At 67.8% G+C, this 45,334-nt stretch carries 49 protein-coding genes and 2 tRNA genes; 27 read left to right on the forward strand and 24 right to left on the reverse strand.

The genetic code is table 11. The annotated features are described in order from the left end of the window. On the reverse strand, positions 1-885 hold an 885-nt coding region (locus ACZ4RZ_RS04365; RefSeq protein WP_467741810.1), incomplete at its 3' end, for an ice-binding family protein. 1,084 nt (positions 886-1,969) lie between these two features. Here ACZ4RZ_RS04365 and ACZ4RZ_RS04370 point away from each other — a divergent pair. Both ACZ4RZ_RS04370 and ACZ4RZ_RS04375 read left to right on the forward strand, forming a co-directional pair. Beyond that, on the forward strand, positions 1,970-2,305 hold the full coding sequence (locus ACZ4RZ_RS04370) for a DUF6650 family protein (protein ID WP_467741812.1): 336 nt from the start codon (positions 1,970-1,972) through the stop codon (positions 2,303-2,305). A 512-nt stretch (positions 2,306-2,817) separates the two neighbouring features. Then, positions 2,818-3,261: a hypothetical protein gene (locus tag ACZ4RZ_RS04375; protein WP_467741814.1), complete on the forward strand. Its 444-nt coding sequence runs from the start codon at positions 2,818-2,820 to the stop codon at positions 3,259-3,261. Positions 3,262-3,517: 256 nt separating this feature from the next. On the opposite strand, the gene ACZ4RZ_RS04380 is transcribed toward ACZ4RZ_RS04375, so the two are convergent. Continuing rightward, positions 3,518-3,618, reverse strand: a tRNA-OTHER gene (locus ACZ4RZ_RS04380). A gap of 465 nt (positions 3,619-4,083) precedes the next feature. Here ACZ4RZ_RS04380 and ACZ4RZ_RS04385 point away from each other — a divergent pair. The 3 genes from ACZ4RZ_RS04385 (at position 4,084) to ACZ4RZ_RS04395 (ending at position 6,871) form a co-directional block, all read left to right on the forward strand. After that, positions 4,084-4,728, forward strand: coding sequence for a hypothetical protein (locus ACZ4RZ_RS04385; protein WP_467741816.1), 645 nt, complete (start codon positions 4,084-4,086; stop codon positions 4,726-4,728). Between the two features lie 245 nt (positions 4,729-4,973). After that, the gene (locus ACZ4RZ_RS04390; RefSeq protein WP_467741818.1) at positions 4,974-6,374 is read left to right on the forward strand and encodes a S1 family peptidase; all 1,401 of its coding nucleotides are present in this window, start codon (positions 4,974-4,976) and stop codon (positions 6,372-6,374) included. Beyond that, entirely contained in the window at positions 6,371-6,871 is a 501-nt protein-coding gene (locus ACZ4RZ_RS04395) for a hypothetical protein (RefSeq protein WP_467741820.1), read from the forward strand. Before ACZ4RZ_RS04390 ends, ACZ4RZ_RS04395 begins: the two co-directional genes overlap by 4 nt. Positions 6,872-7,068: 197 nt before the next feature. Here ACZ4RZ_RS04395 and ACZ4RZ_RS04400 read toward each other — a convergent pair whose 3' ends face one another. From ACZ4RZ_RS04400 to ACZ4RZ_RS04415, 4 genes are all read right to left on the reverse strand, one after another. Next, positions 7,069-7,512, reverse strand: a complete 444-nt coding sequence (locus tag ACZ4RZ_RS04400) for a hypothetical protein (RefSeq protein ID WP_467741821.1) — start codon at positions 7,510-7,512, stop codon at positions 7,069-7,071. A gap of 483 nt (positions 7,513-7,995) precedes the next feature. Further along, entirely contained in the window at positions 7,996-8,505 is a 510-nt protein-coding gene (locus tag ACZ4RZ_RS04405) for a hypothetical protein (protein ID WP_467741822.1), read from the reverse strand. Between the two features lie 217 nt (positions 8,506-8,722). After that, a complete protein-coding gene (locus ACZ4RZ_RS04410; RefSeq protein ID WP_467741824.1) occupies positions 8,723-8,950 on the reverse strand; it encodes a LexA family protein in 228 nt (75 codons plus the stop codon). A 2-nt stretch (positions 8,951-8,952) separates the two neighbouring features. Beyond that, positions 8,953-9,174 carry a hypothetical protein gene (locus ACZ4RZ_RS04415; protein ID WP_467741825.1) on the reverse strand — a complete coding sequence of 74 codons (222 nt, stop codon included), beginning with the start codon at positions 9,172-9,174 and terminating at the stop codon, positions 8,953-8,955. A gap of 146 nt (positions 9,175-9,320) precedes the next feature. Here ACZ4RZ_RS04415 and ACZ4RZ_RS04420 point away from each other — a divergent pair, with 146 nt between their 5' ends. Continuing rightward, positions 9,321-10,109 carry an NUDIX domain-containing protein gene (locus ACZ4RZ_RS04420; RefSeq protein WP_467741826.1) on the forward strand — a complete coding sequence of 263 codons (789 nt, stop codon included), beginning with the start codon at positions 9,321-9,323 and terminating at the stop codon, positions 10,107-10,109. Here ACZ4RZ_RS04420 and ACZ4RZ_RS04425 read toward each other — a convergent pair. Continuing rightward, positions 10,093-11,100: an XRE family transcriptional regulator gene (locus ACZ4RZ_RS04425; protein ID WP_467741978.1), complete on the reverse strand. Its 1,008-nt coding sequence runs from the start codon at positions 11,098-11,100 to the stop codon at positions 10,093-10,095. The two genes, ACZ4RZ_RS04420 and ACZ4RZ_RS04425, sit on opposite strands and share 17 nt — an antisense overlap. 683 nt (positions 11,101-11,783) lie before the next feature. Here ACZ4RZ_RS04425 and ACZ4RZ_RS04430 point away from each other — a divergent pair. From ACZ4RZ_RS04430 to ACZ4RZ_RS04470, 9 genes are all read left to right on the forward strand, one after another. Then, complete coding sequence (locus tag ACZ4RZ_RS04430) at positions 11,784-12,053, forward strand: DUF6284 family protein (RefSeq protein WP_467741828.1); 270 nt, start codon at positions 11,784-11,786, stop codon at positions 12,051-12,053. Beyond that, positions 12,050-12,910 carry a protein spdB gene (locus ACZ4RZ_RS04435; protein ID WP_467741830.1) on the forward strand — a complete coding sequence of 287 codons (861 nt, stop codon included), beginning with the start codon at positions 12,050-12,052 and terminating at the stop codon, positions 12,908-12,910. Before ACZ4RZ_RS04430 ends, ACZ4RZ_RS04435 begins: the two co-directional genes overlap by 4 nt. Then, positions 12,910-13,248: an RRQRL motif-containing zinc-binding protein gene (locus ACZ4RZ_RS04440; RefSeq protein WP_467741979.1), complete on the forward strand. Its 339-nt coding sequence runs from the start codon at positions 12,910-12,912 to the stop codon at positions 13,246-13,248. Before ACZ4RZ_RS04435 ends, ACZ4RZ_RS04440 begins: the two co-directional genes overlap by 1 nt. A gap of 29 nt (positions 13,249-13,277) precedes the next feature. Beyond that, positions 13,278-13,496 carry a hypothetical protein gene (locus ACZ4RZ_RS04445; RefSeq protein WP_467741832.1) on the forward strand — a complete coding sequence of 73 codons (219 nt, stop codon included), beginning with the start codon at positions 13,278-13,280 and terminating at the stop codon, positions 13,494-13,496. A gap of 15 nt (positions 13,497-13,511) precedes the next feature. After that, on the forward strand, positions 13,512-13,829 hold the full coding sequence (locus ACZ4RZ_RS04450; RefSeq protein ID WP_467741833.1) for a hypothetical protein: 318 nt from the start codon (positions 13,512-13,514) through the stop codon (positions 13,827-13,829). A 2-nt stretch (positions 13,830-13,831) separates the two neighbouring features. After that, positions 13,832-14,068, forward strand: coding sequence for a hypothetical protein (locus ACZ4RZ_RS04455; RefSeq protein ID WP_467741835.1), 237 nt, complete (start codon positions 13,832-13,834; stop codon positions 14,066-14,068). Between the two features lie 2 nt (positions 14,069-14,070). Then, positions 14,071-14,370 carry a hypothetical protein gene (locus tag ACZ4RZ_RS04460; RefSeq protein ID WP_467741837.1) on the forward strand — a complete coding sequence of 100 codons (300 nt, stop codon included), beginning with the start codon at positions 14,071-14,073 and terminating at the stop codon, positions 14,368-14,370. Between the two features lie 95 nt (positions 14,371-14,465). Further along, on the forward strand, positions 14,466-16,577 hold the full coding sequence (locus ACZ4RZ_RS04465) for an FtsK/SpoIIIE domain-containing protein (protein WP_467741839.1): 2,112 nt from the start codon (positions 14,466-14,468) through the stop codon (positions 16,575-16,577). Positions 16,578-16,781: 204 nt separating this feature from the next. Continuing rightward, on the forward strand, positions 16,782-17,246 hold the full coding sequence (locus tag ACZ4RZ_RS04470) for a hypothetical protein (protein ID WP_467741841.1): 465 nt from the start codon (positions 16,782-16,784) through the stop codon (positions 17,244-17,246). 59 nt (positions 17,247-17,305) lie between these two features. Here the strand turns inward: ACZ4RZ_RS04470 and ACZ4RZ_RS04475 are convergent, their stop codons facing one another. Continuing rightward, positions 17,306-18,322 carry a hypothetical protein gene (locus ACZ4RZ_RS04475; protein ID WP_467741843.1) on the reverse strand — a complete coding sequence of 339 codons (1,017 nt, stop codon included), beginning with the start codon at positions 18,320-18,322 and terminating at the stop codon, positions 17,306-17,308. Between the two features lie 292 nt (positions 18,323-18,614). Between ACZ4RZ_RS04475 and ACZ4RZ_RS04480 the strand changes: the two genes are divergently transcribed. The 6 genes from ACZ4RZ_RS04480 to ACZ4RZ_RS04505 all read left to right on the forward strand — a co-directional run bounded on the left by ACZ4RZ_RS04480 (position 18,615) and on the right by ACZ4RZ_RS04505 (position 23,841). Further along, positions 18,615-19,361, forward strand: coding sequence for a DNA methylase (locus ACZ4RZ_RS04480; protein WP_467741845.1), 747 nt, complete (start codon positions 18,615-18,617; stop codon positions 19,359-19,361). Positions 19,362-19,366: 5 nt separating this feature from the next. Continuing rightward, positions 19,367-20,236, forward strand: coding sequence for a bifunctional DNA primase/polymerase (locus ACZ4RZ_RS04485; protein ID WP_467741981.1), 870 nt, complete (start codon positions 19,367-19,369; stop codon positions 20,234-20,236). Further along, positions 20,233-20,652, forward strand: a complete 420-nt coding sequence (locus tag ACZ4RZ_RS04490) for a hypothetical protein (protein ID WP_467741847.1) — start codon at positions 20,233-20,235, stop codon at positions 20,650-20,652. The genes ACZ4RZ_RS04485 and ACZ4RZ_RS04490 overlap by 4 nt, the downstream gene beginning before the upstream one ends. Beyond that, the gene (locus ACZ4RZ_RS04495) at positions 20,649-22,031 is read left to right on the forward strand and encodes a DNA primase family protein (protein ID WP_467741849.1); all 1,383 of its coding nucleotides are present in this window, start codon (positions 20,649-20,651) and stop codon (positions 22,029-22,031) included. Before ACZ4RZ_RS04490 ends, ACZ4RZ_RS04495 begins: the two co-directional genes overlap by 4 nt. A gap of 239 nt (positions 22,032-22,270) precedes the next feature. Continuing rightward, positions 22,271-22,480 carry a helix-turn-helix transcriptional regulator gene (locus tag ACZ4RZ_RS04500; protein WP_467741851.1) on the forward strand — a complete coding sequence of 70 codons (210 nt, stop codon included), beginning with the start codon at positions 22,271-22,273 and terminating at the stop codon, positions 22,478-22,480. Then, positions 22,477-23,841, forward strand: a complete 1,365-nt coding sequence (locus tag ACZ4RZ_RS04505; protein ID WP_467741853.1) for a tyrosine-type recombinase/integrase — start codon at positions 22,477-22,479, stop codon at positions 23,839-23,841. The genes ACZ4RZ_RS04500 and ACZ4RZ_RS04505 overlap by 4 nt, the downstream gene beginning before the upstream one ends. A gap of 153 nt (positions 23,842-23,994) precedes the next feature. Here the strand turns inward: ACZ4RZ_RS04505 and ACZ4RZ_RS04510 are convergent. Continuing rightward, positions 23,995-24,076: transfer RNA gene (locus ACZ4RZ_RS04510), tRNA-Tyr, on the reverse strand. A gap of 223 nt (positions 24,077-24,299) precedes the next feature. Between ACZ4RZ_RS04510 and ACZ4RZ_RS04515 the strand changes: the two genes are divergently transcribed. Beyond that, the gene (locus ACZ4RZ_RS04515; RefSeq protein ID WP_028805132.1) at positions 24,300-24,788 is read left to right on the forward strand and encodes a YajQ family cyclic di-GMP-binding protein; all 489 of its coding nucleotides are present in this window, start codon (positions 24,300-24,302) and stop codon (positions 24,786-24,788) included. A gap of 88 nt (positions 24,789-24,876) precedes the next feature. Here ACZ4RZ_RS04515 and ACZ4RZ_RS04520 read toward each other — a convergent pair whose 3' ends face one another. Beyond that, positions 24,877-25,143, reverse strand: coding sequence for a GlsB/YeaQ/YmgE family stress response membrane protein (locus ACZ4RZ_RS04520; RefSeq protein WP_467741855.1), 267 nt, complete (start codon positions 25,141-25,143; stop codon positions 24,877-24,879). Between the two features lie 173 nt (positions 25,144-25,316). Here ACZ4RZ_RS04520 and ACZ4RZ_RS04525 point away from each other — a divergent pair, with 173 nt between their 5' ends. Further along, the gene (locus tag ACZ4RZ_RS04525; protein WP_467741857.1) at positions 25,317-26,561 is read left to right on the forward strand and encodes an APC family permease; all 1,245 of its coding nucleotides are present in this window, start codon (positions 25,317-25,319) and stop codon (positions 26,559-26,561) included. A gap of 181 nt (positions 26,562-26,742) precedes the next feature. Here the strand turns inward: ACZ4RZ_RS04525 and ACZ4RZ_RS04530 are convergent, their stop codons facing one another. The 14 genes from ACZ4RZ_RS04530 to ACZ4RZ_RS04595 all read right to left on the reverse strand — a co-directional run bounded on the left by ACZ4RZ_RS04530 (position 26,743) and on the right by ACZ4RZ_RS04595 (position 40,211). Next, positions 26,743-27,309, reverse strand: coding sequence for an SMI1/KNR4 family protein (locus tag ACZ4RZ_RS04530; RefSeq protein ID WP_467741859.1), 567 nt, complete (start codon positions 27,307-27,309; stop codon positions 26,743-26,745). Between the two features lie 51 nt (positions 27,310-27,360). Beyond that, positions 27,361-28,527: a barstar family protein gene (locus ACZ4RZ_RS04535; protein ID WP_467741861.1), complete on the reverse strand. Its 1,167-nt coding sequence runs from the start codon at positions 28,525-28,527 to the stop codon at positions 27,361-27,363. Between the two features lie 15 nt (positions 28,528-28,542). Then, positions 28,543-28,935, reverse strand: a complete 393-nt coding sequence (locus tag ACZ4RZ_RS04540) for a YccF domain-containing protein (protein ID WP_189190380.1) — start codon at positions 28,933-28,935, stop codon at positions 28,543-28,545. Continuing rightward, the gene (gene htpX, locus ACZ4RZ_RS04545; RefSeq protein WP_467741863.1) at positions 28,932-29,795 is read right to left on the reverse strand and encodes a zinc metalloprotease HtpX; all 864 of its coding nucleotides are present in this window, start codon (positions 29,793-29,795) and stop codon (positions 28,932-28,934) included. The genes ACZ4RZ_RS04540 and htpX overlap by 4 nt, the downstream gene beginning before the upstream one ends. 212 nt (positions 29,796-30,007) lie before the next feature. Next, positions 30,008-31,507: an NADH-quinone oxidoreductase subunit N gene (locus ACZ4RZ_RS04550; protein ID WP_467741865.1), complete on the reverse strand. Its 1,500-nt coding sequence runs from the start codon at positions 31,505-31,507 to the stop codon at positions 30,008-30,010. Continuing rightward, a complete protein-coding gene (locus ACZ4RZ_RS04555) occupies positions 31,504-33,081 on the reverse strand; it encodes an NADH-quinone oxidoreductase subunit M (RefSeq protein WP_467741867.1) in 1,578 nt (525 codons plus the stop codon). The genes ACZ4RZ_RS04550 and ACZ4RZ_RS04555 overlap by 4 nt, the downstream gene beginning before the upstream one ends. A gap of 6 nt (positions 33,082-33,087) precedes the next feature. Further along, on the reverse strand, positions 33,088-35,079 hold the full coding sequence (locus ACZ4RZ_RS04560) for an NADH-quinone oxidoreductase subunit 5 family protein (RefSeq protein WP_467741869.1): 1,992 nt from the start codon (positions 35,077-35,079) through the stop codon (positions 33,088-33,090). Continuing rightward, positions 35,076-35,450: an NADH-quinone oxidoreductase subunit NuoK gene (gene nuoK, locus ACZ4RZ_RS04565; protein ID WP_467741871.1), complete on the reverse strand. Its 375-nt coding sequence runs from the start codon at positions 35,448-35,450 to the stop codon at positions 35,076-35,078. The genes ACZ4RZ_RS04560 and nuoK overlap by 4 nt, the downstream gene beginning before the upstream one ends. After that, the gene (locus ACZ4RZ_RS04570; protein WP_467741873.1) at positions 35,450-36,148 is read right to left on the reverse strand and encodes an NADH-quinone oxidoreductase subunit J family protein; all 699 of its coding nucleotides are present in this window, start codon (positions 36,146-36,148) and stop codon (positions 35,450-35,452) included. The genes nuoK and ACZ4RZ_RS04570 overlap by 1 nt, the downstream gene beginning before the upstream one ends. After that, the gene (locus ACZ4RZ_RS04575) at positions 36,145-36,831 is read right to left on the reverse strand and encodes a NuoI/complex I 23 kDa subunit family protein (protein ID WP_467741875.1); all 687 of its coding nucleotides are present in this window, start codon (positions 36,829-36,831) and stop codon (positions 36,145-36,147) included. Before ACZ4RZ_RS04575 ends, ACZ4RZ_RS04570 begins: the two co-directional genes overlap by 4 nt. Positions 36,832-36,833: 2 nt before the next feature. Beyond that, complete coding sequence (locus tag ACZ4RZ_RS04580; protein WP_467741877.1) at positions 36,834-37,802, reverse strand: complex I subunit 1/NuoH family protein; 969 nt, start codon at positions 37,800-37,802, stop codon at positions 36,834-36,836. Continuing rightward, positions 37,799-39,229: an NADH-quinone oxidoreductase subunit C gene (locus ACZ4RZ_RS04585; protein ID WP_467741879.1), complete on the reverse strand. Its 1,431-nt coding sequence runs from the start codon at positions 39,227-39,229 to the stop codon at positions 37,799-37,801. The genes ACZ4RZ_RS04580 and ACZ4RZ_RS04585 overlap by 4 nt, the downstream gene beginning before the upstream one ends. Then, a complete protein-coding gene (locus ACZ4RZ_RS04590; RefSeq protein WP_467741881.1) occupies positions 39,226-39,828 on the reverse strand; it encodes an NADH-quinone oxidoreductase subunit B in 603 nt (200 codons plus the stop codon). The genes ACZ4RZ_RS04585 and ACZ4RZ_RS04590 overlap by 4 nt, the downstream gene beginning before the upstream one ends. Next, positions 39,819-40,211, reverse strand: a complete 393-nt coding sequence (locus tag ACZ4RZ_RS04595) for an NADH-quinone oxidoreductase subunit A (protein ID WP_467741883.1) — start codon at positions 40,209-40,211, stop codon at positions 39,819-39,821. Before ACZ4RZ_RS04595 ends, ACZ4RZ_RS04590 begins: the two co-directional genes overlap by 10 nt. 412 nt (positions 40,212-40,623) lie before the next feature. Between ACZ4RZ_RS04595 and ACZ4RZ_RS04600 the strand changes: the two genes are divergently transcribed. From ACZ4RZ_RS04600 to ACZ4RZ_RS04615, 4 genes are all read left to right on the forward strand, one after another. Beyond that, positions 40,624-41,823, forward strand: coding sequence for a sensor histidine kinase (locus tag ACZ4RZ_RS04600; RefSeq protein WP_467741885.1), 1,200 nt, complete (start codon positions 40,624-40,626; stop codon positions 41,821-41,823). A gap of 219 nt (positions 41,824-42,042) precedes the next feature. Beyond that, a complete protein-coding gene (locus ACZ4RZ_RS04605) occupies positions 42,043-43,398 on the forward strand; it encodes a sensor histidine kinase (protein ID WP_467741887.1) in 1,356 nt (451 codons plus the stop codon). Positions 43,399-43,726: 328 nt separating this feature from the next. Continuing rightward, positions 43,727-44,386, forward strand: coding sequence for a response regulator transcription factor (locus ACZ4RZ_RS04610; RefSeq protein WP_308429378.1), 660 nt, complete (start codon positions 43,727-43,729; stop codon positions 44,384-44,386). Positions 44,387-44,682: 296 nt separating this feature from the next. Continuing rightward, positions 44,683-45,334, forward strand: a 652-nt coding sequence (locus tag ACZ4RZ_RS04615; RefSeq protein WP_467741889.1) for a 2-oxoacid:acceptor oxidoreductase family protein, incomplete at its 3' end; no start/stop codon positions are given.

A 45,334-nucleotide genomic window follows, 5' to 3' on the forward strand; every position in this document is an offset into this window, starting at 1 on the left:
CGTCGTCGTACCCGTCGTTCCGCCGGTGGTACCCGCCGTCGTCGTACCCGTCGTTCCGCCGGTGGTACCCGCCGTCGTCGTACCCGTCGTTCCGCCGGTGGTACCCGCCGTCGTCGTACCCGTCGTTCCGCCCCCGCACGGCCCCACGAAGATCCTGTTGGTGTCCAGCGTCACGGCGCCGTCACCGGTACCGCCCGCATCGGCCAGCAGCCGGCCGTTGATAGTCGCCCCCGTGGTGGCGGTGATCGAGGTGTAGGCCAGGATGTTGCCCACGAACGTGGAGTTGGTACCGAGCGTGGCCGAGCTGCCGATCTGCCAGTACACATTGCAGGGCGAGGCGCCATTGGTAAGGACTACTCGGCTGGCGGATCCCGTTGTCAGCGTCGAACCGACCTGGAACACCCAGACGGCACTGGGGTCGCCCTGGGCGTCCAGGGTGAGTGTGCCGTTGATTCCTGCGGAGACGTCCGCCTTGTAGATGCCCGGCGTCAGCGTCTGCTCACCGAACTCGTGGGGATCGTCGTTGTACTCCGCAGTCGGCGGAACCTGTCCGGCGGCCTGGTTGTACGCGTTGGTCAGGTCGGCCTTGGCTTGGGCAGCGACGGCATCGGCAGAGTGCAGAGTCCCGGGCGGGGTCACAGTGCCGGGCCCGGTCGGGGTCGAAGGGAAGAACCCGGTGATGGCTGTCCCGGGGCTCACACCGACGTTAAGACCCTCGACCACCGTGGGACCGGTGTTGGTGACCGTCGCACCAGCCAGTACTCCGAAACTGGCTGCCGTGCCCAGAGGCACAGGGATGGCAACGGCATTTGCGCGTGTCGGCGTCACCGCGAGGACAGCAGCGGCGATCACCACGGCCATCACCGCCGCAATCCAGACTGACATTGTGCGCCGTTGAGGCGCGGCAGGAATATTCAGCGTCATCGAGGAGCCAGCTCCTGTGAGGGGATGGTGACGTATTTGGCGGTTCTCGGTCGCACGGAATCGCCTGTTTCTGTCGCTGGCATATTACTCACGAGAATGGACCTGCTCGCGATTCATCCGAGCGGTTTTGCCAAAACTCGGCGAGCGGGTCACAAAATACATAGAAGAGAGTAATGGGCTGGATGGCCGTGACTGTTTAACCCGGGCGGGTGACGAGGCAACGCCACATGCCCGGAACAGGGGCAATGCATTTGATGCTGCCGCTGGGCACGCCCTCGCGTGCCCTGGATGTGACTGGCGGAACGAGCGATCGCAGTTCCCCTGGGCCAATACCGGCGGAAGGCGTACCGCGAGAAGATCATGCAAGCTCTGTCCGACGCCACCGTAGGCAACCGCCTTCTGGGTGTCATCGGAGTGAAGCTGCTTCACGATATCGGGATCCGCAAAGAGGACCTGGCTGTCGCCTGTACTCATCTGATGAGCGTGGACCTGATCGCGATCGACCGGACCACCGGAAATACAACCGCCATGGTCACCCTGATACACAAGGAATTCGGCGTATGGAGGCCGAAGAAGAAGAACGGGGCTGACGCGGCACTCGGACCCTATCCGAGCGCCACATACTGTTCTGCGGGACGGCTCGCACCGACCGGCGCCCCGCTCAGGAGGGAGAGGGAGCATGATCCAAGCAGCCGACATCCGCGAGTGGCGCAACCATGATGTCGTCGACTCGTGTCGGCTCTCGACGACAAGATTTTGATGAGGGCCAAGGCCATCCAGGTCGACAACCCGGACGTGCCATGGTGGCGAGACCAGGCCTAGATCCACAGGCGGTCGTCTCAGTTTCCGTCTCATTCAGCCCCGTTCACGGCCGTTCGGATGAGACCAGGAGTCGAGACCGGGTCGGTGACGAGCCGCCCATGAACCCAGGTAAACGGGCCCGAACAATGCCCAACACCCCACCAACAGACTTGGAAAGCGTGCACGTCACCAATTCAAGCCAGGCCACCCGCGTCGGTCCCCTCTGACGAAGCACCGTGCGGTCATGTACGCAGTTGAGGAGCCCGCACGCTGCGTCGCATCGGTACAGGAGATCCGGGAGACGTTGACCCAGATCTTGATGGAACCTGACACGGGGCATGAACTTGCAGAGAACCTCAGGGCAATGCGAGCCGCCTGTCGGCGGTTCTTGGACACCGTAGGTCCCGGCCACGGGGTACATGTACGCGGTCGCATCCAGAGCGCCACTTTCGGCGCCGCTCTTGGTGAGCTACGAGCGGTCTTCGGGATTCAGCTCGGCGTCATCGCTGCGCGCTACAAGCTTGAGTTGCCTGAGGAGCTGGTGGCCATCCTTCCCGCCCCTGACACCGATGAGGAGTAGGTACCTTGCGGGCTCATTGCCTGCACCACTACCGCACCAGATGGGGCGGGGGACAGCGGGGCATGACGGTGAAAGCGGCTGAGCCTGAAGAGGCCACGAACCGTCCGTTCGCCCAGGTCAGCACCTCAACAGGCCCCGGAGTGCCGCAGCTTCCCAAGCTGATGCAGCTCGGACCAGTTCGCGTCTTCACAGCCTGCGGGAGGCGAGCCACGGTGCCTCGGGCGGTCGGTGTCGGCGCATGCCACAGCCGTGCGACATCAAGCGGTCAACCACATCAACGATGGCTGTTCGCAGTCGAGATGCACCGCTGACTGACCTGCGGACTCCACGCCCGCAGGGACTTCGCCAGCGCCAACCTTCGCACCCGGCCGGCTCGACTGGGTTGCCCACCTCTATGTGCCAGCGCTGGCGCGCTGGCCAGTCCTCGAGTTCTTGCCGGCGTTCCGCAAGCAGGGCTGAGCGATCTGCAGCCGCAAGGTCATCGATGGTCATGGCGACATGTGATGCACCCCTTGCTCCACATCGACAAGCCGCGGCTAGGAGCCACGATCCCTGCCACGGATGACGTGGAATTGCGGAAGGTCGTCGAGATCTTCGGCCGGTACTTTAAGAGCGAGCTGCGCTTCGACTTCCCGCCATTCAGCGCCGAGCCAACTCGGCTGGACCGGGAGCAGTCCGTCGAAGGCGTGCTCTTCGACTCACAGAAGCTACGAGCCACGTTCCCAGTCGCGGTTGGTGCCGCCGGCCTCAGTACCCAAGACGGCGTGCGCTGGCTGGACTGGATCTGGGTCCACCCGTTCGAACGGGGAACCAAGCTCATGGGCCAGGCCTGGACCGATCTGGAGAGGATCTACGGAACCGACTTCAAGATCTCGCCGCCGATCTCACCGGCTATGGCAGGCTTCCTGACCTACCGGGGCGTAGGCCGCGAGCGCTGGGCCTCCGGCGGACACTGACTGAGCGGCCATCCGAGAGGTCCTCTCCCTGGAGTGCGTACGCCCACGGAAGGGCGCCAGTGGCCCCGCATGGTTGCCAAGGGCCGCCCAGACCTGGCCCGCGTATGGCCCGGAAACCCTGATCAGCCCCGGGATCCGGGCGTCACAGGGTGAGACAAGTCACCCTGTTTCGATTCCACTCGAAAGATCGCCCGGAAGCATGAAGAAACCCCCTCCGCTCTGCGTTTCCGCAGTTCGGAGGGGGTCTACCTTCATGTGGCGGCGCCAGGATTCGAACCTGGGAAGGCTGAGCCGGCAGATTTACAGTCCCCTCAAGATCGCATGACATGAGTGCCGTTGACCTGCGAAAACGTCGCCGTTCTCAGGGAACTAGCCTCTGGTCGTCCACGCCTCGTCCAGAACTGTTAGGGCCGGGGTCCTCGCCCCAAGAGCGAGGCCTCTTGGGCACGTTCAGTACCCCTGAGGCCCGGAGCGACATCACGCGATCGAGATCGGCGCAGTACCGACCGCCGCCTGAGCAGTCGCCACCGGTCGTCGTTGGCAACTGTGGGCGCCCTGCCTGTGTGGCCTGCTTGTCATGCAACCGACCTGGCTTCACGGGACGTCTGGGACAACGCCACCAACCCCTGTGAGGCAGAAGTGTCCCGTTCCCGTCCGCGCGCCCCGCGCTTACGCGTGCGTCATCTCCCGCCCCGCCCAGCCATCCGACCGTCTGCGACGCCGGGCGTTCAGCGATCGACCGCTTGGTCTTCGACTCCGTCGAGCGGCATATGGCGCATCTGCGCGGCGCCTTTCCGAGGCGCGTTCAGGTGGTATCAGCGCGTGGACTGGGCGAAGCACACCACCGTTGTCGCCGCTCTTGTTGCCGCTGCGGGTCTCGGCGTCACAGCCTGGGGAACACTCATGTCCGCGCGCGTCGCCGAGGATCAGCTTGATCAGTCGAAGGAGCAGCGGACCGAACGTTCCATGAGTCAGGCGAGCAGGATCACGGCCTGGACGGAGGGAGACAACACAGTCGTTGCAAATAGATCACTCGACCCCGCAGACGTCTACCTGGAAGCGCTAGTCGTCGGCGCCAAGCAGGTGGCTGTCCTCGGTGCGGAGCCGCAACGCGATTTCGTGTACGTAGGCACCGTGCCGCCGTGCCTTCGCGTCAGCATCCCTGGCAACATGCTGCGATCGGCGCTTTCCAACACAGGTCACATACAGTTCGACTCGAAGAGACCTGGGCCGATCTACGTGACATCCGTCCTGATTGTCGATGCGAACGGGCACGTATGGGAACGCAGCAATGGGAGCCCCCTGGGTCCCGCTTCTGGCCACGATGCAAAGTTTGCCGTCTCATTCGCCATGGCACGCATGGTGCACACCCCGTGGCTCCGGGTCGACACCGACAAGGCAGTGCCCCTGGCATCAGCTCCCGCCGCGAAGACCAAAGGGCTTGAGGAATGCGGCTCAGCCGACTGAGGCCTCGCATCAAGAACATTCTCAGCTGATGGGGAAAGCATCCTCTCTGATTAGCTCCCGAGCACGTCGGCTCGCGTCGCTCACGGAGCACCTCCGGGCACTGCTGGCCGGCCGGGCGAGCCAAATCTAGGCGCCGATCAAGCCGTGACGAGAGCCTCATCAGTGGACATATGAACACAGGCGGCAGCTCGCCAACTTCCAGAAAAGCGTCTAAAAGCCGTGCAGATCCTCCTAGGATCACCCATGTGAACAACGAGTCGCAGGCGTCAGATCAGTCCGCCTCTTCGGGTGAAACATCAGTCAAGGCGGTCACGGGTGCATTGGTGGGAGCCGTAGGCGCGGTCAATCCCGCCATTGGCATAGCCGCCGGAGTCGCCAAGGAGTTCGCCGACCCATACCTTGTTCGAGCCTTTGACGGGATCCGTTCGGTTCGGGAGCAGCGTGCACTGACCGCTCTTTCGGCAGGATCGGACGAGGCTGGAATTTCGCTTGACCGGATGGTCCACACGGTTGAGAGCAACTCCGAACTTCTTGCCCTCATGTCAGAAACCGTGCAAGCCGCGATGCAAACACCTCTCGAAGAGAAGATTATCGCACTTGGTAAATGTCTAGGTCGCAGCGTCAGAGATGAGACCAAGATAGACGCCGAATTCATCTACATCAGAGGGCTTGCCGAAATCGAGGCACCCGAAGTAAAGGTCATGCAGGTACTTGACCAGCCCACCATGCCGGCACCTGAGCTTCCCGGTTTCACGGCGACCCTGGACGCCTCTCTAGCACGGCTAACCGCAGCGGGAATGATCAAGGATGACGGAATCGGGAGGCTCCCCCCCCGGACGAAGACTCAGAAAAGGAGATATGGATTCTCACCGACTTCGGGAGGAAATGCATTTCTCTACTTAGAGCCGTATCGCCCAATACGCCCTAAAGGGGAGCCCGCGATCCGACATGGCAGGAGGGCAAAAGAATATGGGGATAACATGAACTTTTACGGGAATCTAGTCTTGGCTCTAGCGAGGGTCGAGAGCACTAGCGAGGGTACAAAAGTAAGCCTTCTAGGCTCCTGTTTTCCAGCAGGCCCAAGACATCTGGCAACAGCCCTGCATGTCGTTTCCCCCAATGACGAAAATCTCGTTGTCTTCCAGCCTGCCATTTCGCAGGCTGTCGATTACCAGAACACTTCCCAAACTTCCTGGATCGTCCACTCAGTTCAAATTTCCGCAGTCGACGCGATCAGGGATATCTGCATTCTCGAACCACCATCGGGTTGGTCCATCCCTTCGCCCTACACCCTGACGGGGACTGACTTTTTGCGTTTAGGGGATGAGGTGCACGTCTACGGATACCCTCACATGGAATTCGGCCGCAAGGTCCTAACAGTTCAACGCACACACGTGGGCACCAAGGTCCTAATCACCAATCATGGCGTCGAAATCAAACACGCGGTAATTAATGCACAATTGAGGCCAGGGCAATCCGGGGGGCCAGTCTTTGATGTTAACACTGGCTCGCTATGCGCAATGGTGACAGGTAGCTATGCGCCCGACATTAAGGGGTCTATTTTCGTGTCGGGAGTGGATCCAGTGACCCTCCACCAAACAGGACATGCAGTCAGCGCAGAATATATCAAGGATATGATCCAGTGACGGAAATCAGTCAGCTTGTAGTTGATAATCACGAAGCATGGTTGGGCGAGTTGCCCAGATTTCAACAATCCGGAATCCGCCTCATGCTCAGATCGGGAATGAACTACGATGCTGCCGCTGCCGCATGGCTGAGTGGCGCAGTGGCGGACAGCACGGCGCCATTCAGCGGCGGAGCCAGGGGGAAAGTATTCTACGATGCATTCCTTGACCAAATGCACGATTTCCTCTGCACGGGCGTCAACTATGAGGAGGAGCGGGCAGCCGTTATGGCTGGCTTCAAGCCAAAGCAGGCCGGTTTGGCGGCCACGATCGCTGCAGCGATCGCCCCGCATTTGGGTGCCGCTTCTACGCTTATCGCCCCTGCGGTTGCGCTCTCCCTCTGCGCTATTGGAAAGATGAGCCTTGGCGCTTGGTGCCAAGTGCAGACGGCGCGGCGGTCGAATTCCACTGGAGGAGATGCGCCGCGGCCAGACAATTCGGGCGGCGATTCTGCATAGTAACAGGCCTTGCGGACCCGCTACTAGCCGCGCGCCATTCCTGTTAGAAACGACGGCGAGTTCTCGATGGACAATGATAGACAAAGTGCCGGACTGCTTAGCGCCCGCTCGTTGTGCATACGAAATAGGGGCTAGTGCTGGACCCTAGTGGCTCTGGGCTCACCGTGCCGCCTGGATCCCACAACGTCACTCTGCGACTATGCAAATATCGCGACCAATGCGATGCAGAGAGCGTTCACGGCAACGCTTATCGCCGCAATGAAGCTGTAACCCGCAACCCTCTTACTGTTGTATTGCTGGGGATCCAGACCCATCACATAAGCATCGACTGCGAAAATTATAAGCACGGTCACCAAAAGCGCAACTGCCCCTATTGCGGGTGGCCAGTCATGCGGAATTGCTAGCGTAACCCCTATTGCGGTGAGCAAGATTGCGGGGACTATCTGAACGGCATCAATAGCGAACGACACATAACCTTCAATGAAGGCATCCGTACGGTGAACTGGTACGCCCGCCCCGCCAGCTGTCTGCTGATCAGTCTGCCTAATGGAGTCAAGAATCGCCTTTTTCGCCCGCTTTTCAAGCAGAGGGCTGAAGGCGTACAGGACGATTGCCGCACCGAACGGAATGTATTCATCCATGCCGAACCCTTTTAGCATCTCATGGATATTTACAGTCTACCGTTATCGACGTTTCGGCAGTTGACTTGACTTCGGGGAGGTACCTGTTGTATCCGTCGCACGGTTTAATGACGACTTGCTCAATGACGATTGTCTCATCCGTCCCAGCATCAACCGCGGCAAGATCAACAGCTAGCGGCACCGCAATAGACGACGTTTTGTACGGAGGCGCGACCACCCGTACCTTTCCGCTTAGCCGGCTCCGCTTCTGCCCACCCCGAAGGTATCGAACCTTGGCGCCATCGCAACGGAGTTGGACTTCTACGTCGTAGGCATGACTGGTCACATTTTCAAAGACCACGTAGTGCTTGCATCCGTTAGCGCTGACTAGGCATTTGTCCGCCGGTTCAATGTAGGTTTCACCTTTGAACCAGCCAGGCAGTCCGGAAATCTTTTGGTAGCACTTTCTGGGGCCTCGCGGTCGACGCGGCAAAGAGGTGGTTGTCATTGTGCAACCCCTCCCTCTAAACGCCCCTGGCCGCACTCGCTAACAGCATTCGCTTCCAATAGTGCGGCATCCACCTCGCCAATCAGGCTTTCCGTAGCCGTCTGGTGTATCCACTCATAGACGTGCCGGAGATAAAGGTTCTCACCAACGGCTGTAATTAGAGTGAGGGCAGGCTGGTGCTGACTGCTCGGAAACTTCTGCCATTCGAGAGATGCAGTCGGCCAACTAAACCGGATGAAGTCGCAGTCGTTAACCGCACTCAAGTTTCGCACTCGCGATACTATTTCCTTGGTATCTCCTTGCATCGATTGCCCGCGGGCAATCACCGTCGCCTCTCCGGGTGCCACCTCACCCAAAGCGAGGAATTGTGCCGCCGAACAACTACCCGTCCAGCTAAATATGTCCCCTTGCCTCCTAGGGTGAACGCTCAAAAAGTCACATTCCGATATTTCCAGATGAAAAATCGGACCCTCTGGCGTATCGACCTGGTGGGTTTCGTAGGACATATTTCCCTCTCCCGTTTCCTACCACCTTCAGGCTAGCGCTGGTCCGGCCTCCCTGCCTCCCGGCCCCAAAGTCGCTCCGTAGGTTGTTTGGCGGTCCGGACGAGTGGGGTGTGGCTCTAAAGTCGCTCGCCCCGGTGGTTCCGGTGGAGTGGCCGCCCCGCAAGTGAATCGCTCACGTGTTCGAATCTAGGGAGAATCTGGCCCTCGGCGCCCGTCGCTAGCCCAGGGCGATGCCCCTCCCCCACCCGCGCCTTTCGGTGCGACGGATGACCCCAAGCTGTTCCATCTGTTCAAGGTGGTACGCCACGGAGGACGGGCTCGACAGGCCGACGCGCCGGCCAATCTCTCGGATCGTGGGAGCCTCTCCGCGCTCGGCAATCCCTTCCCGGATGCACTTCAGGATGCGTTCCTCTCGCTCCGTGAGGTGATCTCCCCTGATGTTCACGCCTATCCCTCCTCTCTGGCCTGTAGTCGCAGTTCCACTCTGGCCGCGGGCGCCCTGCCGGCCTTGGTGTCCCAGAACGGGTGCGAGGCGAGCTGGGAAGACAGCTCCTGCAAGCGGCGGCGCAGCGCGGTGGTGCGGAGTGGCCGTCTGGCCAGCGCTTCGTAGGTGCGGATCCAGTCGCGCTGAGTCTCGATCAGGTCGGGCGGGAACGTCGTGTGCGCCATAGGCAAAATTCAAGCACGTGTTCGATTTCTTGCGCACGCCCCTCATTGCCTCGCCTGACTGGGATCACCCGACAACGACTAGAGGCAGCGCGTCCATGGCCTACTACGCTGGTACGCACCACCTCAGAATGGAGAGTGCTCCACGGATGGGACCGAAGACGACCAAGGTCTATGAGGCGCTTCGTGCACGACTCGGTTCGGGTGAGTACGCCCCCGGCGACAAGATCCCTTCGGAGCGGACGCTCCTCAAGGAACTCGACATCGGTCGCACCGCACTGCGGCAAGTGCTGGCGCGACTCGTAGCGGAAGGCGCCTTGGAGGTTCACGGCCGAAGTTCGTATCGGGTTCCCGGCGGGGTGAGCGTCCAGACGCCGGAAGGGTTGGAACCCTGGCGCATCCACGGCGAGCGTGACGTCTACGACAACCCTTGGGTCAAGCTCCAGCTCTGGGACGTGGAGCCGCCCGGCGTGGAGCGCTTTGAGCATCACGTGGTGAAGCTCCACCACGTCGCCATCACCGCGGTCCTGGACGATCAGGATCGCGTCCTGATGATGTGGCGATACCGCTTCGTTCCGCAGCAGTGGGGTTGGGAGCTACCGGGCGGGATCGTGGACGAGGGCGAGGATCCCTCAGCCACGGCGCTGCGAGAAGTCGTGGAAGAGACGGGTTGGCGGCCGAAGTCGGTGGATCACGTCGTCACCTACCAGCCCATGGTCGGCATGGTCGACTCACCCCACGAGATCTTCGTCGGACACGGAGCCGAGCAGGTCGGTGCACCAACGGACCTCGAAGAGGCGGGCCACATCGAGTGGGTGCCGTTGGTCGACATCCCGGGCCTGATGGCCCGCGGTGAGTTGATGGGTTCCGGCACGCTCGTTGCTCTGCTCCACATCCTGGCGAACCGAGGCAAGCAGGGCGTCACAGCCGCGCACTGAGCAGGTCGACACGGCGGCGCTGCCGCACCGAACCGGTGCGGCTCGCCAACAGTCGCGCCTGCCTGAGATGGGTGTGGGCGTCGTCGTACTCGGCTCGCGCCAAGTGCGCCTGTACGAGGTCGGCGTGCAGTCCGGCTTGCGCTCGGACAAAGGTCGGGTCCACCACTTCCAACGCGTCATAGAGGCTGGTCACTGCGTCGCCGTCGCCGAGCAGGGCAAGGACGTTGCCGCGCCATCGGGCTAGGTGGCCGCCGTTCAAGAAGATGCTCAGCATGTCCGGGTCTCGGTCATCGGAGCCGGGCGGGATGCTCGCCATGGCCGCATCGAGCGCCCGTCGGCCGTCGTCGGGCATTCCCGCGTGGGCGCACAACTCCGCTTCAGCCGCGTACAGCCATGCCTGAAGGCGTGGTGATCCGGCCTGGCCAAGGGTGCGTTGGGCATCGCGAACCAGGTCGACACCGAGCGCCGGCCGACCTGCCTCGCACAGTACGTACGCCTGCTCAGCCATCGCGTGCGCGAGGTACATCGGGGCCTCAGCGTCGCGCGCGGCTCGCTTCGCAAGTTCGTAGTGGCGCCAAGCCCGTTCGACCGCCCCAGAGTCGATCGCTTGCCACGCCGCAAGGGTGGACGCCCCCGCGAGCGCGAGCGCCACGGGCCGCCGGGCATTCGGGAGCACCGCAAAGTTCAGCGCGTCTTCGAGGGCACTGAGGTGCCCCGCCATCTGGTCCACGAGACTGGACGCGCCCCTCTGGCGGTCCATGGTCCGCAGTATCTCGGTCTGGTCGTTGAACGCCTTCACCATGGACTGGCTAACACTGCTGGCTGAATCGATCCTGCTCAGCAGTTCGTCGTACCCGTCGGCAACCGACGGAGGAGGCGTGAGCGGTCCGCCCCTCAACTCTGCGTCCGTGACACCGAGGAGCTGCCGCAGGATCGCCGCGTAGCGATCCGAGATGTTGCGCTTGCCGTTCTCCCACTCGGACACGTACACCCGCAAACTCGCGGTCGCCGCAACGTCCGTGACGTGTCGCCGGGCGTACTGCTCGATCTCGCGAACCAGTCGCTCCTGAGACCAGCCTCGCGCCGTACGCGCGCTCCGCAGTCCTGTGCTCACGGCCACCGTCCGGCGATAGGTCCATTCACTGACCTTCCCAGCATGCCTCACATCGCCGCAGGTCAACAGGGCTTAACAGGACGGGTGTTAAGGCCTGTTGGCTACCGACTCCCCTCCCTGAACCGGACTCTGGAGATGCACCGAGGGGGGCAACCGCCGCTCGAACGGGCGGAGACTCTTGACTCTGGTGCGCACCAGATGCTTCTCTACTGGTGCGCACCAGATGCCGGAGTCGCCTCCGCGAAGGTGCCCGACAACTCCACAGCGTGATCCGCCACAGCCACGACGGCCGTGACCACACCAGCCGAGGTGAGCGGAGACCAGTCGGTCATCTCCCGTCAGGGACACGTACCGACTCAAAAGAACGGATCTACCCAAGGGCGAGTACGCCGCGCGAAGAGACCGAGATGCGATTCCTCGGAGGAGCGGGACTGAGGCTCAGATCCATATCGCACGCAGCAGAGCTGACCCAACCCCACCTCATACGGCGCGCACCCCCGGAGTTGCCGCTCCGGGGGTGCTGTTCGGGCCGTACCACCGACTAGGGAGAACACGACCCAATGAATCCCATCGTCACTGTTCAGGACGTTGTTACCGCGTTCGCCGACTTCATGGAGCCGACGGATGCGGAGCTGGACGCGATCGAGCAGGAGATGCCCGTGATCACGGCGGACATCGACCTGTTGGACGCGCAGATCATCACCCTTGACCGCACGCCGACGGAGCTGGACGCGCGGCGTATCCGCCGGGCTCACCGTCGGGTGCTGGTCGCCCGGCCGGAGTTGGCCAACCGCGCCGCCGTCACGGACGCGACGGGTGGTGCCGCGTGAAGGCCAAGACCGTACTGCCCGCCGTCGCGATGACGGCGGTGTCCATGGTGCTCACCCTGGCCGTGGTCGTGATGTGGCTGGGCACGGCGATGCCGTGGCCCGTCGCTTTGGTCGTCGGTCTCGGGATCGACGGCGGATGGCTCGCCACCCTGGCTTACGAACGCCGCCTCGCCGCACAGGGCGACCACAACCGCGCCGTCACCGCCGTCGGCTGGTCTTTCGGGCTCATCGCGGCCGGCGTCCTCGTGGCGCATGCGCTCACCGCTGAAGAGTCCACCGGCGCGTGGCTGGCCGTGGCCTGGCTGCCTATCGCGGCAAAGGCGCTGTGGTTGGTGCACGGTCTGTGGGAGCGGACCGCGCTCACCCCGAACGCCCTCGGAGCGATCCGAGGTATCCAGCAGGAGGCGCGCGACGAAGCGGCCGTGGCCCGTGCCCGCCTGCGGGCCGAAGCGGTCACAGAGGAGACCCGGCTGACGGCGGTGACGCAGGCCGGCGCCCGCGTCGCCCGCGTCCAGGCCAAGACCGCACAAGCCCTCTCGCGAGCGTGGTCGACGCTGGAGGCCGCGCGGGAGGGCGAGGACACCGGACGGGCACTGACCAGCGTGACGAACCGCGTCACACCCGACGTCGCACCCCGGTGGCAACTGCCCGTCTGGGGACCCACCGAGCCGGTTTCAGCGTTCACCCTGGACGCGGCGCCTGCGCTCACCGACGCGGCGCTTGACGCGCTGGTCGACGAGATCCGGCACAGCGAGATGCCTGCCCTGTCCTACCGCGAGATGGCCAGCCGCTTCCGCGCGGCCGGCCACTCCGCCTCCGAGGTCCGCCTGCGGGCCGCGTGGAAGCGCGTGGCGTGATGGCGGCGCTGCCGGTGTTCCGGTGGCATCTCGCCCCGGACGGCTACGCCACCCGCCGTCAGCTGAGGGCGCGCGGTCTGCGCCCCGGCGGTCAGGACGTGGCTGCTCAGCTCGAACGGCCGCGCCGCCGCCGTGGGCCGCTGTTCGCCTACCTGTACCGGGTCGACCTCGCCAAGCCCGTGCGGCCCATGACCGATGCGAAGTGGGCGGCGCTGGCCAAGGCCAACACTGCCCGCCGCACCTGCCCGTCCTGCCACCGCGATGCGGGATACGTCATCCCCGCCTCGCTCGGATCTTGCGTGGCCTGCGCCTACCCCGACGATCAGCGCGCCGCCTGAACACCCCGACGTCTCCGAGGAGTTCCGCTGTGACCAGCACGAATGAAGCTCCCCGCACCATCAGCTACGCGTGGCATGCCTGGGTGACCGTGCCCGGCGAGGGCCGCGCGTTCGCCCACGGCGCCATCACGGTCCCGCTCGACTACTGCTGGAGGCGCGTCCAGCGGGAGGTGGGCGCCTGGCTCGGTGCGCAGGGCGTCACCGGCCGGCTCGCCGACATCTCCCTCATCCTCGCCCCGCAGGCCTGACAGGAGGGACTGACCATGGCCAAGCCCGACACCCGCCGTCTGGACCGCGCGATCCGTGAGGCGAACCGCAAGCTCGAAGCGGTCCGGGAACGTGAGTTGTGGCCGCTCAGCGGTCCCGAGAGGCGGGCGATCGTCCGCGCCCTGGCCGGAGGCACGATCAAGGTCGCCCGGGGCAACAGCACCGCACGCGCCGACCAGAGGGTGGAGACGGCGTGGAGTGCGGCCGAGACCCGGCTCATCGCGGAGATCACCGCGCTTCAGGTGGAACGCCAGCGGGTCGTGAACGAGGCCGCCGCCGCCAAGGCCGCCAAGAAGTCCTCAAGGTGGTGGTGACCATGTTCCAGGCCGGCGACGTGGTCCAGATCCTCTCCAGCGAGTTTCACCCGAACCTGGTCGGCAAGCGCGGCCACATCATCGACGAGGCGCCGCCGTTCAACGGCGTCTGGGCCGTGCACGGCATCCCCGGCCTGCTCAACGCCAACCACGGCGGCTTCTACGCCCACGAACTGCGCAAGGTCGGCCACGACCCGAGCAAGGCGCCCAAGCCCAAGAAGCCGTCGAGGTGGTGGTGAGCATGGACCGCCGCTGCCCCGCCGCCCACCCGGACGACCCGACTCCCTGCACGGGCCCGGTCGTGGTGACCGTGCTCGACGCCGTCAACGCCGGGGCTGATGGGTGCGAGCACCACGGTGCCCGCCTGCTGGCCTCCCTCGACGGCGGTCGCGTCTACGCCCTGCCCGACGCCCCGGCCGGCGCCGCCATCCGCACCTTCACCGCTGCCGACGGCATCCGCCCGTTCTGCTGGTTCGACGGCCCGCGCACCGGGCCGTCCCAGCTCAGCCACGCGGAGAACCGCGCCCGGCACAGCCACTGATCAGCGCGACCCCCGCCCGCCCGCACCGTTGCCGGGCGGGGCGGCTGTCCCCTCAACTTCCGCCCCGTCCCGGGGCAGTCAGGAGCCTTCCCGTCATGGGTGGCACCCTCGTTCACCTGCACAAGAACACCGAACCGTCTGCCGAGCCGGCCACCGTGACCACACTGACCGTGGTCCCCGACCCGGCACCCACCGCGCCGCTGTGGGTGCGCTCCGGGCGCGCCGTCAAGACCGTGGTCACGCACGAGACCACCAAGACCACCGCCCGCGCGGTCGCCCGGCACACCCTCTACGTGGCCGGCGGGGCGAAGATCGCGGCCCAGCGGACGTGGGACGGCCGGACCGCATCCCGGTATGAGCGGATGTTCCGCGCGGCGGAAGCCGCCGGGAACCATGAGCTGGCAGCGGAGTGGGAGGAGCGCGGACAGCACTTCCGCGAGGCACGCCACCGCCGCCGCATGGACCTGCTGCACTCCCCGGTCGACGCGGCCAAGGGAGTTGCGGTCAGTACCGGCATGGGCATCGGATCGCTGGTCGCCCTCGGAGTGGTCATGGCCATCGCGACGAAGGACGTCACCGACGTCGTCACGCCGCTGATGGCCACGGTCGACTTCATCAACCTGCTCATCACCATCGTCCAGGTGGTGTGGGGACCGGCCCTCACGATCGGCCCGTTCCTCGCCCTGCTCGCCCTGTGGGCCGTCGGCAGCAAGCAGCAGGCCGCACCGGCATGGGCCCTGCCCGACAACGTCCGCAACAGCGAGGGCGAGCCCATCACCCCCTCGATCGTGGTCAAGGCGCTGCGCGACCTCGGAGTACCCGCACTCCGCAACGCCATCAAGGACATGGGCGACGCCGGCGCCTCGATGCTCGGTCCGATCCGGATCGCCGGATGCGGCGTGGAAGTCGACGTCACCCTGCCCTCTGGGGTGGCCACGAACGAGGTACAGAGCAAGCGGCGAAAGCTCGCCGAGAACCTGACCCGCCACGAACACGAGGTGTTCATCACCATCCCGCAGGCCGCCCGCACCGTGCGCCTGTGGGTCGCCGACTCAGGGGCACTGGACGAGCCGATCGGCCCGTCTCCGCTGGTCACGGACGAGACGATGACCGCCGACTACGCCAAGGGCCGCGCCCCCTGGGGCCAGGACCTGCGCGGCGATGCTGCTGCGCTGAGCGTCTACCAGAGGCATCTCCTCATCACGGGTCTGTCCAACCAGGGCAAGACCGCCGCGCTGCGGTCGTTGGCGCTGTGGCTGGCGCTGGACCGGTCGGTGCAGTTCCTGCTTGGTGACCTGAAGGGTGTCGGTGACTGGGCCATGTTCGACGGCTTGGCCAGCACCCTCATCCAGGGTCCGACGGATGAGCATGTGATCCAGGTGACCGAGATGGTTGAGGGCGCTGTGGACGAGATGAACCGCCGTCTCCAGGCCCCGCCCGGAACGCAGTTCCCGGCGCTGATCGTGCTGGTCGACGAGGCGCAGGTCGCGTTCATGTGCCCGGCCAAGGACGAGGACAAGCGGCCCTACGGCGGATCCAAGGCCAACTCCCGGTACTTCATGGCCGTCCGGAAGATCCACAACCAGGGGCGTGCGGTCAACGTCCTGATGTGGCAGGGCACCCAGGACCCGACGAACGAGAACCTGCCCAAGCTGGTCCGCGAGGGAGCCCACACCCGCGCCTCCCTCGCCCTCGGCACCGAGTCACAGGCCCGCATGGCGCTCGGGGACAAGGCCGTTGACGGCGGGGCCGCCCCGAACCTGCTGCGGCCCGGCCTCGATCAGGGCACGGTCGTCGTCGCGTCCGCCGGCATCGAGATTCCCGCCGGACAAGCGTCCATCACGGTCCGCACGCACTACATCGACACCGACGAGGCCGCCGTGATCGCCGACCGGGCCAAGGCCCTGCGGGACGGGGTCACCACCCTGCACGTCATCGAGCGGGGCGAGGAGCGCGACCCGCTCGCCGACATCGCCGCCGTCCTCGGCGACAAGCCGCGACTGAAGACACAGGACGTCCTCAAGCGGCTCACCGCACTGAACGAGGACGCCTACGGCGGCTGGTCGTTCCTGGACCTCAAGCGCGTGCTGGAGGACGCCGGCGCCGAGCCCTACAAGTCCGACGGCCGCATGGTCGTCGGCCGCGACCGCGTCGCCCGCGCCATCGCCAACCGCGACGGGAACGGTTCCGCTTCCGCCGACGGATGACAGGGAGTCGACCCCCGACGGGTCAGGGAGGCAGGGAGAACTCCCTGAACCCCTCCCTGACCCGCCTCCCTGGCCCTGAGCTGCACAAATGATCCATCAGGGAGTCAGGGAGGCACCCCAGGTCAGACCCCGAAAACCCCCTCCACAGCCCACCCCCAAGGGGGTGGCTCCGCCTCCCTGACCGAGCACCGGAAGGGATTCCGCATGTACCCCGAACACCCCACCCACAGCCGCCCCGTGACCGCCATGGAAGTCCACCAGCCCACCCCGATGGCTCCCGCCATCGTGACGCCGGCGCCGCTCGTTCCCGTGCAGCCGGGCAGGGTCCCGGCGGTGGCGAGCATCGTGCTTCCGGACGGGCGGGTCGTCACCGGCTACGCCATCAACCCCGTCCAGCCCGAACCGGTCGCGGCCAAGCCGCCCGTCTCCCGCGCGGCCGTGAACATCGCGCTGGGAGGCATCGGGTTCGGCGCCGTCTGCGGCGGGCTCCTGCTGCTGACGACGTTCATCGCCGCACTCACCGCACTCATCACCCAACTGATCACCCTGGCCGCCGTCATCTTCGGCGGCTGGATCGCCGTACAGATCTTCGGCGCGCACGGCTCCAAGGCCGGGACCACGGTCAACATCCGCAAAGCCGTGATCAAGCGCAATCACTTCCACGGTTGAGGGGCGACAACACCCCTACTTGGAAGCATCCAGTACGCGAGCCGGATCGGTAGAGCTCCTTACTGTCCGCCCGTGATGACACCAAGAACCTCGATCATGCGTCGCAGGTTGCGGCCAAACGCGATCGTCAGCGCACCGGCCACGATCAAGGGATAAACAATCGCCTCCGCAGAATCTGGCACAACACCAGTTAGAGCCAGTCCCGTCACGGAGCCGACCGCGACCGCCAACGACACGAGCCACCGCAACAGTTCACGGTCCGGCAGCGGTTCTACGTCACGCAAGGCAGCATCATCAAGTAGCGCGCCCAGCCGGGCATGGCAGTACCCGTCCGAGATGGTCAGTAGCGCATCGGCCAGGTCCTTCAGGGCTTGATCGGGTTCGTGGTCAAGCCGGGAGTCCAGGGCCTGCAGGACTGCCGAGACGTGCCTCGCATGCTGCTTAAGTGCCTTCCTGCGGTGGGAGATCCGAGGCACCGACCCCCGGCTGCGGTGCGCGTCCGACAGGCCGCGCAGCACTGCTTTCAACCGTTTGGACACCCTTCTAAGAGCGACCGCTTGGCGTTCGCCTCCGGTGCGCCGGGCTTCCGCACATGCATGGATCACGTTCGCGCACTGCATTACCAGCGCGTAGCGACGGGCCACGAAGAACCACGAAACCCACACTGTTCGCCGAGAGGCCCCGAGCTCAATTAGTGCATTGAGGGCGAAAATGCCCGCGATGAAACACGCAGCGAATAGCAGGAAGAATTCCAGGGATTGCACCCAGGGAGTCGGCAGCCAATCAGGAATATCTGAACGGTCTCCCCGGGGCGGCCAGTGAAGCAGCGGATTATCCTCGTCCTTCGGGAACAAGGCCCCCAAGGGCATCACGTATTCGGGAAATCGGATATGCGTTACGGATGCCACATACCAGCAAAGAGGGATCAAGGCCAGGGAGTGGAGCCCAGCCAGGCCCACAAGGGCCAAGCGCTTCCAGCGGCGGAGGTGAATACGTCGCCGCAGTGCCACTCTGACGCGAAGAGGAACCGGACGGTGAATGGCTAACTCGTCCAGATCCTCAGCGAGGCGCGTCAAGTCCTCAACGCTGAGTGACAGCAGGCCTGCACGAGTGTGTCTCGACGCGTGCACCGTGCGTTGCCCTGGGATCGGCGCCGCACTTGGGCGTCCTGTCGGAGTGCCGGTCGTCATGGGCGTGGATATTGCCATGACGACGCGGTGACGCAGAAGCGATCTAACGCCGCAACCCCTGGCTGGCCTACAGCAACCAAGCCCCCTTCGAACTACGCCAAGGGCGGCCCCCGTCTCGCCAAAGTCCGGGGCCGCCCTTGTTCACCTGCCACTCACTGACCTGTGGAGGTCTCACAGCATGACGCAACCGACCGACATTCGGCGAGCACTCGCCTTACGGCTCCGTCTCGGGGACGTGATCCGGGTGCTGGACGCCTACTCCTGCATCGGCGGGGGCACAGAGGGCTACCGGGCCGCGTTCGGGGCCAACTGCCGCATCACCGGCGTGGACATCGAGCCCCAGCCGGACTACCGGGGCGACGACTTCCACCAGGGCGACGCCATCGAGTACATCAGGGCCCACGGCCACGAATTCGACTTCATCCACGCCTCCCCGCCGTGCCAGGGCGAGGGCGCCCCCACCAAGGGCACCAACAAGGCGCGCAACGCGGCGATCGGCCGTACCTACCCCCGGCTCATCGCCCCGACCCGCACCGCGCTGGAGGCGACGGGCCGGCCGTACGTGATCGAGAACGTGGCCGGCTCCGAGGTCCGCAAGGACATCCGTCTGTGCGGTGAGATGTTCGGCCTCGCCGTCCTCATGCACCGCTATTTCGAACTCGGACGCTGGACGACCGTGCAGCCGGTGCATCCCCAGCATCGGGGCAGGGTGCGCGGATGGCGGCACGGCAAGTGGCACGAGGGCCCCTACGTCGCCGCCTACGGCAAGGGCGGCGGCAAGGCCAGCGTCGCGGAGATCCGTGCGGCGAAGCGCATCGACTGGTCCACCGATCACCTTCGGCTCCGCGAGGCCCTCCCACCCGCCTACACCGAGTGGATCGGCCGTGCGTTCCTCGCCTCGCGCGCGTTGGGGGTGGCCGCGTGAACGCGCTGCCCGATCACCTGCGGACCGCGCTGGCTCTTGCGGCGTCCGGTGTTCCGCCGCTGCCGCTCCGGGCGGGGAAGGTGCCGTTCGGGAACTGCCGTACCTGCGCCGCTGGTGCCTGCGGCGGCCGGCCGAACATGATGAACGCGGGCCCCTGCCGGTGCCCTGCCCCGTGCCACGCGTGGGCCGCAGCCACCGCCGACCCACACACGCTCACCTCGCCTGCATGGGCGCCAGCGTGGCGTCAGGCCGTGGCAGTCGCCTACCACCCCGGCGGGGCGGGCGTGACCGTGGTCGACCTCGACAACGCGGCGGCCCTCGCCTGGGCTCGCGCGTCGTTGCCCGCCACCCGGACCGTGCCCACCACCAGGGGTGAGCACTGGCTCTACCGGGGCGTCATGCGGTCCGCCAACGCGGTCCGGCCCGGCGTGGACGTCAAGTCGTCCATGCAGTACGTCCGTTGGCTCGGACCCGGCACCGGCCACATCACCGCCCTGCCGGACTCCGTCCGCGCGTTGGTCGTGAGGGAAGAGACCACCCCCGCCCCGGGCAAGGTGGTCTCTTCCCTCCCCGCACGCGCCGTCTGGGACCGGACAGTCGCTACAGGGTGCCGTCACACCGAGCGCTACGTCCGCACCGGCCTCGACCGGGGCCTGGCCCTCGTACAGAGCCGCACCGACTCGGGCGCCGGGTCGCAGGCCTTCGGGGTGGCGCGGTTCGTCGCCGTCCAGCACGAACTCTGCCCCGGCCCCTGCGGGTTGACCGTGATCGGGGAAGAGATCGTGGCCGCCGCGATCTCCGTCGGTGTCCCCGAGCCATACGCACGCCGTGCCGTCACCAACGGCCTCCAGGCGGCTCAGGAGCGTGCGACATGACCAAAGCATCCGATAACCCCACGAACAGCCCTCTGGGCGCCACCCAGGGCCCGCCACGGCCGTCCTTGGGCGAACCGAAGGTCGCCGCCCGTCAGGGCGTCCTTTCTGCTCTTCCTCGTCCGAAGCGCTTCCCCGCCGACCAGGGAGGCCACGACGGCACGAACCCGACGCCGGATCAGCCCGGCATCCGCATCTACGACCCGCCCGTCTACCGCTCCCACGACGACGAAGCCCGCTGGTCCAAGCGCCACGGCGACACCCCGAACGCCGCCTACGCCTGCGCCTGCGGACAGACCCGCACAGCCACCGGCCCCCGCGCCGTGGCCGCCTTGGTCACCGACTACGACACCCACAAGGACACCTGCACCGGCACACATACTCCGCTCTCGCTCCTGGAAGGGAGGGCCGCCGCATGACCGAGACCGAGGAACTCCCCCCGCCCACCAACCCCCTGGCCGTGGCCCGCCGGCTGCTGCCGGACTGGCAGACCGAGGACGGACGGCTCATATTCCGGCGCTGGCGGGCATCGTGGATGCGGTGGAACGGCGCCTGCTGGCGCGAGGTGGAGGAAGCGCAGATCCGCAAGGCGATGTACACCCGCCTCGAACACGCCGTCTACCAGGCACCGGGCAAGGACGGGGCGACCGAGGAACGCGACTGGGCACCCACCAAGCAGAAGATCGGCAACCTGCTCGATGCCCTCGGATCCATCACCCTGCTGCCCACCGACACCGACGCTCCCGCCTGGGTCGACGACCAGGGCGCCACCGCACAGGACGAAGGACCCATCGTGGCCTGCGAAAACGGGCTACTGCGGATCCGGGACCGCGCGCTCCTGCCGCACGGTCCGGAGTTCTTCAACCTCGTCTCCGTACCGTTCGCCTACGACCCCGACGCGAGCGCACCCACGTGGCACCACTTCCTCGCGCAGATCTGGCCGGACGACCCGGACGCCGTCAACGCGCTTCAGGAGTGGTTCGGCTACGTCCTCTCGGGCCGCACCGACCAGCAAAAGATCCTGCTCATCGTCGGCCCCTCCCGCTCCGGAAAGGGCACGATCGCGCGCGTGCTGAAAGAGCTGGTCGGCAAGGAGAATCTGGCCGGCCCGACCCTGGCAGGCCTGGGGACGAACTTCGGCCTGTCCACCCTGATCGGCAAATCTCTCGCGATCATCTCGGACGCCCGACTGTCCGGCAACGACAACACCCAGGTCGTAGAGCGGCTGTTGACGATCTCCGGTGACGACACGATCGACATCGACCGTAAGTACCGCGAACCCTGGACGGGTCGGGTGCCCTCGCGGCTGATGATCCTGTCCAACGAACTGCCGCACTTCGGCGACTCATCCGGCGTCATCGCCAACCGGTTCGTCCTGCTCAGTACGCGGCTGTCGTGGCTCGGCAAGGAAGATTCCACCCTCGCCGAGCGTCTCACCGCGGAGATGCCCGGCATCCTCAACTGGGCTCTGGACGGGCTCGCCCGCCTGCAGCGCAACGGGCGGATCATCGAGCCGCCGTCCAGTCGCGAGGCGATCACCACCATCCGGGACACTGCCTCGCCCACCAGCGCATTCATCCGCGAACGCTGCACCACCGGACCTGCATGCACTGTGGCGGTGGACGAGCTGTGGGACGTCTGGCGTGACTGGACCGAGGACAACGGCGTCCGCGCCGGCACCAAGCAGGTCTTCGGCCGCAATCTGCTCTCCGTCGTCCCGCAGCTCAACCGCACCCGTCCCCGGGCCCCTTCGGGCGAGCGGATCGCCACCTACATCGGGATCGGCCTCAGCAGTTGAGCCCACATTTCGCCGGGTCGCGGCCCATCGCGGCCCACCCCGCCTGACCTGCGGATTTACCCACGCCTCATTGCGGCCCATCGCAGCCCACGCTCCGAGCGGGTGGGCCGCGATGGGCCGCACAGAGACGCCGCAAAACCGCAGGTCACAGCCTTGGGCCGCGATGGGTCGCGACCCACAGCATTGTGGCGCCAACCACACCCCGGACCGCCCTCTCCTCACTTCAAGGAGATCTCCGCATGAGTACCCCGACCCGTCGGCGCCGGGCGCCGAAGGACGAACTGCTGCCCCTGAGTGACGCCCTGGAAGAGATCGGCATCAGCCGGGCCACCTGGTACCGCTGGCGCAACCGTGGCTTCGGTCCGGAGGCCCGTCGCACACCTTCCGGCCGTATCTGCGTACGCCGCAGCGCCCTGGACGCCTTCAAAGACGAATTGGAAGCCGCGTGACTGAGTGGAGCTACACCGTCAAAATCTGGGCGATCCGGAAACGCGACTACCGGAAGCCCTACCAACTCCGCTGGAAGGTAGGCGTACGCCCGCACTCCGAGTCGTTTCTTACGCTGGGGTTGGCGGAGAGCCGCCGGGCACAGCTCATCACTTCGGCTCGCGAGGGCGAACCGTTCGACGTCGACAGCGGGTTGCCGAAGTCTCTGATCGCGAAGGACCGAGACATCTCCTGGTACGAGCACGCGCGCAACTACATCGAAATGAAGTGGGACGACTCCCCTGCTTCGACGCGGCGCACGCTCGCCGAAGCGATGGCGACCGTGACCCCGACGTTCGTGAAGGACACCAGGGGCATGCCGGACGCCGGAGTCGTCCGCACCTCGCTGTACGGCTGGGCCTTCAACAAGAACCGCTGGGGCGAGGAACCCCCCGCCGACGTCGCCAAGGTCCTGGAGTGGTTCAAGCGTAAATCGCTGCCCACGTCTGCGCTGTCGGACCTCGTTCTCGTGCGGACCAGTCTCCGGGCCATCTCCAAAAAGCTGGACGGGAATACAGCAGCGCCGGGCACGATCAGCCGGAAGCGCGCGATTTTCTACAACTCCCTTGAGTTCGCCGTGGAGGCTGAACTCCTCACCGACAACCCGCTTACTCGCATCAAGTGGAAGGTCCCTGAGCAGGTGGTGGAGGAGGTGGATCCTGCGTGCGTACCCAATCCCGAGCAAGCGTCCAAGCTGCTGGCCGCCGTATGTGACCAGAGCCCGCGTGGGCGTCGTCTCGCCGCGTTCTTCGGCTGCATGTATTTCGCGGCTGCACGGCCGGCCGAAGTCATCGGGCTGAGGCTCCGCGACTGCGACCTTCCACGGCGTGGGTGGGGGCTCCTGAAACTCAGGGAGACCCGCCCTCGCTCCGGATCGGCCTGGACGGACAGTGGCGAGTCACACGACAGGAGGGGCCTCAAGCATCGCCCGCGGAAGGCGGTCCGGCACGTCCCGATCCCACCTGAGCTGGTCGCCTTACTGCGATGGCACGTCACCGCGTACGGCACGGCTTCCGACGGTCGGCTCTTTCAGACGTCCCGGGGTGGGTTGATCCAGGACACCGGGTATGGCGAGGTCTGGGCGGAGGCTCGCACACGCGCCCTCACCGCACATGAGTTCGAATCGACCCTCGCCAAGCGGCCGTATGACCTCCGTCACGCCGCTGTCTCCACGTGGCTCAGCTCTGGTGTGGAACCACAGCTCGTGGCGGAGCGGGCCGGCCACAGCGTGGGTGTGCTCTTCCGGGTGTACGCGAAGTTCCTCAAGGACGGCGACGACGCCGCTAACGCCAAGATCTCGGCCCGGCTGGGACTGCGTGGCTGACGCGGCAGGAATCCCGTCCACGCCCCGTCCACGCATCCCGAGATATGGCGTTCGAACACGAGACAGTGTGAGACAGCGCGCCGATCGCCAGGGGGCATGACTAAGGGCCCGTGACCTGCTGTTTAGGCAGGTCACGGGCCCTTAGTTCCCGTGTGGCGGCGCCAGGATTCGAACCTGGGAAGGCTGAGCCGGCAGATTTACAGTCTGCTCCCTTTGGCCGCTCGGGCACACCGCCGGGGTTGCTGCCTTGAGGCCCGCTTTTCGGCGGTGCTCGCTGGCAACGACGTAAACGATACCTGATGCCCGGGGGTGCTTCGCCACCCCATTGATCGGCGCTTGGAGGGGAGGGGGTGGCTAGGCTTGTCGGATGCGGCCCGGGACCGATGGCGGGCTCGAGGGCCGCCCCCACGCATCTCCATGCACCCCGATACCCACCCCGATACAAGGAGCCACAGGACATGGCCGACTCCAGTTTCGACATCGTCTCGAAGGTCGAGCGGCAGGAGGTCGACAACGCCCTCAACCAGGCCGCCAAGGAGATCTCGCAGCGCTACGACTTCAAGAACGTCGGCGCCTCCATCTCCTGGTCCGGCGAGAAGATCCTGATGGAGGCGAACTCCGAGGAGCGGGTGAAGGCCATCCTCGATGTGTTCGAGACCAAGCTGATCAAGCGCGGCATCTCGCTGAAGGCGCTGGACGCCGGTGAGCCCCAGCTCTCCGGCAAGGAGTACAAGATCTTCGCGTCGATCGAAGAGGGCATCTCCCAGGAGAACGCGAAGAAGGTGGCGAAGATCATTCGCGACGAGGGTCCGAAGGGCGTGAAGGCGCAGGTTCAGGGCGACGAGCTGCGCGTCAGCTCGAAGAGCCGTGACGACCTGCAGGCCGTGCAGGCGCTGCTCAAGGGCAAGGACTTCGACTTCGCGCTGCAGTTCGTGAACTACCGGTAGCCGCCGCTTCGTTGCGCGCACGAGAAAGGGTGGGCACCCAGCGGTGCCCACCCTTCTCGCCTGCTGGCTGCGGCCTCGGGGTGCGCGCTCAGCGGCGCGAGTCGCCGAACAGAATGCGGTAGAGGACGAGCAGGACGAGCGAGCCGCCGATCGCGGCGGCCCACGTGGCACCGTCGTAGAACTGCCTGGTGATCGGATGGTCCAGCCAGCGCGCGGATATCCAGCCGCCGATGAAGGCCCCTGTGATGCCGATGAGGGTCGTGCCGATGAAGCCGCCGGGGTCACGGCCCGGCAGCAGGAACTTGGCGATGGCTCCGGCCAACAGCCCCAGAATGATCCAGCTGATGATGCTCATGCCGTGAACCTGCCTCTCCGTGCTGTGCGTGTGCTGTGCTCCTGCTCCGGCCAGGCCGTGTCCATGCCTTGAAGTTCGAGCAGCCCGTTGATCGTCCTGGTGTTCGTGTCGCGTTGCCGGGGAGGACGCCTCATCGGCGCCGGTCGGTTGCAGCGATCAGTAGGGTGCGGCACATGACACAGTCCGGATCCGAGTTGCGGCGCACCCTGGGAGTCGGGGATGCCGTGGTCATCGGGCTCGGCTCGATGATCGGTGCCGGGATCTTCGCGGCGCTCGGCCCCGCGGCGCGGGCGGCCGGGTCCGGGCTGCTGCTCGGGCTCGCGGTCGCCGCCGTGGTCGCCTACTGCAACGCGATGTCCTCGGCCCGGCTGGCAGCCCTGTATCCCGCTTCCGGCGGCACGTACGTCTACGGGCGCGAGCGGCTCGGCGCCTTCTGGGGGTACCTGGCCGGCTGGTCCTTCGTCGTCGGCAAGACGGCCTCCTGTGCGGCGATGGCGCTCACCGTGGGCGCGTACGTCTGGCCGGGGCAGGCGCACGCTGTGGCGGTCGCGGCCGTGGTGGTTCTGACCGCGGTGAACTACGGCGGCGTACAGAAGTCGGCCTGGCTGACGCGGGCGATCGTGGCGGTGGTCCTGGCGGTCCTCGCTTCCGTGGTGGTCGTGTGCCTCGGCTCGGACGCCTCCGACGCCGGGCGGCTGGACGTCGGAGTCTCCGCCGGCGCGGGCGGGGTCCTTCAGGCGGCCGGGCTGCTGTTCTTCGCGTTCGCCGGGTACGCGCGGATCGCGACGCTCGGTGAGGAGGTACGGGATCCGGCGCGCACCATCCCGCGCGCGATCCCGCTGGCTCTGGGCATCGCGCTCGTGGTGTACGCGGCGGTGTCGGTGGCTGTCCTTTCCGTGCTCGGGTCGGCTGGGCTCGGGCATGCAGCAGCGCCGCTGGCCGACGCGGTGAGGGCAGCCGGTGTGCCGGGGCTCGTGCCGGTCGTACGGGTGGGTGCCGCCGTGGCCGCGCTCGGCTCGCTCCTCGCGCTGATCCTGGGCGTCTCGCGGACGACGCTGGCCATGGCCCGTGACGGTCATCTGCCGGGCAGCCTGGCCGCCGTTCATCCGCGCTTCCAGGTGCCGCACCGGGCGGAGCTGGCCGTGGGCGTGGTGGTCGCGGCGCTGGCCGCGACGGTGGATGTGCGGGGCGCTATTGGGTTCTCCTCCTTCGGTGTGCTGGCGTACTACGCGGTGGCCAACGCATCTGCCTGGACGCTGAGTTCAGCTCCGGCAGCGCGGGTTGGGCCGGTGGTGGGGCTCGTCGGGTGCGTGACGCTGGCCTTCGCGCTGCCCGGGGTTTCCGTGGTGGTGGGCACGGCTGTGCTGGCGGTGGGGGCCGCGGCGTATGGCGTACGGCGGTGGGTGGCTGCGCGGTAGCCGCCGACGGCGGGTGGGGCGCACCGCCGTTGCGTCGTCGACGGGGACAGGGCGAGCCGCCGCTTGCGCCGCCGCCGGAGACGCGGCGTGCCACCGCTTGCGCCTGCCACGAGGTCGGGGACAGCGACGGCGGCGCCCGACGCTGTCACCCGCCCCTGCGCCCTCGCGGCAGGGCGGTGGCCTAGGAGGCCCGTGCCGCCGCCGTGCGTATGCGGAAGTCGGGCCAAGGAGCCATGTCCGTGCCGTCGTTGGACTCCTCGTACCAACCCGTGCCGTCGAGCCAGGCGTCCAGCCAGGTTGCGAGGTCGGGCGCGTCCACGTACCAGGCGTGGTCGGCCTCGTCGGCGTTCGGCTCGAACAGCAGGACAGGGCCCTCGGGGCTGTGGCAGTCCACGCACGCGTACATCCCGCAGCCCCAGTGGGATATCGGCAGGACGCCCTCCGGCCAGGGCCAGTCGGGGTCCTTGCGGCTGCTCTCACGGTTGGCGAGGTACTGCGGAACGACCGCCGGCTCACCGGACGGGGGGCCGTCGAGCAGGGGCAACAGGCCGTATTCCGGACCGAATCCGCCGTCCCCTATACGCAGGTAGAGCGCGGCAAGCAGGGGCGGCAGCGCGAAGCCCAGGGCTGCCTCCGCGCGGGAGAGCGTGGCAGCGTCCACGGGCTCGGGGAGCGAAGGCCAGCCCCACGGCCGGGTGTTGCGGGCCTCTGAAGCAACCCGTGCCAGCAACTGCTCGATTTCGGTCATGGGTTCATGATGCAGCGCGCCACTGACAATCGGGCGGGCTGTGGATAACCCTCAGGCGAGACGGACGTCGACACGCTTTTCGGCGAAGAAAGCGAGCAGTTCTTCGAAGGTCAGCGGGCGGTAGCCGGTGTGCGGGGTGACGCCGAGGCAGGTGCGGGCGACGTGCGCGTCGTGCCAGACGAGCGTGAACGGCGGCGCGGCACCCCAGCGGCCGCGCAGGCAGTCGTTGAGGGCGTCGAGGCCCCAGCCGAAGTACCCGCCGGCACCGTTCACCGCTTCGCCGAGCGCGCAGAAGAAGCCGCGCTCGTCGAGGATGTGGCGGCCGTCGATGTGGTACGTCATGCCCGGGAGCCTGTCCGGCTCGCCGCGGATGCGGTTTTCCAGGGCCGTGCCGAGCCAGAAGTCACGGCCCTTGGGGCCGCATCGCGCCCAGAGATTGCGCGCGGAGGGGCGCCCCTCCCACCACAGGTCCCAGACCTCCGAGGCGGCGGTCGGCGGGCGCTCCGACCAGGGTTCGAGGGTCAGGTCGATCAGGCCGCGGCCACGCGCGGACGGGATCCACGCGGTGAGTTCGCCCTCGACGGCCGACTGGACGGTGCCGCCGTGCGAGTCGAGGCGCAGCACCCTCGCGTGCCCCAGGTCCTCTTCGCCCGCGTTCAGAGCCCTCCGGAGGGCTCCGCGAGGTAGGCAGCCGAGCAGACGCAGCGGGGACTCCATGGGTTCCGGTCGCTGTTCGTACCAGACGTGCGCCAAGTCCTTGCAGGTGCCCCACGAGGCCTCCTCGGCGCTGAGCAGCCGGTAGCCCGGCGAGAGCGGCGGGCACTGTGGATAGTCGGACCCGTTGTCCTCGGACTCGGACGCCTCGACGGTGATGTCGCGGAGCGACAGGTCACGCGCGCACGGGCGGTCGCCGAGGACGCGTACGTCCTCCAAGTGCCACAGCCACACGCCGACGCGCTCGCCCTTCTTGTCGAGGGTCTCCAGGGCGAGGGAGCCGAGCGGCGCCGAACCCTCGGCACGCGCGCGTGCGAGGGCGGTACTCAACTCGCCCTCCGGCACGCATCCGAGCAGTTCGTACGTTCCGCGCGCGGGACGGGGCGGATCCCCGAAGAGACCCTCGGCGTCCGCGCACGTGGCCCATGTCTCCTCGTACCCGTCCTCGCCGTTGAACTCGGCCTCGGAGTCGTACGAAAGCAGCACGTACCTCGGCGGCTCCACCCCCGCGCCCACCTCCTAGCGCGACGCGAACGGCTGGTCCGTGCGCACGATTTCGCGGCCCAGAGGGAGCAGCGAGACCGGGATGAGTTTGAAGTTGGCGATGCCGAACGGGATGCCGATGATCGTGATGCACAGGGCGATACCGGTGACGATGTGGGCAAGGGCGAGCCACCAGCCCGCGAGGATCAGCCACAGGACGTTGCCGATGCAGGACGGCGCGCCCGCGTCGCGGCGCTCCACCGTCGTATAGCCGAAGGGCCACAGGGCATAGATGCCGATGCGGAAGGCGGCGATGCCGAACGGGATGCCGATGATGGTGATGCACAGCAGCACGCCCGCGGCCAGATACCCGAGGAACAGCCAGAAGCCGCTCAGGACGAGCCAAATGACGTTCAGAATTGTCTTCACTGGTTGCGACCTGCCATCTGCTCGAGCCGGGCGATGCGCTCCGCCATGGGCGGATGCGTAGAGAACATCTTCGACATTCCCTGTCCCGGGCGAAAGGGGTTCGCGATCATCATGTGGCTTGCGGTCTCGATGCGTGGCTCCGGGGGCAGCGGCAGCTGCTTGGTGCCCGCGTCGAGCTTGCGCAGCGCGCTGGCGAGGGCGAGCGGGTCGCCGGTGAGCTGGGCGCCGGACGCGTCCGCCTCGTATTCCCTGGAGCGGCTGATGGCGAGCTGGATGAGGGAAGCGGCGATCGGTCCCAGGATCATGATCAGCAGAAAGCCGAGGATGCCTGGACCCTCGTCGTCGTTCGAGCGGCCGACCGGGATCAGCCAGGCGAAGTTGACCAGGAACATGATCACTGAGGCGAGAGCGCCGGCGACCGACGAGATCAGGATGTCGCGGTTGTAGACATGGCTCAGCTCGTGGCCGATGACGCCGCGCAGCTCGCGCTCGTCCAGGATGCGCAGGATGCCTTCGGTGCAGCACACGGCCGCGTTGCGCGGGTTGCGGCCCGTCGCGAACGCGTTCGGCGCCTCCGTCGGCGAGATGTACAGGCGCGGCATGGGCTGGCGGGCCTGGGTGGAGAGGTCGCGGACCATGCGGTACAGGGCCGGGGCCTCGAATTCGCTCACCGGGCGCGCGCGCATCGCGCGTAGAGCCAGTTTGTCGCTGTTCCAGTACGCGTAAGCGTTCGTCCCGATCGCGATGAAGAGTGCGACGACGAGGCCCGTACGCCCGAAGAAGCTGCCGATGACGATGATGAGTGCGGACAGTCCCCCGAGGAGTACGGCGGTCCTGAGCCCGTTGTGCCGGCGGTGCACGGTACGCCCTCCAAGTGGTGCGGCAGGGGAACCCTTTGCCTACTGATGCTCTGCATCCACTCTTCAGTGGACCCTCCCGTACTGGTCAACGCCAGACGGGGAGCACTAGTTCCCTTGTGCGCGCGGCTGCGCGCATGGGCCGTCCGGGTGACGGCGGACGCCACTTCACGCGCGCGTGGGCCACGAACCCGCGTGCGCGTGCCCTGTGAATGTCAGAACAGGCCGGTGGCCGAGAAGCGCAGGACCAGCTGGGGTGCCCCGGAGAGGGCGATTCCCAGGACGGCAGTCAGGGCGATCGCCGCAGTGAGCGGAGCCGGGACGCGGTGCCTGCCGGGTTCGCCCTCGGGGGCGCGGAAGAGCAGCGTCGTCCACTGGAGGTAGTAGAAGAGCGCGATCACCACGTTGACGGCCATGACCACGGCCAGCCAGCCGAGTCCCGCGTCGACGGCCGCCGAGAACACGGTGACCTTGGCGAAGAGGCCGATGATGCCCGGGGGCAGGCCCGCGAGGCAGAGCAGGAAGAAGCCGAGGACCAGCGCCGACAGGGGGCTCGCTGCGTACAGGCCCCGGTAGTCGCTGATGCGGTTCAGAGGGCTTCTGCGGGCGACCAGGGCGGCCACGGCGAAGGCGCCCAGGTTCACCGCGGCGTACATCAGGGCGTACGCCACGGTGGAGCCGATGGCCTTCACGGCGTCCTTGGAGTAGGCGGCGGCCGCGATCGGCACCAGGAGGTAGCCGGCCTGGCCGATGGAGGACCAGGCGAGCAGTCGTACCGCGCTGTACGCGCGCGTGGCCTGCTGCCGCAGGGCGCCGACGTTACCGACTGTCATGGTGAGGGCGGCCAGGGCGGCCAGCGCCGGGCCCCAGACGTCCGCGTACGACGGAAGGGCGACGACGGTGACGAGGATCAGCCCGGAGAAGCCGACCGCCTTGCCGACGACCGACAAGTAGGCGGCGACCGGCAGCGGCGCCCCTACGTAGGTGTCGGGCACCCAGAAGTGGAAGGGCACGGCGGCCGTCTTGAAGGCGAAGCCGACGAGGGTGAGGACGACGCCCGTCTGGGCGAGCGTGTGGAACTGTCCGTCGACGTGCTGGATCTTGTCCGCGACCTGGGTCAGGTAGAGGGTGCCGGTCGTGGCGTAGACGAAGCTGACGCCCATGAGGCTCACGGCGGTTGCGGTGACGGAGGACAGGAAGAACTTCAGGGCCGCTTCGGAGGACTTCCTGTCGCCACGCTTGATGCCGACGAGCGCGAAGGCGGGCAGGGAGGCGACTTCCAGGGCGACGATGAGGGTCGCGAGGTCTCGGGAGGCGGGCAGCAGGGCGGCGCCCGCGGCCGAGGAGAGCAGCAGGAACCAGAACTCCCCTTCGGGGAGATCCTTGTTGGCGTCCTTCAGGGCCGTGACCGACAGCAGGGCCGCCAGCAGCGCGCCGCCGAGAACCAGGAACTGGATCACGAGGGTGAACCGGTCCGCCGTATAGCTGCAGACGTTCGCGTCGCCCGTCAGACAGAAGGTGCCGCGGTCGCCGTCCAGGATGGGCAGCAGCATCAGCGCGGACGCGGCGAGGCCGGCCACGGACACCCAGCCGAGCACCGCCTTCTTCGCCTCGCCGATGAAGAGGTCGGCGACGAGCACGACGAGTCCGACGACCGCGGCGAGGGTGGGCGGCGCGATCGCGAGCCAGTCGACGGACTGGATCAGGGAGCTCATCGGGTGCCTCCTGCGAGGAGCTGCTGTACGGCCGGATCGGTCAGACCGAGGAGGGCCTTGGGCCACAGGCCGGCGACGACGGTGAGGGCGACGAGTGGCGTCCAGGCCGCGAACTCGTAGCTCTGGACGTCGGCGAGCTTCGGGCTTCCCGGCTGCGGGGTCGCCCCCATGCAGACGCGGCGTACGACGACGAGCATGTACGCGGCGGTGAGCAGCGTGCCGAAGGCGGCGATCGACATGAACGTCAGATACGTGGGGCGGCTGAGGTCGGCGGCGGGGTTGAACGCGCCGAACAGCGCCAGCATTTCACCCCAGAATCCGGCGAGGCCCGGCAGCCCGAGCGAGGCGACGGCGCCGAAGGCGAGCAGGCCGCCGAGGCGCGGGGTCTTGGCGTAGAGCGCGGCGCCGGTCCCCTCGGCGAGCGTGTCGAGGTCGGTGGTGCCCGTGCGGTCCTTCAATGCCCCGACGAGGAAGAAGAGGAGGCCGGTGATGAGGCCGTGGGCGATGTTGGCGAAGAGTGCGCCGTTCACGCCGGTCGGGGTCAGGGTCGCGATGCCGAGCAGTACGAAGCCCATGTGGCCGACGGACGAGTAGGCGATGAGCCGCTTGAGATCGCCCTTCGCGCCCTGTTTGGCGAGGGCCAGGCAGGCCAGTGATCCGTAGATGATCCCGACCACGGCGAAGGCGGCGAGGTAGGGGGCGAAGGTGTGCATGCCGTCCGGTGCGATGGGCAGCAGAATGCGGACGAATCCGTAGGTACCCATCTTCAGCAGCACACCGGCCAGCAGGACCGAGCCGACGGTGGGCGCAGCGGTGTGGGCGTCCGGCAGCCAGCTGTGCAGCGGCCACATCGGCGTCTTGACCGCGAGCCCGATTCCGATCGCCAAAACGGCGATGACCTGCACGGATGTGGTCAGCCCGCGGCCGTTGTCAGTGGCGAGTGCCACCATGTCGAATGTGCCGGACTTGATTCCGATCAGGAGCAGGCCCAACAGCATGACGACCGAACCGAGCAGCGTGTAGAGGATGAACTTCCAGGCGGCGGCCTGGCGTTCCGCACCGCCCCACCGGGCGATGAGGAAGTACATCGGGATGAGCACCATCTCGAACGCGAGGAAGAACAGCAGCAGATCGAGAACGGCGAAGGTCGCGAGCATGCCGGACTCGAGCACGAGCAGCAGTGCGACGAAGGCCTTCGGGGTCGGGCCCGCGGGCATCTTGAAGTAGCTGTACAGCGCGCAGAGGAAGGTCAGCAGCGCGGTCAGGACCAGAAGGGGGAGGGAAATGCCGTCGACGCCGAGGTGGATCCGCACGTCGAGTGCGGGGATCCAGCTGATGTCCGTCGTGGCCTGCATCTTCGACGGGTGGTCGTGGTCGAAGCCGAGCGCGAGGACGATCGCGGCGATGAGCACCGCGCCGGTGACCGTCACACCGTGCCGCAGCACGGCCTGCTCGGGCGACTTCCCCTTCAGCCCGGGCGGGGCCGGAAGAAAAGCCGCGGCCGCCCCGATGAGCGGGCCGACGACGATGAATGCCAGAAGGATCTGCATCACGGATTCGCTGATATCGATCACGCCTGCTCACGCTCCCGTGGCGACGAGGAGGGCGGCGACCACCAGGACGACGGTGCCGGCGAGCAGCGCGCTCACATAGGTCTGCACATTGCCGGTCTGGGCACGCCGTACGGCAGCGCCGAGCCAGCGGGGTAGGGCGCCCGCACCGCGTACATAGGTGTCGACGACCTCGCGGTCGAGGAACCGGACGAGTGAGGCTCCGGCCTGGACCGGGCGGACGAAGAGCACCGAGTACACGGCGTCGAGGTGGAAGCCGACGGCCGCGTGGCGGTGCAGCGGGCCGAGCAGCAGTCGGCCCGGGTCCGCCGGGTCGGACGCGGAGGCCACGTCTCCGAACGTCGGCGCGTGCATCGCGATCGCCTCGGCCTCGACGGTTCCGGCATCGGCATCGGGGTGGGCCACGACCGCACCCAGCGGTACGCGCGCGGCCATCGCGCTGGTGTGCCGCCAGGCGCCGTAGGTGACCAGTCCGCCGACCAGAGCGAGCCCCGTACCGAGGACGGAGGTGGTGAGGACCGGCGTCAGGTCACGGCCGTCGAACCAGTCGGGCAGCGGGCCGTACGCCAGACCGAAGGCGAGCGACGGGACGGCGAGCACCCACAGCACGACCGTCATGGTCAGTGGCTGCCTGCCGTGGTCGGGGGCCTCGACGCCACGGCCGCGGAAGGCCAGCAGCCACAAGCGGGTGGCGTACGCGGCGGTGAGTACGGCGGTGATCAGGCCGGCGACGAGGACGATCCAGCCCGTGGCGCCGGGGGCGTGCTCGGTGTGGCCGGTGGCGACGTGCTCGGCGGCGCCGAGGACGGCCTCCTTGGAGAAGAAGCCGCTGAACGGCGGGATCGCGGCAAGCGCGAGCAGCGCCACGGTCATCGTCCAGTAGGCGTCGGGGACTCGGGCCCGCAGGTCCTTCATACGGGACATGACGGCCAGCGAGTTCGTGCCGGAGGCGTGGATGATCACGCCCGCGGCGAGGAACAGCAGCGCCTTGAAGGCGCCGTGGGACAGGAGGTGGAAGACGGCGGCACCGCGGTCGCCGACGGCCAGGGCGCCGGTCATGTAGCCGAGCTGGCCGATCGTCGAGTACGCGAGGACGCGCTTGATGTCGTCCTGTGCGAGCGCAGCGAGCGCCGAACCGGCCATCGTGATCGCGGCCATGACGGCGAGGACGATCATCGCGGCCGAGGAGGCCTGGAAGACGGGGAGGAGCCGGGCGACGAAGTAGACACCGGCGGCGACCATCGTCGCGGCGTGGATCAGCGCGGAGACGGGCGTGGGGCCCGCCATCGCGTCGGGCAGCCAGGTGTGCAGCGGGAACTGCGCCGACTTGCCCGCCACACCGGCGAGGAGCAGCAGCGCGACCAGCGTCGGATGGTGCAGTCCGCCGCTCGCGACGGTGCCGAGGACCGTGGTGATGCTGAAGGACCCGGCGTCCGTGGCAAGAGCGAACAGACCGATGAGGAAGGGGACGTCGCCGAGCTTGGTGACCAGGAAGGCCTTGATCGAGGCGGCGCGGGCCTCGGGGGTCTCCCAGTAGTGGCCGACCAGGAAGTACGAGCAGATGCCCATGATCTCCCAGCCGACCAGGAGCACCATCAGGTCGCCGGAGTAGACGACTACCAGCATCGCGGAGGTGAAGAGGGAGACGAGAGCGGCGTACGAGGGGTAACGCGGGTCGTCGCGGAGGTAGCCCGTCGAGTAGATCTGCACGCAGGAGGCGACGAAGGCGACCAGTACGGCGACGAGGGCCGCGAAGCCGTCGATGTACAGGGCGAGTTCGATGGGGACCGAGCCGGTCGGGGTGAGCTCGGTGTGGGCGTTGATGACCTGGTCGCCGCCCTGGCGCACGGCGACCAGCACGGCGAGGACGAGCGACACGAAGGGAGGCAGAACGGCGAGGGGCCGTACGAATCCGGGGGCCGTGCGGCCGAGGAGGAGTCCGGCCACGGCGCCGAGGAACGGAAGAAGGGGGACGAGGGCGGCGAGGGTGGTCGTGGTCACGCGGTGGCCTCAGCCTTCTCGTCTGCCGCGACGGTGGCTTCGTCGGGGCCGTGCGGCTCGGCGCTGTCGCGGAGCTTGTCGATGTCCGCGGTGCCGCGGCCCCGGTACACGGCGAGGACGATCGCCAGGCCGATGCCGATCTCGGCGGCGGCAATGGCGATGGTGAACAGGGTCAGCGCCTGACCGGAGTGCAGCATGTCGCGGGCAGCCCGGGAGAGCCAGACGTCGAAGGCGACGAGGTTCAGGTTGACGGCGTTGAGCATCAGCTCGACGGACATCAGGACCAGGATCGCGTTGCGGCGCGCGAGGACTCCGTACAGGCCCGTGCAGAACAGGAGGGCGGAGAGCACGGCGGGATAGGCGAGGTGCATCAGCGGGTCCCTTCCTTGGCCGGGGGCTGCTCGCCGGAGGCCGTCGTGTCGGCGGCGGTGCGGCTCGGGGGCCGAGTGCCCGACGGCGTGCCCGGCGTCGGGAGGGCCGGTGTGGCCTTGTCCGCGGCGGCCTTGCGGGAGAGGACGATCGCGCCGACCAGGGCGGCGAGGAGGAGGACGGAGAGCGCTTCGAAGGGGAGGACCCAGCTCTGGAAGAGGCTCGCTCCGGTCACCTCGGTGGAGCCGGCGGCGGCGCCGTCCAGGTCGACCCAGGTCGTGCGGAAGGCGTCGACGACGACCCAGACCAGGGCGGCGGCCGCGGCGACGGCCACGGTCAGGGCGGCCCAGCGGTTGCCGGAGTCGGCGTCCGGAGAGCGGCCGATGGGCGCCTTGGTGAGCATCAGACCGAACAGGAGGAGGACGACAACGGAACCGACGTAGATGAGGACCTGGACCCAGGCGATGAACTCGGCCGTGAGCAGGAGGTATTCGACGGCGAGGCCGCCGAGCGTGACCACCAGCCACAGGGCGGCGTGCACCAACTGCTTCGTGGTGACGGTGACGATCGCGGCGCCGAAAGTGACCAGGCCGACGAGGAGGAAGGCGACCTCGACACCGGTCGGGGAGAGGAAGCCGTGGCTTTCGGCGGCGGTGGTCGTGGCCCGCGCCGCGGCGGCCGTGGCTGCTGCGAGGCTCACGACTCGCCCTCCCGCGGCTCGGAGGACTCGGAGCCGCCCGTGGCCGGGGGCTCGCCCGGTTCGGAAGCCTGGACGGGAGTCTGGGGCTCGGTCCCGGCCTGAGCCGGGGGCGCGGCCTCCGCTGCTTGCTCGGCCTGCTCGGCCTGCTCGGCGGCGAGCTGCTCGGCCGCCAGCTTGTCGGCGGTCTTGCGGGCGGCGGCGAGCTCCTTCGGTTCCTCGGCGCCGGGGTCGAGGGCGGGCGGGGCCGGGACGGTCCACATCCACTCGCGGAGCTTGTCGCGCTCGTGGGTGAGTTCGTGGATGTCGGTCTCCGCGTACTCGAACTCCGGCGACCAGAACAGCGCGTCGAAAGGACAGACCTCGATGCAGATACCGCAGTACATGCACAGGGCGAAGTCGATGGCGAAGCGGTCGAGGACGTTGCGGCTGCGCTCGCGGCCGCCGGGGGCCGCGGGCGGGACCGTCTCCTTGTGGGAGTCGATGTAGATGCACCAGTCCGGGCACTCGCGGGCGCACAGCATGCAGACCGTGCAGTTCTCCTCGAAGAGGCCGATGACGCCGCGGGTGCGGGGCGGGAGTTCGGGCTGGGCGTCCGGGTACTGCGCGGTGACGGTCTTTTTCGTCATCGTGCGGAGGGTGACGGCCAGGCCCTTGGCGAGACCGGAGCCAGGAATGGGGGCCATGGTTACGAGATCACCACCTTGACGATGCCGGTGAGGGCGATCTGGGCGAGGGAGAGGGGGACGAGGAGGGTCCAGGAGAGTTTCTGGAGCTGGTCCTCGCGCAGGCGGGGATAGGTGACACGCAGCCAGATCACGACGAAGGCGAGGATCGCGGCCTTCAGGAGGGTCCAGACCCAGCCGAGGCCGTCCGCGCCCCAGGGGCCGTGCCAGCCACCCAGGAAGAGGACGGTGGTCAGGCCGCACAGGACGACGATTCCGGCGTACTCGGCGAGGAGGAAGAGTGCGAAGCGCAGGCCCGTGTACTCGGTGTACGCGCCGAAGATGATCTCGGAGTCGGCGACGGGCATGTCGAAGGGCGGGCGCTGGAGTTCGGCGAGGCCGGCCACGAAGAAGACGATCGCGCCGACCATCTGCCAGGGCAGCCACCACCACTCGAAGGCGTCGACGATGCCGGGGAGCGAGACCGTCCCGGCCGCCATGGCCACCGAGGCGGCGGTCAGCAGCATCGGGAGTTCGTACGCAAGGAGCTGGGCGGCGGTGCGGAGACCGCCGAGGAGGGAGAACTTGTTGGCCGATGCCCAGCCCGCCATGAGCGAGCCGAGGACGCCTACGCCCATCACGGCGAGCACGAAGAAGATGCCCGCGTCGACGACCTCGCCGACGGCGCCCTCGCCCGGGCCGATGGGGATGGCGAGGAGGACGAGGAGGTAAGGGAGGAGTGCTACGGCGGGGGCAAGTTGGAAGATACGGCGGTCCGCGCCCGTGGGGACGACGTCTTCCTTCTGCGCGAACTTCACGCCGTCCGCGACGAGTTGGGCCCAGCCGTGGAAGCCGCCCGCGTACATCGGGCCGAGGCGGCCCTGCATGTGGGCCATGACCTTGTGCTCGGTCTGACCGACGATCAGGGGGAACGTCAGGAACACGACGAAGACGACGAGGAGTCGCAGGGCGACGTCGAGAGCGTCGTTCACTGCGGGCCTCCGGAGGGATCTTCGGGTTCGGGGTCGGGGTCGGGTCCGGGCTCGGGTCCGGGCTCGTGGTCGGGTTCAGGTTCGGGTTGGGGTTTGGGGGTGGGGCCAGGAGCAGGGGCAGCGTCCGGCGCGGCCGGAGATTCCGCGGCGGCCTCGGGCTTCGGAGCTGCGCCGGGTTCCGCGACAGCGTCCGGTTCCGGGGCGGCCACGGCTTCCGCGACAGCGTCCGGGGCGGCCACGGCTTCCGGGACAACGTCCGATACCGGGGTGGCCCCGGGTTCCGACGTGCCCTCAGTGCGTCGCTCCGGCTCCGGCTCCGGCTTCGACACCGGCTCCGGCTCCGGCTCGTCGAAAGCGGGGCGGGCGTGGTGCCACGGAGCGTCCGCGCTGCGCGGCGCGGCGGGCCTCGCCGGGGTGGCGGGAGCCGTCGGCTCGGTGGCCTCCGCCCGCTGTGTCGCCGAGCCCTGGCTCGCGCTGCGCGTGCGGCGCGGTCCGGCCGGGGTGGTCGGTTCCGGCGGCGCAGGGGTGGACGTCGTCGCCTGCTGGTCAGGGGCGGGAGCCGTCGGCTCGGCGGGTGCCGGTGCCGAAGCGGTGGGCTGCTGCTCCGGGGCCTGGGCCTGCTGGTCCGGAGCCGGGGTCGCACCCTGCTGGCTGGCCGATCCCTGGCTCGCGCTGCGCGCGCGGCGCGGCGGCGCCGAGGCCTCCGCGGTGGCACCGGCACCCGCGGCAGCGGCACCCGCGGCACCGGCAGCGGCCTGGCTCGCCGAGCCCTCCCCCGCCGTGCGGGCCCTGCGTACGGGACGGTCGCCGGCCGCGCGGGCAGTGCCGCGGGCGGGGCGGGCCGGGGCCGGCGGGAGCTGGCCCTTGAGGGGGCCCCACTCGTTGGGGTCGGGGACGCCGGGCGGGAGCATCTGGCGGCGGCGCGGTCCGCCGTGCTCGGACTCGCCGGGTTCCTTGGCGCCGGGCCAGGCCTTGACGACGCGGGCGGCCAGGACGAAGTCCTTGCGGAGGGGATGGCCTTCGAAGCCCTCCGGCAACAGCAAGGGGTCGAGGCCCGGGTGGCCCTCGAAGTGCACGCCGAACATCTCGTGGGTCTCGCGCTCGTGCCAGCCGGCGCCCGCGTACACGGAGACCGCCGACGCGAGGACGGGCGTCGCGTGCGGGACCGTCGTACGGACGAGAAGGCGGCGTACCGAGGTGGGGGGCAGCGCCACGACGTGGGCCGCGACGCGGAAACCGGTGCCGGGTTCGTCGACGGCGCTCAGCCAGTCGAAGTAGGTGCAGCCCAGGGCGTCACGCGCGGTCTCCAGGGCGGCGATCCAGGACGTCGGCGGTACGTCGACCGTCAGGACCTCGTACGACTCCTCGGCCGTGGCCTCGGGGCCGAAGAGTTCCTCGACGGGTGCGGGGAGCCAGCCGACGGTCATCGGTCCTCCCCCGGGACGGGCGGCTTCACCAGGCCGCTCTGGAGCGCGGCCGCGGAGGGACGCGCCGCTCCGGACCCGTACCGCTCGCCCAGCGACTCGCGGGCGATCTTCTCCTGGAGCTTGAGGATGCCCTGGAGCAGCGCTTCCGGGCGGGGCGGGCAGCCGGGGACGTACACGTCGACGGGGATGATCTGGTCGACGCCCTTTGTCACGGAGTACGAGTCCCAGTACGGGCCGCCGCAGTTGGAGCAGGCGCCGAAGGAGATGACGTACTTCGGCTCGGGCATCTGCTCGTAGAGGCGCTTGACGGCCGGAGCCATCTTGTCCGTGACCGTGCCCGACACCACCATCAGGTCGGCCTGGCGGGGGCCCGGCGCGAACGGGATCACGCCGAGGCGGATGAAGTCGTGGCGGGCCATGGACGCGGCGATGAACTCGATGGCGCAGCAGGCGAGGCCGAAGTTGAAGACCCAGAGCGAGTAGCGGCGGCCCCAGTTCAGGACCACCTTCATGGGCTCGGGGGCCAGCCGGGCGAGCGCGCCCAGCCGCTTCGGCTCGGGAAGCAGCACCGGCTCGGGGAGCGAGGGGGTCACGTCCATGCCAGGACGCCCTTCTTGTATGCGTACAGCAGGCCGACGGCGAGGAAGCCGAGGAAGATGAACATCTCCACGAGCGTCGCGGCGCCGTAGCCAGGCGCGGCGAAGACCGTCGCCCAGGGGAAGAGGAAGATCGAGTCGACGGCGAAGATCACGTAGAGGAACGCGTAGACGTAATAACGGACCTGGGTGTGGGCCCAGCCCTCGCCGACCGGGTCGACGCCGCACTCGTACGTCAGGAGTTTCTCGGGGGTGGGGACCACGGGCCGCAGCAGGCGGCCGGCCCCGAAGGCGACGGCGACGAAGAGCACGCCCACGACGGCGAGCAGTCCGACGACCGAGTAGGACTGGAAGTAGCCCGCCGCGACGACGGTCGGTTCCGGCACGTCAGCCCCTCGCTCCCTGACCTCGTATGCGCCCCGGAGTGCGCCGTCGCGCACTCTGTGATGCGCCGTGTTCGACGATCTGTACGGACGGGAGTCTAGGGCCTGCTAAAGAGACCGTAAGCAGCCCGTCACCCATGGACCATCGCAAACGCGTTCCAGTCTCGCCAGGTGGACAAGTACGCCTCCCGCGTCGAGATCGTGCCCAGGTCCCGCCCCGTCGACGTCTCCGAGCGAACCTCGTCTCGGTATCCGCGTGCCACCCGTCGACGTATCCACGTCCCACCTCGTCGACAACCCGAGTCCCACTCCACCAGTGTGTCCGATTCGCGCCCTTTGGGGTGGGGTTTTCCCCAGTGGATCGCGGCGGCCCACCTCATGGCGCGGCGGCGCGGCGCCGGGCAGGCTAGCGGATATGACCGAACGCATCCCGCTCACCGGTCCGTCGGACGAGATGTCCGACGGCGACCGGCTGCCTCCCGCGCGCTTCGCCTTCGACCGGCAGACGTGGAAGGAGATCGCGCATCTGCTCGCCAACCTGCCGCTGTCGATCGTCGGCTTCGTGTACGTCGCGACGCTGATGTTCACGGGCGCGGGGCTCGCCGTGACGGTCATCGGGCTGCCGCTGCTCGCGGGCGGGCTGCGCGGCGCGCGTCAGCTGGGCAAGGCCGAGCGGGCGCGGGCGCGCGCGCTGCTCGGGCTGCGAATCGACGAGCCGAGCCCGCTCCCGGTGCACAGGACCGGCTTCTTCGGCTGGCTCTGGTCGAGCCTGAAGGATCCGGTCGGCTGGCGGACGGTGCTGTACGACTTCATCCGGCTGCCGTGGGGCATCGCCACTTTCGTGGTCACGTTCACGTCGCTGTTCGTGCTGTGGCCGGTGCTGCCGTTCATCGCGCGGGGGCTGACGAACGTGGACAGGGCCCTGGTGCGCGGGCTGCTGTCGCCCTCCGACGAACTGGAGCGGCGGATCGCCGAGCTGGAGTCCGACCGGGGGGTCGTGGTCGACACGGCCGCCGCCGACCTGCGGCGCATCGAGCGCGATCTGCACGACGGAGCACAGGCCCGGCTGGTCAACCTCGCGATGGGGCTCGGTCTGGCCAAGGAGAAGCTCCTGGAGGATCCGGACGCGGCGGCGACGATGGTCGACGAGGCGCACGGCGAGGTGAAGCTCGCGTTGCAGGAGCTGCGCGATCTGGCGCGCGGCATCCACCCGGCGGTGCTCACCGACCGGGGTCTGGACGCGGCGCTGTCGGCGGTCGCCTCGCGGTGCACCGTGCCGGTGAAGGTGACGGCCGAACTGGAGACAAGACCGGCCGCGGCCATCGAGGGCATCGCGTACTTCACCGTCTCCGAGCTGTTGCAGAACGTGAGCAAACACAGCGGGGCGAGGTCCGCGTCGGTCGATGTGTGGCGGGCGGACGAGCGGCTGCTCATACAGGTGTCGGACGACGGGCGCGGCGGGGCCGGCCTGGACGGCGGTACCGGGATGGCGGGGCTCGCGGACCGGCTCGGCGCGGTCGACGGCTTGTTCGTCATCGAGTCGCCGGTCGGCGGTCCGACCGTCATCACGGCGGAGCTCCCGTGGCGGGACCGGCAGGACGAGCCCGCGCGGTAGGACCCGTACGCCTCGGGTCGCCGCCTCGAGAACCGGCGAGAACGCGGTTGAAGCCTCCGGCAAGCACCCGGAACGTACCCGACCACGGCTCCGGTCCCCTCCCGAGGTAGGGAAAACCCCCGCCCCAAGACGCCGACCCGCTCCATGGTCGGCGAGCCCCGTGGACAGCAGGGTTGAGGTACGAGCCGACGAGCAGGACGAGTAGAACGGACGAGACCGATGGCCACGGAGTACGGACAGGGGTACGGGCACCGGAGTGGGCCCGGATTCCGCGGAGCGGACGCCGCTGAGCGGCGGCACCGTCTCCCGGCCCCGCTGCGCGCGCCGATCGAGGCCCGCAGCTGGCGCGAGTTCGGCTATGTGATGCTGAGCCTGCCGCTCGGGATCATCATGTTCACGTTCGCCGTCACGATGTTCTCGCTCGGCGCCGGCCTGTTGATCACCTTCCTGGGGATACCGGTGCTCGCCGCCGGCCTGGCAGGCTGCCGCGGCTTCGGCGCGCTGGAGCGGGCGCGGGCGCGCGGACTGCTCGGGGTCGAGGTGTCCGAGCCGGAGCCGCTGCGGATGAAACAGCGCGGGGCGATGGCGTGGATGGGCGCGATGCTCAAGAGCGGCACCTCGTGGCGGCACCTGCTGTACGCCGTGGTCCAGTTCCCGTGGGCGGTGTTCTCCTTCGTGGTGGCGCTGAACTTCTGGGCGTACGGGTGGGCGCTGCTGACGTATCCGCTGTGGTTCTGGGTCTTCCCGATGTACGGGGGGCAGGGCGGGCTGCAGCTCTACGGGGACGACACGCACGCCATCTATCTGGACAACCCGTTCGAGATCACGGTGACCGCGCTGGTGGGGCTGCTCTTCACGATGGCCACGCCGTGGATCGTGCGGGCGCTGACGACCGTGGACCGGCTGATGGTGCGCGGGCTGCTCGGCCCGTCACGGCTGGCGACGCGGGTGGTCGAGCTGGAGTCCGACCGGGGGGTCGTGGTCGACACGGCCGCCGCCGACCTGCGGCGCATCGAGCGGGATCTGCACGACGGGGCACAGGCCCGCCTGGTCGCCCTGGCGATGGACCTGGGGCTGGCCAAGGAGAAGCTGACGGAAGACCCGGAGGCCGCGGCGCGGATGGTGGACGAAGCGCACGGCGAGGTGAAGACGGCGTTGCAGGAACTGCGGGATCTGGCCCGCGGGATCCATCCGGCGGTGCTGACCGACCGCGGTCTGGACGCCGCGCTGTCCGCGGTGGCCTCGCGGTGCACGGTGCCGGTGCAGGTCGACGTGGATCTCGCCTCGCGGCCCGCGCCCGCGATCGAGGGCATCGCGTACTTCACGGTCTCCGAGTTGCTGCAGAACATCAGCAAGCACGCGCGGGCCACACGCGCCACGGTGGATGTCTGGCGGGTGGAGAACCGGCTGATGATCCAGGTCGGCGACGACGGGGTGGGCGGGGCCGATGTCTCCGCCGGGTCGGGGCTGGCGGGGCTGGCGGAGCGGCTCGATGCGGTGGACGGGATTCTGGTGGTGGATTCGCCCGTGAGTGGGCCCACGCGGATCACGGCAGAGCTGCCCTGGCGGGGGTGAGCCGGTGCGGGTTGGGGGCGGGAGGGTTTTGCGCCCCCTCCGCCCCTGCCCATTCCCGTGCCCGGGGGGCTGCCGCCCCCAGACCCCCCGCTTCGGCCCGAACGGCCTCGTCCTCAGACGCCGGACGGGCTGACAGTGCCCGGTGACGTCTCCTGATGCCGATTCTCGCTGCCCGGGCGCAGTCCGGTCCGAATGCTGGAATGCTGGGGGCTGTCGTACGAGCGGGGACGAACCCGGCGCGGGCCGGGAATGGACTCGGGTCGGGCCGGGCTGTCCCGGTGTGGGCCCGGGGACGGGCTCTGGGGGGCCGAGAATCGTGGAGGACAAGGTGCGGGTGGTCATCGCCGAGGATTCAGTGCTGCTCAGGGAGGGCCTGACCCGGTTGCTGACCGACCGCGGGCATGACGTCGTGGCGGGTGTCGGCGACGGCGAGGCATTGATCAAGACCATTACCGAGTTCGCGGCCCAGGACGCGCTGCCGGACGTCGTCGTCGCCGATGTGCGGATGCCGCCGACGCACACCGACGAGGGCGTCAGGGCGGCGGTACAGCTGCGCAAGGCGCATCCCGGACTCGGTGTACTCGTGCTGTCACAGTACGTGGAGGAGCAGTACGCCACCGAACTGCTGGCCGGTTCCAGTCGCGGTGTCGGCTATCTGCTCAAGGACCGGGTGGCCGAGGTGCGGGAGTTCGTGGACGCGGTGGTTCGGGTGGCCCAGGGGGGTACCGCGCTCGACCCGGAGGTCGTGGCGCAGCTGCTCGGCCGTAGCCGCAAGCAGGACGTGCTCGCGGGGCTGACTCCGCGGGAGCGGGAGGTCCTCGGGCTCATGGCCGAGGGACGTACGAACTCGGCGATCGCACGGCAGCTCGTGGTCAGCGACGGCGCGGTCGAGAAGCACGTCAGCAATATCTTCCTGAAGCTGGGCCTGTCCCAGAGTGACGGGGATCACCGGCGTGTTCTGGCCGTGCTCACCTATCTGAACTCATGACGGCCTGACACTGTGTCAGGTGGCTGGTGCGACTCCAGGTGCCACCGCATCCGCCAGGAGAAGCCCAGAAACCAGGAAATCCAGGAACCCAGAACCAATGGATGAGCGGGGAGCGTCTTCAAGGAAGGACCGGGGGGCGGGTAAATCATGACAAGTCAGGGTGTCCGGCCGTCTCAAAATGATGTCCATCATGCGAATGGCCGCGGGAAGGCCACCCTTACCGACGTAGGGTTGAAATTGGGAGGGCCTGCGGGAAGGCCGCTCCCAGACAGCCGCCTCGAGGGAGGTCCAGTTCAGTGACGAGCCAGGTCAGTAGCCCAGCGGAGCAGGCAGACGGAGCCGTCGTAGGAGAACAGCGCAAAGCGGCCGGGGTCAAAGACGTCCGCCGCCTTGACCGAGTGATCATTCGGTTCGCGGGCGACTCCGGTGACGGAATGCAGCTCACCGGCGACCGCTTCACCTCCGAGACAGCCTCCTTCGGCAACGACCTCTCGACCCTGCCGAACTTCCCCGCCGAGATCCGAGCGCCCGCAGGCACCCTGCCGGGCGTTTCGTCTTTCCAGCTGCACTTCGCGGACCACGACATCCTCACTCCCGGCGACGCGCCCAACGTTCTCGTCGCCATGAATCCGGCCGCCCTGAAGGCGAACATCAGCGATGTGCCGCGTGGCGCGGAGATCATCGTCAACACGGACGAGTTCACCAAGCGGGCGATGCAGAAGGTCGGCTACGCCACCAGCCCGCTGGAGGACGGCTCCCTGGACGGCTTCAGCGTCCATCCCGTCCCGCTCACGACGATGACCGTCGAGGCGCTCAAGGAGTTCGCGCTCTCCCGCAAGGAGGCCGAGCGCTCCAAGAACATGTTCGCGCTGGGCCTGCTGAGCTGGATGTACCACCGGCCCACCGAGGGCACCGAGAAGTTCCTGCAGACCAAGTTCGCGAAGAAGC

The sequence above is a fragment of the Streptomyces sp. NPDC027189 genome, assembly GCF_055566975.1.

Bases quoted from the DNA above. Each gene is read 5' to 3' on its own strand.
- ACZ4RZ_RS04525 (WP_467741857.1), top strand. From the start codon at position 25,317: ATGACACAGTCCGGATCCGAGTTGCGGCGCACCCTGGGAGTCGGGGAT.
- ACZ4RZ_RS04455 (WP_467741835.1), top strand. From the start codon at position 13,832: ATGTTCCAGGCCGGCGACGTGGTCCAGATCCTCTCCAGCGAGTTTCAC.
- ACZ4RZ_RS04585 (WP_467741879.1), bottom strand. From the start codon at position 39,229: ATGACCGTCGGCTGGCTCCCCGCACCCGTCGAGGAACTCTTCGGCCCC.
- ACZ4RZ_RS04430 (WP_467741828.1), top strand. From the start codon at position 11,784: ATGAATCCCATCGTCACTGTTCAGGACGTTGTTACCGCGTTCGCCGAC.
- ACZ4RZ_RS04515 (WP_028805132.1), top strand. From the start codon at position 24,300: ATGGCCGACTCCAGTTTCGACATCGTCTCGAAGGTCGAGCGGCAGGAG.
- ACZ4RZ_RS04405 (WP_467741822.1), bottom strand. From the start codon at position 8,505: ATGTCCTACGAAACCCACCAGGTCGATACGCCAGAGGGTCCGATTTTT.
- ACZ4RZ_RS04490 (WP_467741847.1), top strand. From the start codon at position 20,233: ATGACCAAAGCATCCGATAACCCCACGAACAGCCCTCTGGGCGCCACC.
- ACZ4RZ_RS04575 (WP_467741875.1), bottom strand. From the start codon at position 36,831: ATGGCCCCCATTCCTGGCTCCGGTCTCGCCAAGGGCCTGGCCGTCACC.
- ACZ4RZ_RS04465 (WP_467741839.1), top strand. From the start codon at position 14,466: ATGGGTGGCACCCTCGTTCACCTGCACAAGAACACCGAACCGTCTGCC.
- ACZ4RZ_RS04495 (WP_467741849.1), top strand. From the start codon at position 20,649: ATGACCGAGACCGAGGAACTCCCCCCGCCCACCAACCCCCTGGCCGTG.
- ACZ4RZ_RS04500 (WP_467741851.1), top strand. From the start codon at position 22,271: ATGAGTACCCCGACCCGTCGGCGCCGGGCGCCGAAGGACGAACTGCTG.
- ACZ4RZ_RS04450 (WP_467741833.1), top strand. From the start codon at position 13,512: ATGGCCAAGCCCGACACCCGCCGTCTGGACCGCGCGATCCGTGAGGCG.
- ACZ4RZ_RS04550 (WP_467741865.1), bottom strand. From the start codon at position 31,507: ATGAGCTCCCTGATCCAGTCCGTCGACTGGCTCGCGATCGCGCCGCCC.
- nuoK (WP_467741871.1), bottom strand. From the start codon at position 35,450: ATGCACCTCGCCTATCCCGCCGTGCTCTCCGCCCTCCTGTTCTGCACG.
- ACZ4RZ_RS04400 (WP_467741821.1), bottom strand. From the start codon at position 7,512: ATGGATGAATACATTCCGTTCGGTGCGGCAATCGTCCTGTACGCCTTC.
- ACZ4RZ_RS04600 (WP_467741885.1), top strand. From the start codon at position 40,624: ATGACCGAACGCATCCCGCTCACCGGTCCGTCGGACGAGATGTCCGAC.
- ACZ4RZ_RS04480 (WP_467741845.1), top strand. From the start codon at position 18,615: ATGACGCAACCGACCGACATTCGGCGAGCACTCGCCTTACGGCTCCGT.
- ACZ4RZ_RS04460 (WP_467741837.1), top strand. From the start codon at position 14,071: ATGGACCGCCGCTGCCCCGCCGCCCACCCGGACGACCCGACTCCCTGC.
- ACZ4RZ_RS04420 (WP_467741826.1), top strand. From the start codon at position 9,321: ATGGGACCGAAGACGACCAAGGTCTATGAGGCGCTTCGTGCACGACTC.
- ACZ4RZ_RS04440 (WP_467741979.1), top strand. From the start codon at position 12,910: ATGGCGGCGCTGCCGGTGTTCCGGTGGCATCTCGCCCCGGACGGCTAC.
- ACZ4RZ_RS04605 (WP_467741887.1), top strand. From the start codon at position 42,043: ATGGCCACGGAGTACGGACAGGGGTACGGGCACCGGAGTGGGCCCGGA.
- ACZ4RZ_RS04470 (WP_467741841.1), top strand. From the start codon at position 16,782: ATGTACCCCGAACACCCCACCCACAGCCGCCCCGTGACCGCCATGGAA.
- ACZ4RZ_RS04370 (WP_467741812.1), top strand. From the start codon at position 1,970: ATGTACGCAGTTGAGGAGCCCGCACGCTGCGTCGCATCGGTACAGGAG.
- ACZ4RZ_RS04520 (WP_467741855.1), bottom strand. From the start codon at position 25,143: ATGAGCATCATCAGCTGGATCATTCTGGGGCTGTTGGCCGGAGCCATC.
- ACZ4RZ_RS04590 (WP_467741881.1), bottom strand. From the start codon at position 39,828: ATGGACGTGACCCCCTCGCTCCCCGAGCCGGTGCTGCTTCCCGAGCCG.
- ACZ4RZ_RS04415 (WP_467741825.1), bottom strand. From the start codon at position 9,174: ATGGCGCACACGACGTTCCCGCCCGACCTGATCGAGACTCAGCGCGAC.
- ACZ4RZ_RS04530 (WP_467741859.1), bottom strand. From the start codon at position 27,309: ATGACCGAAATCGAGCAGTTGCTGGCACGGGTTGCTTCAGAGGCCCGC.